49 protein-coding genes (2 of these 49 running past the window's edge) are annotated in these 57,018 nt (G+C 61.4%); 21 read left to right on the top strand and 28 right to left on the bottom strand.

The genetic code is table 11. The features are described 5' to 3' along the window. Positions 1–164, bottom strand: the 5' portion of a protein-coding gene (locus AC0ZZU_RS16785) for a hypothetical protein (protein WP_476342212.1). The gene continues 16 nt to the left of window position 1, outside the view; the window shows 164 of its 180 coding nt (coding positions 1–164); its start codon is at positions 162–164; its stop codon lies off the left edge, out of view. 425 nt (positions 165–589) lie between these two features. Between AC0ZZU_RS16785 and AC0ZZU_RS16780 the strand changes: the two genes are divergently transcribed. Further along, on the top strand, positions 590–1,582 hold the full coding sequence (locus AC0ZZU_RS16780; protein ID WP_476342211.1) for a zinc-dependent alcohol dehydrogenase family protein: 993 nt from the start codon (positions 590–592) through the stop codon (positions 1,580–1,582). A gap of 165 nt (positions 1,583–1,747) precedes the next feature. Continuing rightward, complete coding sequence (locus tag AC0ZZU_RS16775) at positions 1,748–2,644, top strand: LysR family transcriptional regulator (RefSeq protein WP_476342209.1); 897 nt, start codon at positions 1,748–1,750, stop codon at positions 2,642–2,644. 69 nt (positions 2,645–2,713) lie between these two features. Here the strand turns inward: AC0ZZU_RS16775 and AC0ZZU_RS16770 are convergent, their stop codons facing one another. Further along, complete coding sequence (locus AC0ZZU_RS16770) at positions 2,714–3,334, bottom strand: tyrosine-type recombinase/integrase (RefSeq protein WP_476342207.1); 621 nt, start codon at positions 3,332–3,334, stop codon at positions 2,714–2,716. 241 nt (positions 3,335–3,575) lie between these two features. Continuing rightward, positions 3,576–4,016: a hotdog fold domain-containing protein gene (locus AC0ZZU_RS16765; protein ID WP_476342206.1), complete on the bottom strand. Its 441-nt coding sequence runs from the start codon at positions 4,014–4,016 to the stop codon at positions 3,576–3,578. A gap of 131 nt (positions 4,017–4,147) precedes the next feature. Between AC0ZZU_RS16765 and AC0ZZU_RS16760 the strand changes: the two genes are divergently transcribed. After that, positions 4,148–4,765 carry a TetR/AcrR family transcriptional regulator gene (locus tag AC0ZZU_RS16760; protein WP_476342204.1) on the top strand — a complete coding sequence of 206 codons (618 nt, stop codon included), beginning with the start codon at positions 4,148–4,150 and terminating at the stop codon, positions 4,763–4,765. Positions 4,766–5,080: 315 nt separating this feature from the next. Here the strand turns inward: AC0ZZU_RS16760 and AC0ZZU_RS16755 are convergent, their stop codons facing one another. The 4 genes from AC0ZZU_RS16755 to AC0ZZU_RS16740 form a co-directional block, all read right to left on the bottom strand. Continuing rightward, on the bottom strand, positions 5,081–5,842 hold the full coding sequence (locus AC0ZZU_RS16755; protein WP_476342203.1) for an SDR family NAD(P)-dependent oxidoreductase: 762 nt from the start codon (positions 5,840–5,842) through the stop codon (positions 5,081–5,083). Between the two features lie 106 nt (positions 5,843–5,948). Further along, positions 5,949–6,845, bottom strand: a complete 897-nt coding sequence (locus AC0ZZU_RS16750) for a LysR family transcriptional regulator (protein WP_476342202.1) — start codon at positions 6,843–6,845, stop codon at positions 5,949–5,951. A 39-nt stretch (positions 6,846–6,884) separates the two neighbouring features. Continuing rightward, positions 6,885–7,778: a LysR family transcriptional regulator gene (locus tag AC0ZZU_RS16745; RefSeq protein WP_476342200.1), complete on the bottom strand. Its 894-nt coding sequence runs from the start codon at positions 7,776–7,778 to the stop codon at positions 6,885–6,887. A 289-nt stretch (positions 7,779–8,067) separates the two neighbouring features. Next, complete coding sequence (locus tag AC0ZZU_RS16740; RefSeq protein WP_476342198.1) at positions 8,068–8,505, bottom strand: acetyltransferase; 438 nt, start codon at positions 8,503–8,505, stop codon at positions 8,068–8,070. Positions 8,506–9,778: 1,273 nt separating this feature from the next. On the opposite strand from AC0ZZU_RS16740, the gene AC0ZZU_RS16735 reads away from it, so the two are divergent. After that, the gene (locus AC0ZZU_RS16735) at positions 9,779–10,951 is read left to right on the top strand and encodes a zinc-dependent alcohol dehydrogenase (RefSeq protein WP_476342197.1); all 1,173 of its coding nucleotides are present in this window, start codon (positions 9,779–9,781) and stop codon (positions 10,949–10,951) included. 764 nt (positions 10,952–11,715) lie between these two features. Then, a complete protein-coding gene (locus AC0ZZU_RS16730; RefSeq protein ID WP_476342196.1) occupies positions 11,716–12,864 on the top strand; it encodes a glutathione-independent formaldehyde dehydrogenase in 1,149 nt (382 codons plus the stop codon). Between the two features lie 289 nt (positions 12,865–13,153). Here the strand turns inward: AC0ZZU_RS16730 and AC0ZZU_RS16725 are convergent, their stop codons facing one another. Continuing rightward, on the bottom strand, positions 13,154–13,459 hold the full coding sequence (locus AC0ZZU_RS16725) for a hypothetical protein (protein WP_476342195.1): 306 nt from the start codon (positions 13,457–13,459) through the stop codon (positions 13,154–13,156). Positions 13,460–13,640: 181 nt separating this feature from the next. Between AC0ZZU_RS16725 and AC0ZZU_RS16720 the strand changes: the two genes are divergently transcribed. Together AC0ZZU_RS16720 and AC0ZZU_RS16715 are read left to right on the top strand one after the other, a co-directional pair. Continuing rightward, a complete protein-coding gene (locus tag AC0ZZU_RS16720; protein WP_476342194.1) occupies positions 13,641–13,898 on the top strand; it encodes a hypothetical protein in 258 nt (85 codons plus the stop codon). Between the two features lie 2 nt (positions 13,899–13,900). Continuing rightward, a complete protein-coding gene (locus tag AC0ZZU_RS16715; protein WP_476342193.1) occupies positions 13,901–14,182 on the top strand; it encodes a DUF3077 domain-containing protein in 282 nt (93 codons plus the stop codon). Between the two features lie 208 nt (positions 14,183–14,390). On the opposite strand, the gene AC0ZZU_RS16710 is transcribed toward AC0ZZU_RS16715, so the two are convergent. The 7 genes from AC0ZZU_RS16710 to AC0ZZU_RS16680 all read right to left on the bottom strand — a co-directional run bounded on the left by AC0ZZU_RS16710 (position 14,391) and on the right by AC0ZZU_RS16680 (position 24,659). Then, positions 14,391–16,511: a TonB-dependent siderophore receptor gene (locus tag AC0ZZU_RS16710; RefSeq protein ID WP_476342362.1), complete on the bottom strand. Its 2,121-nt coding sequence runs from the start codon at positions 16,509–16,511 to the stop codon at positions 14,391–14,393. A gap of 230 nt (positions 16,512–16,741) precedes the next feature. Continuing rightward, the gene (locus AC0ZZU_RS16705; protein WP_476342191.1) at positions 16,742–17,059 is read right to left on the bottom strand and encodes a DUF2388 domain-containing protein; all 318 of its coding nucleotides are present in this window, start codon (positions 17,057–17,059) and stop codon (positions 16,742–16,744) included. Positions 17,060–17,184: 125 nt separating this feature from the next. Next, on the bottom strand, positions 17,185–19,830 hold the full coding sequence (locus AC0ZZU_RS16700) for an excinuclease ABC subunit UvrA (RefSeq protein ID WP_476342189.1): 2,646 nt from the start codon (positions 19,828–19,830) through the stop codon (positions 17,185–17,187). A gap of 84 nt (positions 19,831–19,914) precedes the next feature. Beyond that, complete coding sequence (locus tag AC0ZZU_RS16695) at positions 19,915–20,754, bottom strand: alpha/beta hydrolase (RefSeq protein WP_476342188.1); 840 nt, start codon at positions 20,752–20,754, stop codon at positions 19,915–19,917. An 11-nt stretch (positions 20,755–20,765) separates the two neighbouring features. After that, the gene (locus AC0ZZU_RS16690) at positions 20,766–23,150 is read right to left on the bottom strand and encodes a TonB-dependent siderophore receptor (protein ID WP_476342186.1); all 2,385 of its coding nucleotides are present in this window, start codon (positions 23,148–23,150) and stop codon (positions 20,766–20,768) included. A 64-nt stretch (positions 23,151–23,214) separates the two neighbouring features. Continuing rightward, on the bottom strand, positions 23,215–24,144 hold the full coding sequence (locus tag AC0ZZU_RS16685; RefSeq protein WP_476342184.1) for a DUF4880 domain-containing protein: 930 nt from the start codon (positions 24,142–24,144) through the stop codon (positions 23,215–23,217). After that, entirely contained in the window at positions 24,141–24,659 is a 519-nt protein-coding gene (locus AC0ZZU_RS16680; RefSeq protein ID WP_476342183.1) for a sigma-70 family RNA polymerase sigma factor, read from the bottom strand. The genes AC0ZZU_RS16685 and AC0ZZU_RS16680 overlap by 4 nt, the downstream gene beginning before the upstream one ends. Positions 24,660–24,793: 134 nt before the next feature. Between AC0ZZU_RS16680 and AC0ZZU_RS16675 the strand changes: the two genes are divergently transcribed. Then, entirely contained in the window at positions 24,794–25,294 is a 501-nt protein-coding gene (locus AC0ZZU_RS16675) for a GNAT family N-acetyltransferase (RefSeq protein WP_158459211.1), read from the top strand. Positions 25,295–25,375: 81 nt separating this feature from the next. On the opposite strand, the gene AC0ZZU_RS16670 is transcribed toward AC0ZZU_RS16675, so the two are convergent. After that, positions 25,376–25,648, bottom strand: a complete 273-nt coding sequence (locus tag AC0ZZU_RS16670) for a PepSY domain-containing protein (protein WP_476342182.1) — start codon at positions 25,646–25,648, stop codon at positions 25,376–25,378. Between the two features lie 168 nt (positions 25,649–25,816). Between AC0ZZU_RS16670 and AC0ZZU_RS16665 the strand changes: the two genes are divergently transcribed. Together AC0ZZU_RS16665 and AC0ZZU_RS16660 are read left to right on the top strand one after the other, a co-directional pair. Beyond that, positions 25,817–26,914, top strand: coding sequence for a carboxynorspermidine decarboxylase (locus tag AC0ZZU_RS16665; RefSeq protein WP_476342180.1), 1,098 nt, complete (start codon positions 25,817–25,819; stop codon positions 26,912–26,914). Between the two features lie 27 nt (positions 26,915–26,941). Continuing rightward, on the top strand, positions 26,942–28,180 hold the full coding sequence (locus AC0ZZU_RS16660; protein ID WP_476342179.1) for a saccharopine dehydrogenase family protein: 1,239 nt from the start codon (positions 26,942–26,944) through the stop codon (positions 28,178–28,180). A gap of 87 nt (positions 28,181–28,267) precedes the next feature. Here the strand turns inward: AC0ZZU_RS16660 and AC0ZZU_RS16655 are convergent, their stop codons facing one another. The 3 genes from AC0ZZU_RS16655 to AC0ZZU_RS16645 are packed head-to-tail and all read right to left on the bottom strand — an operon-like array spanning position 28,268 to position 33,396. After that, on the bottom strand, positions 28,268–30,649 hold the full coding sequence (locus AC0ZZU_RS16655; protein ID WP_476342178.1) for a response regulator: 2,382 nt from the start codon (positions 30,647–30,649) through the stop codon (positions 28,268–28,270). Between the two features lie 10 nt (positions 30,650–30,659). After that, a complete protein-coding gene (locus AC0ZZU_RS16650; RefSeq protein WP_476342177.1) occupies positions 30,660–31,121 on the bottom strand; it encodes a response regulator in 462 nt (153 codons plus the stop codon). Positions 31,122–31,143: 22 nt separating this feature from the next. Beyond that, the gene (locus AC0ZZU_RS16645; RefSeq protein ID WP_476342175.1) at positions 31,144–33,396 is read right to left on the bottom strand and encodes an ATP-binding protein; all 2,253 of its coding nucleotides are present in this window, start codon (positions 33,394–33,396) and stop codon (positions 31,144–31,146) included. A gap of 217 nt (positions 33,397–33,613) precedes the next feature. On the opposite strand from AC0ZZU_RS16645, the gene AC0ZZU_RS16640 reads away from it, so the two are divergent. The 7 genes from AC0ZZU_RS16640 (at position 33,614) to AC0ZZU_RS16610 (ending at position 39,938) form a co-directional block, all read left to right on the top strand. Beyond that, positions 33,614–34,141: a Csu type fimbrial protein gene (locus AC0ZZU_RS16640; RefSeq protein WP_476342173.1), complete on the top strand. Its 528-nt coding sequence runs from the start codon at positions 33,614–33,616 to the stop codon at positions 34,139–34,141. A gap of 29 nt (positions 34,142–34,170) precedes the next feature. Then, positions 34,171–34,704, top strand: a complete 534-nt coding sequence (locus AC0ZZU_RS16635) for a Csu type fimbrial protein (protein WP_476342172.1) — start codon at positions 34,171–34,173, stop codon at positions 34,702–34,704. Positions 34,705–34,722: 18 nt separating this feature from the next. Further along, positions 34,723–35,256: a Csu type fimbrial protein gene (locus AC0ZZU_RS16630; protein WP_476342170.1), complete on the top strand. Its 534-nt coding sequence runs from the start codon at positions 34,723–34,725 to the stop codon at positions 35,254–35,256. Positions 35,257–35,260: 4 nt separating this feature from the next. Further along, positions 35,261–35,758: a Csu type fimbrial protein gene (locus tag AC0ZZU_RS16625; RefSeq protein ID WP_476342168.1), complete on the top strand. Its 498-nt coding sequence runs from the start codon at positions 35,261–35,263 to the stop codon at positions 35,756–35,758. A gap of 39 nt (positions 35,759–35,797) precedes the next feature. Further along, positions 35,798–36,580, top strand: a complete 783-nt coding sequence (locus AC0ZZU_RS16620; protein WP_476342167.1) for a fimbrial biogenesis chaperone — start codon at positions 35,798–35,800, stop codon at positions 36,578–36,580. A 152-nt stretch (positions 36,581–36,732) separates the two neighbouring features. Continuing rightward, the gene (locus tag AC0ZZU_RS16615; protein ID WP_476342361.1) at positions 36,733–38,973 is read left to right on the top strand and encodes a fimbria/pilus outer membrane usher protein; all 2,241 of its coding nucleotides are present in this window, start codon (positions 36,733–36,735) and stop codon (positions 38,971–38,973) included. Next, a complete protein-coding gene (locus AC0ZZU_RS16610; protein WP_476342166.1) occupies positions 38,970–39,938 on the top strand; it encodes a Csu type fimbrial protein in 969 nt (322 codons plus the stop codon). Before AC0ZZU_RS16615 ends, AC0ZZU_RS16610 begins: the two co-directional genes overlap by 4 nt. A 45-nt stretch (positions 39,939–39,983) precedes the next feature. Here the strand turns inward: AC0ZZU_RS16610 and AC0ZZU_RS16605 are convergent, their stop codons facing one another. The 3 genes from AC0ZZU_RS16605 to AC0ZZU_RS16595 form a co-directional block, all read right to left on the bottom strand. Continuing rightward, on the bottom strand, positions 39,984–41,132 hold the full coding sequence (locus AC0ZZU_RS16605; protein WP_476342165.1) for a M14 family metallopeptidase: 1,149 nt from the start codon (positions 41,130–41,132) through the stop codon (positions 39,984–39,986). Positions 41,133–41,180: 48 nt separating this feature from the next. Further along, on the bottom strand, positions 41,181–41,696 hold the full coding sequence (locus AC0ZZU_RS16600; protein WP_476342164.1) for a DUF4880 domain-containing protein: 516 nt from the start codon (positions 41,694–41,696) through the stop codon (positions 41,181–41,183). 426 nt (positions 41,697–42,122) lie between these two features. Beyond that, positions 42,123–42,461 carry a DUF6124 family protein gene (locus AC0ZZU_RS16595; protein ID WP_476342163.1) on the bottom strand — a complete coding sequence of 113 codons (339 nt, stop codon included), beginning with the start codon at positions 42,459–42,461 and terminating at the stop codon, positions 42,123–42,125. Between the two features lie 128 nt (positions 42,462–42,589). Here AC0ZZU_RS16595 and AC0ZZU_RS16590 point away from each other — a divergent pair, with 128 nt between their 5' ends. Next, entirely contained in the window at positions 42,590–43,219 is a 630-nt protein-coding gene (locus tag AC0ZZU_RS16590) for a LexA family protein (RefSeq protein ID WP_476342162.1), read from the top strand. A gap of 40 nt (positions 43,220–43,259) precedes the next feature. Here the strand turns inward: AC0ZZU_RS16590 and AC0ZZU_RS16585 are convergent, their stop codons facing one another. The 5 genes from AC0ZZU_RS16585 to AC0ZZU_RS16565 all read right to left on the bottom strand — a co-directional run bounded on the left by AC0ZZU_RS16585 (position 43,260) and on the right by AC0ZZU_RS16565 (position 49,122). Next, positions 43,260–45,221 (bottom strand): acetyl/propionyl/methylcrotonyl-CoA carboxylase subunit alpha, encoded by a 1,962-nt coding sequence (locus AC0ZZU_RS16585; protein WP_476342160.1) that lies wholly within the window; start codon positions 45,219–45,221, stop codon positions 43,260–43,262. Next, a complete protein-coding gene (locus tag AC0ZZU_RS16580; protein ID WP_476342158.1) occupies positions 45,218–46,033 on the bottom strand; it encodes a gamma-carboxygeranoyl-CoA hydratase in 816 nt (271 codons plus the stop codon). Before AC0ZZU_RS16580 ends, AC0ZZU_RS16585 begins: the two co-directional genes overlap by 4 nt. Positions 46,034–46,036: 3 nt before the next feature. Beyond that, the gene (locus AC0ZZU_RS16575) at positions 46,037–47,644 is read right to left on the bottom strand and encodes a carboxyl transferase domain-containing protein (RefSeq protein WP_476342157.1); all 1,608 of its coding nucleotides are present in this window, start codon (positions 47,642–47,644) and stop codon (positions 46,037–46,039) included. Between the two features lie 15 nt (positions 47,645–47,659). After that, positions 47,660–48,823, bottom strand: coding sequence for an isovaleryl-CoA dehydrogenase (locus AC0ZZU_RS16570; protein WP_476342155.1), 1,164 nt, complete (start codon positions 48,821–48,823; stop codon positions 47,660–47,662). Positions 48,824–48,954: 131 nt separating this feature from the next. Next, entirely contained in the window at positions 48,955–49,122 is a 168-nt protein-coding gene (locus tag AC0ZZU_RS16565) for a hypothetical protein (protein ID WP_476342153.1), read from the bottom strand. A 134-nt stretch (positions 49,123–49,256) separates the two neighbouring features. On the opposite strand from AC0ZZU_RS16565, the gene AC0ZZU_RS16560 reads away from it, so the two are divergent. Genes AC0ZZU_RS16560 through glgB form a run of 3 tightly spaced genes read left to right on the top strand, consistent with a single transcriptional unit; the run spans position 49,257 to position 56,811 of the window. Continuing rightward, the gene (locus tag AC0ZZU_RS16560; RefSeq protein ID WP_476342151.1) at positions 49,257–51,275 is read left to right on the top strand and encodes an alpha-1,4-glucan--maltose-1-phosphate maltosyltransferase; all 2,019 of its coding nucleotides are present in this window, start codon (positions 49,257–49,259) and stop codon (positions 51,273–51,275) included. 13 nt (positions 51,276–51,288) lie between these two features. Continuing rightward, complete coding sequence (gene treS, locus AC0ZZU_RS16555; RefSeq protein WP_476342150.1) at positions 51,289–54,600, top strand: maltose alpha-D-glucosyltransferase; 3,312 nt, start codon at positions 51,289–51,291, stop codon at positions 54,598–54,600. Continuing rightward, a complete protein-coding gene (glgB, locus tag AC0ZZU_RS16550) occupies positions 54,601–56,811 on the top strand; it encodes a 1,4-alpha-glucan branching protein GlgB (RefSeq protein WP_476342148.1) in 2,211 nt (736 codons plus the stop codon). It begins immediately after the preceding gene. A gap of 66 nt (positions 56,812–56,877) precedes the next feature. Here glgB and AC0ZZU_RS16545 read toward each other — a convergent pair whose 3' ends face one another. Further along, positions 56,878–57,018, bottom strand: partial view of an autotransporter outer membrane beta-barrel domain-containing protein gene (locus AC0ZZU_RS16545; RefSeq protein WP_476342146.1) — the 3' portion only. The gene runs 936 nt beyond the window's last position; the window shows 141 of its 1,077 coding nt (coding positions 937–1,077); its start codon lies off the right edge, out of view — the gene reads right to left on this strand; it ends in the stop codon at positions 56,878–56,880.

Below are 57,018 nucleotides of genomic sequence, written 5' to 3'. Positions count from 1 at the left end.
TCGCTCACTTCCTTGGGCTTCCCGAGCACATAGCAGGGCAGCGATGTTCCGTTGGGGCGGATCGTTGGAATGATCGACAGCAGCTTCCATCCCTCCGAAATGAGTTTCTCCGCCTCCTCAACGTTCTGCGCTTCTTTTAGCGTTTTTACTTGTTGCAGTTCCATGGGATTCCCCTTACTGGTGGTGGATGAAAGCAGTGTAGGCCGAGGCCGCTAGAATCGGCGATACCGATAGCGCACAGTTTTTTGATACGCCCGCGTCAGCCCACCCGCGTGAAAACCGGGTTGCTGTGGGTCGGAAGCAGTCGGTCGCGAATTACCCCTTTCGACCCATGGCTGCCCTTCGCGGCGCAAAACAATCAGCCAGGAGCGGCACTTTGAGATCCATCTTCATAGCCTTCCCCTTGGTCGAGCTTGAGAAAAACCATATCTTCTCCGTGCCCTTTCTGTTTGCCGATCAGCTAGGGATTGGTTCTTCTTGAGTACCAATTTATGAGCCGATTAACTCTCTATCGCAGGCAAGAGGGTGGGTAGGATCAACACGGTCTTCAAGAAGGAACCGTTATCCCTTGCCGTTAATGAGGTGTGCCATGCCCAAGGTTGTTCACTTTCACCGTACCGGTGACGCTGATGTTCTGATCCTCGATGAAGTCGCGGTACCCACGCCGAAAAGCGGCGAGGTTCAGATCGAAGTAAAAGCTATCGGTTTGAATCGTGCAGAAATCATGTACCGCACTGGGCAGTACGTGATTGATCCCCAGTTCCCAGCGAAGCTGGGCTATGAAGCGGCCGGCATTGTCCGCGCGGTTGGCAGTGACGTCTGCGACGTTGTTCCCGGTGACGTAGTTAGCGTCGTGCCGGCGTTCTCTTTCGCTGATTACGGCATGTATGGCGAGGTCGTCAATGCGCCTGCGCATGCTGTCGCCAAGCATCCGTCCAACCTCAGTTTCGTGGAGGCAGCAGCCAGCTGGATGATGTTTGTTACTGCATATGGTGCCCTGATTGAGTACGGCAATTTACAGGCTGGCGAAACCGTGCTTATCCCGGCTGCGTCGAGCAGTGTCGGCCTGGCAGCGATCCAGATCGCCAACATGCAGGGAGCCATCCCGGTGGCCCTCACCCGCACAAGTGCCAAGCGTCAGGCGTTGCTGCATGCTGGTGCAAAACATGTCATCGCCACCCAGGAAGAGGACCTGATTGCCGAGGTGGCAGCGATCACCGAGGGCAAAGGTGCGCGTATTGTTTTCGATCCGGTTGGTGGCCCCGAGGCAACCAAGCTGATCAAGTCCATGGCCAACAACGGGATCTTCTTCCAGTACGGCGCTCTCGATCATCGCGATATCCCGGTTCCGGTATTCGACATTCTTGGCAAACACCTGACCGTGCGCGGCTACGAGCTGTTCGAAATCACCACGGATATTCAAAAGCTGGCCAATGCCAAGGCCTTCGTTGCCAAAGGCTTGGCAGGTGGTCAGCTCAAGCCCGTCATCGACCAGGTCTTCCCGCTCAGTGAAATTGCGGCAGCACACCGCCGAATGGAGTCGAATGCGCAGATCGGCAAGATCGTCGTCGTGGTTGACTAAATAACATCCTGCGGCAGTCAGACTGGCTGCCGTACGCCATCGCTGTTTGCTTCCAAGCACTGATGGCTTACTTTGTTTTGGTGTCTGAGAGGGGGAGCCTAGCTTCGCTATCGTCCTCAGTGCAGAGTACGTCTGACCCAATGCACAGGTAACTGGAAGATGGCGATGAACCTGATCGAAGCCATGCAAATGTTCGTGGCGGTGGTTGAGCATGGTAGCTATACCAAAGCGGCCGAGGCACTCAATGTACATCGCCCGGCACTCTCCAAGCTCATCCAGAATCTCGAGTACGAATTGGGAGTGCAGCTGTTACACCGCACCACGCGCAGAGTGAACACCACGCCCGCTGGCGATGAGTTCTACGAACGCAGCCTGAAATTACTCACTGAACTAGCGGACACACTGGACTGGTTTTCGCCGACTCGTCCGCCGCGAGGCAAGCTCAGGATCAACATGCAGACCGTACTCGGTCACGCGGTGATAATCCCGCGACTGCCCGAGTTCATGGAGCGCTACCCTGGCCTGGAAATATCTCTGGCAACCTCTGACAACCTGAACGACCTTATCGCGGAAGGCATCGATTGTTCCGTGCGGCTCGGTGATCTGGATGATTCGAGCCTTGTTGCCAAACGTATCGGCGAGGTTGCTTTGGTGACCTGTGCGGCTCCCGCCTACGTAAAGAAACATGGTTTACCCGGTACGCTGGATGATTTGCAGGCGCACCTGGCAGTCAACTTCATTGTTGAGCAGCGCCGCCAGATCATGCCTTGGCGATTCAGGGCCAACGGTAAAATGATTAGCGTAAAGATGCGCAGCGGCATCGTCGTCGACAATGCCGAAGCGTTGCTCCACTGCGCACTGTCGGGGATCGGGATGGTACAGGGGCTGCGCCCGGCGTTGCAGCGATACATCGATAGCGGGCGTGTAGTGGAGGTTCTGCCGGATGTTCCTGTCGAGCCGAAGACAGTTTCCGTGCTGTTTCCAGATCGCCGTCATCTGTCACCCAATGTGAGGGTATTTGTCGAGTGGGTGAGTGCGTTGTTCCAGGAGGAAAGGCATTAGGGGTCGGTTATCGAACGTCAGCGTTGGGTCGATTAGCGACGGCTTGAAGTCAACCGTCGCTATGCATAATCAAACCTCGGTCTGTTCCGCCGTCTCCAGGGCGTCATCGACCTCGATCCCCAAATATCGAACGGTGCTCTCCAGCTTCGTATGGCCGAGCAGCAGTTGAACCGCCCGCAGATTTTTCGTCCTGCGATAGATCAGTGATGCCTTCGTACGTCTCATCGTATGAGTGCCATACATGGCTGGATCAAGGTCAATGGCTTTCACCCAGCCTTTGACTATACGAGCGTATTGCCGAGTGGATAGGTGGTCAGAGGTATGCAGTCGGCTAGGGAACAAGCAGTCCTCGCTGCGTAGCTTGGCCTGACGTATCCAGGCTGCGACAGCAGACCGTGTTTGTTCAGTAATCTCGAATTGCACTGGCCGCTGCGTTTTCTGCTGCATCACCATCGCTCGTGATGATACGTGCTCGCCGTGGGCAACGTCGCGCACCCGGAGCTTTGTTAAATCGCAAGCTCGAAGCTTGCTGTCGATGGCCAGATCGAAGAGAGCCAGATCCCGAGTTCTTTCTGCAATTTGAAGCCTTACTCGGATGGCCCAGATGTCTCTCAGTCGCAGCGGGGGTTTCTGCCCGACCAATTTTCCTTTGTTCCAAGGCTGACGGCTGCCGGTAGCAATGATTTTCATGACATGTCCTCCACGTGTGGAAGAACAAGAATGGCTAACCAGGGCAACGGTCGCTAACCGGCCATTTCCGGTCAGTCGTGACAGGTGCCGGTTTAACATTTCTCCGTCTAAATGCCACATTTGTCGCATGTCATGTCGCAGATAATTGAATACCTGCGACAGACTCATACGGCATCGTAGAGCCGTTACCATCAGGCCCGGATGAGTCGTCGCATACCTCCGAAGCTATGCGACTCACGCCTTAGCCTATCTTCACGTTCACCGTGATTTTTGCTGTGAAGACCTTTACGCCTGCTTCGTCGAATACGTCGACAGGAACAACCTTGTCACCAGCCGTTTCCCAGTCAATTTCACTGCCATCTGCAACCGCTCTAATACTCGACTTTGCCTTAGCCAAGTATTCAACTGTCATACCTTTTGGAATCCATTTACCTCCTGAGGGAATTGAAGCATCGGTCATCATCCCTCCCGCCAACTCAGCTGCGTTACACAACGCAATGGCGTGGACGGAGGCGAGATGGTTGGTGATTTCCTTGCGGAACGGTACGTTCACGACAGCATGGCCGGGTTTTAGCTCCGAAATCTCTGGGGATATCGTGCTGAAATAGGGGACCATCTGACAGGCCAGGTTGCTGAACGCAGCAGGGCCTACGCTGTTGAACATGCTTAGGGCTTGGCTCATGGAAACTCCTCAAAGTAAACAGAATATTATTCTGTGACGGAACAATATTCTGTAAAATTGCATTGCGTCAAGCTGAGCTTTTCTGGGCTTGGCTCACGAACCTATAAATCTGCTCATTTGGCGTTTTTCACATGCAATCACCTGATCTGATCGAGCGTACCTATCCTGGAAGGCGTAGCGACCTTAAGCGCACCATCCTTCGCAAGGCACTCACTTGCTTCAACGAACAAGGAATCGAAGCCACCACCATTGAACACATCCGTGCTGCTTGCGAGACAAGCGTAGGGGCCATCTATCACCATTTTGGAAACAAAGAAGGCCTGGTGGCCGCTCTCTTTTTTGCAGCCTTGGAGGATCAAGCTTCGCTAAGGGACGCTTATCTAGAAAAGGCCCAGACGGCGGAATCTGGGGTTATGGCGCTGGTTTACAGCTTCGTAGATTGGGTAGATGAACAGCCAGACTGGGCCCGTTTTGTTTTCCACAGCCGATTTGCCGTTTCGAGCGGGCCATTCAAAGACGAACTGATTTCGCGCAATAAGCAGCGTAATAGACAGCTAGTGGAATGGATGGGAAGTGATGGTCGAAAGGATTTTTTTGACCACCTACCGGCTGAACTCATACCCTCTCTGATCGTAGGTGCAGCAGAAAATTATTCTAGAGCTTGGCTCTCAGGCCGGGTCAAAACCAGCCCAAAGCATCATCGTGCCCTGCTTGCCCAAGCTGCTTGGAATTCGCTCGCGCAAGGCTAGCTAACATCCGGAAGCAATACTCCCTACCGCTTGCAGCGCCAAGCGGAAGGCAGTCTGGTTATCCTAAGATTTGCCATAAGCGGCATTCTGCGCAGTCTCTCACCGACCGCTTTAGGCCGATCTGCACCCATCTCAAAAGGCGAACTTGGATCGTTTGCGGTAGTCGCAAAAGGCTGCTAACGACCCATAGCTGAGGCTAGATTGAACTTGGGCAACCCCTTGTACATGACCGACGACGGCGCGCAGTCATATCAGCTGTTGAACAAGACGACCGACGCGTCGGTGGGAGACCACCGAGCGCCAGATAGCAGGCGTTCAGATTGCGGTATAACCGCCATCAACGGGCAGAGCCACGCCAACGATGAAGCTTGCAGCATCGCTACAAAGAAACAGTACCGCAGCCGCTACTTCTTCCGCGCCCCCCAGCCTTCCGATGGGCTGCTTCTTGATGATGGCATCCATGGCATCGGGGTAATTAGACAGCATGTTAGAGACCATGGGGGTATCGATTACACCAGGGCAGACGGTGTTGAGACGGATGCCGCGCGAGGCATATTCCAGCGCAGCAGTCTGGGTCATGCCAATCACACCATGCTTGGCGGCATGATAAGCGGCGAAGCCCGGATTACCGACGAGCCCACCTAAAGATGAGCAGTTAACAATGGCCCCGTTACCCTGTTTTTGCATCTGACGCAGCTGGTGCTGCATGCAGTGCCACACACCATTCAAATTGACTGCCATTACCCGCTCATAGTCTTCCTTAGACACGTCCGCAGCATCGGTATGTGCGATCTGGATTCCGGCGTTGTTGAAGGCCACATCCAGGCGGCCAAATACATCTACAGTCTGGCGGATCATGGCGGCGACCTGGGTTTCATCCGAGACATCGCAGCAAATGCCAAGCACGTTGTAGCCAGCGCCTTCAAGTTCTTCAGTAGCCAGTTGCAACGCCTCGGCATCGCGATCAGCCAGAACCACCGTCGCACCGGCCTCGGCAAATTTACGAGCGGCAGCGAAGCCCATGCCCATAGCAGCGCCTGTGACCAGAGCCACCTTGTTAGCGAATGACAAATTCATAATTTATCCACCTCATCAGGTCATCGATATTCTCGACGTCTACCCTAACAAGTGCGTCTCATACTGTATTCATGCTGAATCAGCTTATGACTATAAGCAAAATTCATTAATCGTAGAGTTTGGCAGATAGGACCGCCCCAATCAGATCGAGCGCTACGCAAGCAAGATTTTGCGCGGAATAACAGAGATGAAACGCCGGGATGGGGGCGCACCAATCATCCATCAAGCTGACCAGCCGGGCGGAATTTACATGCTCCTCCACCAAGGGCTTTGGAAGGTATGCAAGACCACAGCCGGAAATAGCTGCCTCAATTACTGCCGAGTCCCTGTTGAATGTCCATGGGCTTTCTAAAGAAATCTTCCTCTGCTGACCTCTGTGGGCCAGCGTCCAATTCTCTACAGGGCCATCCGGGGGGTAGCGAGTGTTGATACCTTGATGCTGAGCGAGATCATTCGGTGTCATCGGTACCTTGCGACCTGCCAGATAGCCGGGTGAAGCAACGATTGCCATTCGGTGCTCCGAAGAAATCTTGACCGTCTTCATGTCCTTGACGACCAGGTCACCGCAGCGAATCATCGCGTCGTAGCCGTCCGGTAGGCCGTCTCTTGATTCGGACGTCATCATTTCGATGTGAAGCTTTGGGTACTGGTGCTGTAGCTCCACGAGTTTGGGCCACAATGAAGTTTTCATCGCGAACTCCGGAGTGGAAATACGCAGTCGGCTCTCCGAAGCGATGCTCCTGTTCTCGAAAAACGCTAACTCCTCGTCAATAGTTTCAAACCTGGCAGCGACCCGTTGCATGAGACGCTGACCGGCTTCCGTTGGCGATACACTTCGAGTGGTGCGCGTTAACAGCCGCAGTCCCAGCCGCTCCTCCAGGTTGCGAACAGTGTGGCTCAACGCCGATTGGGATACCCCCATCTGCGCTGCCGCGCGGGTAAAGCTGCGTTCTCTGGCAACAGCCAGGAACGCCAGAACTTCGCGCAAATGCTCACCAGCCATTTTTGTCATCCCTGCGAGGGTGTCTGAACGGGCAGTAGTTCATGATTGCTCCCTCAGGGCTTCGATAAGGAGAGTCATTGCGCGCGAGGGTTGCCTGCGATTCGGGTAATACAAGTGCAACCCTGACCAAGTGGGACACCAGTCCTCAAGCACCGATACTAGGCGGCCTCTCGCCACGTCATCCTCCACCAGGTCTTGAGGCAGATAGCCCAAGCCAAATCCCGCCCTGACCGCTTCTAGGATGTCGTAGGCATTGTTGAAGATGACAGGCCCATCAACCCGCGTATTTATTGACTGGTCGCCCTTAGAGAACTCCCACTCGTACAGTCCACCATGTGTTGCCAGGCGCAGATTGATGCAGCGATGATCGATGAGGTCTTTGGGGGTGGATGGAATTGCGTGTGAAGAAAAGTATGAAGCGGAGCCAACCACCGTATTTTTGATGTCCGGGGCAATCCTGATGGAGATCATGTCTTGGGCTAACGCTTCGCCGAATCGCACGCCGGCATCGTAACCCTGTGCAGCGATGTCAACGCTGGCGTATTCACTGACGAGTTCCACCTGTATGTCTGGATACTGAGGCAGAAAGTTGACGAGCTTGGGCCACAGGGTACTTCTGACCGCATAATCGATGGCGGTGATTCTGATTTTTCCGGTTGGGTGATCGCGGAGGTCACTCAGAGCGTCAAGCTCGGCATCGATGCCCGAGATCTCTGGAGCAACACGATCAAACAACCGTTGACCGTCCTCCGTGAGCGCGACATTTCGTGTTCTGCGTACAACGAGCTGTACGCCCAGACGAGACTCCAGTTCACGTATTGCGTAGCTCACCGCTGGCTGCGTAACGCGAAGCTTCGCCGCCGCACGGGTAAAATTTCCTTCCCGCGCCACTGCTAGAAATACGACGAGGTCGCTGAATTTGTCGCGTGCCATTGATGAGTCCGGCTTATGCAGTTCCCGCCATTATCTCCTGTCGTCCTATAGAAATCATCTCTGCGACGATCAACCCATGCAGCGGGCATCCATGCTAACGCCATGGAACCGGAGAGATTTGGATGTCTGCAATGGGTCGAAAGCAGCCATCCACGACCGGCCGCTTTCGATCCTTTACGGACGTTCAGCAACCCCCAAAAGCCATGGCAAACCAAAGATTTCAATATCGGGCGAGCTGATTTTTAATCGCCCCGAAGCAGAAGCTTTGGAGCGACTCACGACTATAGCTCTAGCCGGGCAGGCTCAGGTGGAGCAAGGGGAAGGGGCGGCCCTCGCCATCCAGCGGAGAACGACCTGTTTGAATAAACCCGTAATGTAAGTAGAACCCTACAGCGTCGGGGTTCTGCTCATTCACATCTACACTGATCTGACGGCGCGAACCGCGGGCATGATCCAGCAGTGCGCGGCCAATCCCTTTCCCTCGCAGATCTGGTTCGATGAAGAGCATCTCTACGTGGTTTTCATTGAGCCCGATGAACCCTAGCGGGCAGTCCTCGGCATCTACCGCAACCCATAATTCAACAGCGGGTAGGTAAATATCGCGGAGTTGAGGAAGCAAGGCCTGAATATCGGATTCTTGCAGGAAGTGATGTGTGGCGCGAACGGAGCGCAGCCAAATGTTAAGCAGTTGCGGATGGTCGGCATTAGTAGCCTGACGAATGATCATAGAATCATCCTTTACACTTGATATCGGAAATGAGGCGCGCGAGTAGATAGCGACCGTATAAGTGTCGGCAACTTGTATGACCGCTTCGCGAGTTAACGCCTGGGCGGTTCACGGCAAAGGTAGCCGGAAAGGAGGGAGGAAGGACGATACTGAGAGGCTTTCAGGGTGTCAATAAAAAATTACGGCTGGGCTGATGGAAGCATGCATGACAGTTGTTGGTGGGCCGGTAGGGACCTCCTGCGCGACGGTAAAAACGGTTCGTTTGGCCATCAGGAGCTAACGGTGACTTACCCGGACGCTTACCATTATTCCCCGCTAAAGAGTTCCTGAATTTCCTCTGGCAAAGGCCGCTTTGGGTTGCAAGCGGTCGGACACCACTGTCCGATTTAGACCCAAAGCTGCCAGTCAGATACGGCAGGAACCATCCTATAGCTGCCTGCTGAAATCGACCGGCAGCCGTAAGAGAACTGCACTCATTCCCTGCTGTGTCGTGTTTGCTCAGCTGTTGAGCTTATGCCGGAAGCAAACCAAACACATAGGATCGAGGTAAAGAGATCTAAAATTTTCCTCGGCTCGGTTGCTTGCTCGAATTCTGGCCCGCAACACTTCTTCAGGTAGTGAGACAACGGAAGCAAGTCCGTATTAGTCATCTTGAATTCGATATTATGACTAAGCTTATTTCGAAGATTGTTCAGGTGTTTGATTGCGGGAATGGAATTGTATTTCTCCGGGTAATCGTCCGTAGCAAGAAGCGAAACTTTTTTCCCAAAAGTCTGCCTTGATGCGCCCCAGTCGAATTTTGGATGCCAAGTTTTTAGATACTCATCAAGTTAGTGCTCAATTATGAGGTGGCAGGACAAAAATGACCAAGCAACTCGTAATCCAAGTGTTCAAGACGCTGCCAATTGACTTTACCATCTCGAATATTTCCTATTAGCGGTGGAAGACTCATTTATTCATTAGCGGACTCAACTCTAGATTCAATGACCTTTATAGTTACGCGGAGTCTAGCTCTGGCTGAAAGCAGCCGCTCACCACTGTCCCCTTTCGCCTGAAGCATACGCTGTCCATATTCCATAAAGCGTTAGCGCACTTGGTTTATTCATTGCATAAAGAAATAACCAGAGCTGTCGTGCAGCCGTTTATCAAGTATTTAGATGGTTCAGACATATCCGACTGGAACTTGCGGGCATTTCGCTTAACCTAACGAGCGCAGGTGGTGCAATGAAGTTGTCCCGTGGCTACTGCACCGGCCCGATCCAGGAGGCATACTATGAAAGCGTTACGCTGGCATGGAAAAAAAGACATCCGTTGTGATGACCATTTGCCTGACCCCACGATAGAAGAGCCCCGAGACGCCATTATAAAAGTTACTTCGTGCGCCATTTGCGGATCGGACTTGCATCTCTATGGCGGTTTCATGCCCGGCATGAAGCATGGCGATATCATGGGCCATGAGTTCATGGGTGAAGTGGTGGAAGTGGGATCTGCCAACAAGAAGCTTAAGATTGGCGATCGCGTGGTCGTTCCCTTTACAATTTGCTGCGGTGAATGCGATCAATGCCGCCGGGGTAACTTTTCTGTATGCGAGCGCAGCAACCGTAACAAGGACCTTGCCGATAAGGCCTTCGGCCACACCACTGCTGGGTTATTCGGATATACCCATCTGACTGGCGGCTACCCTGGCGGCCAAGCCGAATACGTGCGCGTGCCTTACGCGGACTTCACTCCGGTGCTGATCCCGGACGGCCTTACCGATGAGCAAGTACTGTTCCTTGGGGATATTTTCCCCACCGGCTGGCAGGCCGCCGTGCAGTGCGATATCCAACCAACCGACACCGTGGCCATCTGGGGTGCCGGCCCGGTAGGCCAGTTCACGGTGCGCAGCGCGGTGATCCTCGGGGCCAAGCAGGTGGTGTGCATAGACAACGTGCCCGAGCGACTGGCCATGGCTAAGGCCGGTGGCGCCATCACTATCAATTTTGATGAAGAAAGTGTGCTGGACCGCCTGGGCGAGCTTACGGGCGGCAAGGGGCCAGAGAAATGTATCGACGCGGTAGGCATGGAATCCCACGCGACTCGTTCGTTCGACTCCGTCTACGATCGGGTCAAGCAAGCGGTGATGCTGGAGTCCGACCGCCCCCACGTGCTGCGGGAAATGATGTACGTGTGCCGCCCGGCTGGCACGTTGTCCATTCCCGGAGTATATGGCGGCTTGATCGACAAAGTTCCGTTCGGCGCCGCCATGAACAAGGGTCTGACCTTCAAGATGGGGCAGACCCACGTGAACCGCTGGACCGATGACCTACTCAATCGCATTCAGGAAGGCCAGATTGACCCGAGCTTCGTCATCACTCACACCGTGAGTCTTCAAGACGGCCCGAAAATGTACGACACCTTCCGGGACAAGAAAGACGGCTGCGTGAAGGTGGTGCTCAAGCCCTAGGTGATACCACTCCCCACGTTACGGGCTTGCCCGTGAGCGTGGGGTCCGGTAAGCGTCGTTTCAAAGTTTGTTCCCCAGGCTAGAGCCTCTAGCGTCCCATCGCAGCGACCGGCCAGTCTTGACCCGCGTCCTACAGCCCGGGTGGTGGGCAACTGCCGGCCATTCCTGCCTTTGCGACCGTCCGCTACAGGTCCAGGCTGTGTGAAAACGCTTCACTAAAATTGGAGGCGCGCGTCTACCTCAAATCTGAACTTTAGCGGCCGGGCAACAAATATGGATTTTGCGTAGATGCGCGATTTTTTTTCCGATCTAGGCCACCGGACGCGCTGGAAATGTTTCACACAGCCTAGACCAAGAGCGAACACTCGAATGTACCTATGGGACTGGGGGGGAAGTTCAGCTGATCATTAGAATTCGCTATAGAAAAACTATGCATTCTCTGCGCCTCTATTGGCGCTCAACCCAAAAGTATTAGACTGAATTCAATTGCGGGATCGAGCATACGGTGTCGACCTTTTTACTGTGCAAATCAAAAGGTCACGATCGAAATCGCCGTATGTCGCCGATCTCCAGATATAGACCAAAAAACTTGACAAGGTTTGTAAGGGGGCCAAGCTCTAAGTGCCTTGGCTGCGCGCCGGGCACACTGAGCTGGTAAATGATCCCGCAAGCACTGCGTGCGGGTTTCACCAAAACCGCCGGGACGCCGTATTGCGCCCTTTCATGCATGAAGACTATTTCCTGGCGGTTCACAGGAGAAGATCATGAAAGCTGTTGTCTATCGCGGTCCCAACCAAGTTGCTGTCGAAAACGTTCCGGATCCAAAAATCGAGCGTCCGACGGATGCCATCGTTAAGATTACCACCACTAACATCTGCGGTTCCGACCTGCATATGTACGAAGGCCGAACTGATTTCGAGCAGGGCCGCGTTTTCGGCCACGAAAACCTTGGCGTGGTCCTGGAAGTGGGACCGGCGGTCGAACGGCTCAAGCCTGGAGACTGGGTTTGCCTGCCGTTCAATATCAGCTGCGGCCATTGCAAGAACTGCGAACGCGGCCTGACCGCCTACTGCCTGAGAGCAAACGAGCCCGGTATGGCTGGCGGCGCCTTCGGGTTTGCCGACATGGGACCATGGGCGGGCGGGCAGGCCGAATACCTGCGGGTGCCGTGGGCCGACTTCATGGCCCTGAAACTGCCGCCGGACGCGGAGGAGAAGCAGACCGATTACGTGATGTGCGCCGACATTTTCCCAACCGGCTGGCACGTGACCGAGCTGGCCGGTATGAAGCCCGGAGACAGCGTGGTCATCTATGGCGCCGGCCCCGTGGGCCTGATGGCAGCGCACTCGGCGATGATCAAGGGAGCCTGCAACGTAATGGTGGTCGACTGCCATCCCGACCGGCTCAAGCTGGCCGAATCGATCGGCGCGGTCGCGATCAACTATGCAAATGAAGACCCAGTGCAACGGGTCATGGAGTTGACCCACGGGAGAGGCGCGGACGTAGGGTGCGAATGCGTCGGCTATCAGTGCCACGATCATTCTTCACATCGGCACGAGCATCCCAATCTCACAATGAACAACCTGGTCAACTCGGTTAAATTCACTGGCGGGATTGGCGTGGTCGGCGTGTTCGTTCCGCAGGACCCGGGCGGACCGGACGAACTGGCGAAAAAGGGGATGATCGAGTTTGCATGGGGCATGTGCTGGTTTAAGGGGCAGCGTATTGGCACGGGCCAATGCAACGTCAAGGCTTATAACCGGCAACTGCGCGACCTGATCCACGCGGGCCGTGCCAAGCCATCGTTCGTGGTTTCCCATGAGCTGAAGCTGGACCAGGCGCCGGATGCCTACCAGCACTTTGACGCGCGCGATCACGGTTGGACAAAAGTAGTCCTGCACCCTGGTTCCTAGCGAAGCAACGCGTCATTTGCCTAACGCAAAAAGCCACGCGACCGTACGGCGAACACCTGTGCGGGAGCGTGAAACATTGCCGGCGAAAAATTTTATGTTAGCAACAAACTATCGCAGATCGAAGCGCGTTTTCGGGCGCAGCTATTGGTTGAATGTTGGGATCATAAGACAGTACGGATGGCCGCTTTGGGTCGAAAGCTCCCGGTCGCGAGCGGCTGCAACCGATCCCCAAAGCGGACAGTCGTGGAAGGTAGTAGCCACATCAACTTCGTCGCTGATACCTGTGGCATCAGCGTTTGTCACGAAGGCGATCGCCGCAGAACCATGCCAATAGGTGCTGCAGCATTACCCGAAACGCCCGTCTCTTTTTGCAAATTGAAGCAAGCAGGTTGGCGCGATAATCGATCTGGCAGAGCAAACCAGCAAACGCCATGTTTATTCCCACCGCTAATCGCACCAAAATCAGCCTAAAAAATCCCCAAATCTTCAGATTTTCCTTCTTCCCTGTAGTCCATTTCCCAAAGATACTCCCACGGCCTGAAAGCCGTTGCAGTGGTCGCAACCAGCGTTCTAGTCTCCCCACGTCGTTGCCCATCAACGACCGGTTTTGACAGACCGTGTATTGCTGACCACATGTTTCGCCGCTATGGCGGCTGTACGTGGGGCACCTCGTGTGCGCCGAGTGCCAGCAATCTCGGTCTGTCAACCCGCGTACAGCTGCCACCCTCCTGTTTGACAGCAGGTGAGCGGCAGCTCCACCATTGCTGGAGAGAGACATGCTCAAGATCGTCCCAGATCCACCGCTTTCCGGTTTCATCAAATCCCCTCAATCCATAGAAGACACCCTGGTCCAGGCCTCGGAGTACCTCGTCTGTGCGCTGACGGTTGCGCAGCAGGCGGTGCAGCAGCTGGCAAAGCCGGGGGAGCAGGTGCTTACGTTGGCCGTGATGCATGAGATTGATGCTGCACACAGTCTTGTTGAGTTGGCGCTTGGGCAGGTACAGGCGCGTCGTAGCGCACAGGGGGAGGGTTGATCATGTCGGAAGAAGGTAAGAAGAAATCACTTGGGTGTACGCCTGGCATTGCGAAATGTGCCGAGGGCGAGCAAACGCCGGATATGTTCAGAGTGGCCCAGGGGATGCCCATTGATTACGCGCTGGAGCAGGCTTCGGTGATGATGGGATGTGTCCATAGGCTGACGTTTGTGGGGGTAATGGAGAAGGATGAGACGTTGGTTTGGGCTGCGCATTTGCTGTCGGGAATGGGGCGGGCGTTGGTGGAGGATGTGAGGATGGGGTTGGCTCGAGGGGATGGTTAGGGGAAGAGATCGAGGCGGCTGCTCTCGGGAGGGCAGTGACTACTGGATGTAGGTTGTCTGGTGGTCGCTGCTGATGGCGGGCTTGTGGATCGGGGTTGCCAGTGGAAAGGCAGCCTTGATTTAATGGTGAACGAAGGCGCAGAACAGGCTTCAAGGCTACCTTCACCCGAACGATCGGCGAAGTCGCGCGTCCCTGCGCGAACTCAACTCAGAAGCTGTATTTCGCCGTCAGCATCAGATTCCGCGGATTCCCATAGCTGTCACCCCCATAATCCACCGAGTTTGCAATCGCCGAATAGTATTTGCGGTCGAAGATATTGTTGGCATTGAGCTGCAGGTCCAGATTCCGATTCACCCGGTACCCGGCCATCAGATCCGTGACCGCGTAGGCACCCTGTTCCAGGCGATAGCTGCTGCCATCCGCCAGCTCGACATCGTTGTACAAGCGGCTCTGCCAGCTGACGTTGCCCCCGACGCGCAAGTCTTTGAGCGGGCCCTGGAAGCGGTAGGTCGTGGACAGTTTGAACATGTGCTCGGGAATGTCCGTGTCGAAGCGCTGGTTCACGTCCTGCGGATTGGCGTCATCCTTGATTGTGTGTACACGGGCGTAGGTGTAGCCACCGCCAATCTGCCAGTTCTCGGTGAGCGCGCCTTGCAGCTCGACGTCGATGCCTTGGCTGCGGATCTCGCCGGAAGCTTCATAGCAGCTCGCTTGCGGGCAGTCCGGTACGAAGATCTGCACTGCGCGGTTTTCCTGGTCGACGCGGAACACCGCCAGGCTGGCGTTCAGTGCCCCATCGAAGTATTCGCCCTTGATGCCGATCTCGTAGTTCTTGCCCACGATCGGCTTGACCGGGGTAGCAGAGGTGTTTTTCTCGGATTGCGGGGTAAAGATGTCGCTGTAGCTGGCGTATACCGAGTGATGATCGTCGAGCTCGTAGATCAGGCCGGCGTAGCGGGTGACATTGCGGGTGACCTTGTAGTCGCCGTCGCCATCGCGGTTGTCGTAGTCGTACCAGTCCAGGCGCCCGCCGAGGATCAGCTTGAGAGGGTCTGCCAGGCTCAGGCGGGTCGTCATGTACACGGCGTCCTGGGTCGTGACTTCGCGGCTGTTGCCGGTATGAACGAAGTCCGGTTTGCCCGCATTCAGCGGCCAGTTGGTGTCATACGGGCTGTAGTTGTGGGTGGTCATGTCATAGATGCGCTTGCTGGCGCCCACGACCAGCTCGTGGGTGCGCCCAAACGCCTGGAAGGGGCCACTGGCGAAGGCGTCCAGTCCGGCCTGGTTTTCATCGTAGGCCGCCTGGTAGACGGTCCGGGCCAGCGTATTGTTGACCCAGCGCGACTGGTAGGAGCCGGAGAACAGCGCATTCTGTTCGGCGTAGTTGGCGTTGACCTGCAGCTGCCAATCGTTGGCCAGGCGCTGACGGATCTCCGCGAACACCGTGTTGATTTCCTGGTCCTTGTTTTCCCAGTCGGTACCGGGGTTGTAGGAGCGCGGCAGGTCCAGGTGATGGCCATCCTGGCCGATCATCGAGCTACCCCAGAAATAGTTGGTCTTGTCCTTCTGATGCGAGAAGCCCAGGGTCAGGGTGGTGTCTTCGCTGAGGTCGGCCTCGGTGACGGCGTAGAACAGGCCGTGGTCTTCCTCTACGTCATCGATGAAGCTGTTGGCGTCCCGGTAGGATGTCACCACCCGGCCGCGCAGGGTGCCGCTGTCGTTCAGCGGGCTGGAGGCGTCGATCTCGCCGCGGTAGTCGTCCCAGCTGCCTGCGGCGCCGGTCAGGGTAACCTTCTGCTCGGCCAACGGCCGTTTGCGTACCAGGTTGATAGCCGCCGAGGGATTGCCGGCACCGGTCACCAGGCCGGTGGCGCCGCGCACGATCTCGACCCGGTCGAACATCGCCAGATTCGGCTGGGCGCCGACCGACACGCCGTTGTAGCCGCTGGGGATGCCGTCGTACATGAGGTTGTCGATGTCGAACCCGCGCGCGGTGTAGGACTGGCGGCCCGGACCGTTTGAGAAGTTGAGGAACAACCCTGGAGTCGCCCGCACCACATCGTTGATGCTGGTCATGTTCTGGTCGTCCATGCGCTGGCGTGTAATCACGGTGACAGCCTGGGGAGTTTCGCGCATGGTCAGCGGCAGCTTGGTCGCAGTGGACATGGCGCCGGTGGTGTAGGAGTCAGTCCCTTCAGTAGTGCTGCCCAACTGTGTGTTGGTGATCGCGGTTGCGCCCAGTTCTATGGTGGTTGCGCCGACCGTCTCCTGCGTGTCGCCGTTGTCATCGGCCAGGGCCGGGTTCAGAGTGGCCGTGCAAACGGCCATGGCCAGGAGATTGCGGGATAGACTGAAACAACGCTGCGGAGGGAGGCGCGACATGAAGGTTTCCTGACTCAATGATGATAAAAGCAATGTTTATGAGAATTGTTAGCATTCATTGTGTCAGGATTTTGAGGCTCAACAAAGGGCCTCTGAAGCAAAGGTCGCTAAGAAATGCAGCGGGGCAGAGAGCTGCTTACCTGACCGCGGGAATCCCCGCGATCGGCAGCAGAAGATCAGTGATGAGCCTGCTCTTCATCCTGAGCCAGGATCGCCTTGGCCAGCTCTTCGTCGTTGGCCTGCAGGCCAGGATTGGCATGCCGCACTTGCTGCAGCACGGATTCCACGTATGCCCCGCGGATCGCGCCACCACTGGCTACGAAGCTCGAGAGATCATCGTGGGCGGGCATTACCATTTTGTCGTCTTTGAAGGTCGAATACAGCGACGCCGAAACCCCGGCCGAGGTGGCGACATCCTTGGCGCGGATATCGGCGAATGCCGAACCCACGGGCACACAGAGCAGCAGGGCGGAAACAAGCAGTTTATGGCGCATCGAGGCGTCCTCCAAAAGCGTGAAGCCCAAAAGGATTTACTACACACACCTTTATGATTCGCCTCGCGCTGGAGGAGTTCATTCAGCGTGAGCGGGCGGTCACCTCCTGTACGGGATGCAACCGCTCATAACGCCCGCGCCAGAAACGCGGCCGTGCGACTGCCCTCGCACGTCGCCACCTCGGCCGGTACCCCGCTGGCCACCACCGTCCCGCCCGCAGTACCGGCCCCAGGGCCGATATCAATCACCCAGTCACTCTGCGCCACCACGCGCATGTCATGCTCGACCACCACCACGGTATGCCCGCTGTCCACCAGCCGGTTCAACTGCACCAGCAGGCGGTCCACATCCTGCGGGTGCAAGCCGTTGGTGGGCTCGTCGAGGACGTACAAGGTCGACCCACGGGCCATGCGCTGCAGTTCGGTGGCCAGCTTGATGCGCTGTGCCTCACCTCCTGACAGTTCGGTGGCCGGTTGCCCAAGACGCAGGTAGCCCAACCCGATATCCACCAGGACCTGCAACGCGCGGCGCACCGGGGGCTGCTCGGCGAACACGTCGAGCGCCTGGTCCACGGTCATTTGCAGGATGTCCGCGATGCTCCGGCCTTCCCAGGTTACCGCCAGCGTCTGCGGGTTGTAGCGCGCGCCGTGGCACGTGGGGCAGGGGGCGTATACGCTGGGCATGAACAGCAGCTCGACACTCACGAAGCCTTCGCCTTCGCAGGTCTCGCAGCGGCCCTTGGCGACGTTGAAGGAGAACCGTCCGGCGTCGAAGCCCTCGGCCTTGGCCTGCGCGGTGGCGGCGAACAGTTTGCGCACGTGGTCGAACAGCCCTGTGTAGGTCGCAAGGTTCGAGCGCGGCGTGCGGCCGATCGGTTTCTGGTCGACCTGCACCAGGCGCTGGATGGCTTCCATACCGGCCGTGATGCGCCCGCCGCTGGCCTGCACCGGCTCGTCTTCAAGGCTTTGTTCTTCGGTCTCGGCCGCAGGGCCAGGTTGGCCCAGGTGCGTGCCGACCAGGTCCAGCAGGGCCTGGCTGACCAGGCTCGACTTGCCCGACCCGGAGATGCCCGTCACGGCGGTGAAGCAGCCCAGCGGGAATGCGGCGCTCAGGTCGTCGAGGTTATTGCGGGTGATACCCTCCAGGCGCAGCCAGCCGCGTGGCGCCCTGGGGTCGTGAGGGGCAGGGGCCTGCTCGGCGAAGAGGTAGGCGCGGGTGCGCGATTGCGGTACGTGTTCAAGCCCTTCGGGCGGACCGCTGTACAACACTTGCCCGCCATGCTCGCCCGCAGCCGGGCCGACATCGATCAGCCAATCGGCGCGGCGCATGGTGTCCAGGTCGTGCTCGACCACGTATACCGAATTGCCCGACGCCTTGAGCGTCTGCAGCGCTTCGAACAAGGCCTCGCTGTCAGCCGGATGGAGGCCCGCCGAGGGCTCATCGAGCACATAGATTACCCCGAACAGCTGCGAGTTGAGCTGGGTCGCCAGGCGCAGGCGCTGCAGCTCGCCGGAGGACAGGGTCGGTGTGCTGCGTTCCAGCGCCAGGTAGCCCAGCCCGAGGTCGATCAGCGGCGCGATGCGCACCAGCAGTTCATTGGCGATGCGTTGCGCGGCCAGGCGCTTTTCCAGCGAAAGATTATGCGTGTGGCGTACATCCGGACCACCCGCGTGGGCATTGTCACCCTTGGCCGCGCGTTCCTGACGCGCAGCCCGGGTCTGTTGGTGGGTAAGCACCTCGCCGGGCTCTTCGGCCTGCTCCAGATAACCCGGCGCAGCCACGGCCTTGAGCACTTCGGCCAGATCCAGCAGGCTCATCTGCGAGAGCTCGGCGATGTCCAGGCCGGCGAAGGTCACGCTCAAGGCTTCGCGCTTGAGGCGTTTGCCCTCGCACAGCGGGCAGGGGCTCGGACGCATGTACCGCGCGACGCGCTTGCGCATCTGTGCGCTTTGCGAATTCATGAAGGTGTGCAACAGATAGCGCTTGGCACCGCTGAAGGTGCCCTGGTAACTGGGCTCGAGCTTGCGCTTGAGCGCGGTGCGGGTCTGCGCCGGCGTGAGGCCGGCATACACCGGCACGGTAGGCGTCTCGTCGGTGAACAGGATCCAGTCGCGATCGGCCTGCGGCAGGTCGCGCCAGGGCACGTCGACGTCATAGCCCAGGGTCACCAGGATGTCACGCAGGTTCTGGCCGCCCCAGGCCATCGGCCAGGCGGCCACGGCGCGCTCGCGGATGGTCAGCGAAGGATCGGGCACCATGGTCGCCTCGGTGATCTCGTACACCCGCCCCAGCCCATGGCATTCAGGACACGCACCTTGGGGGGTGTTGGGCGAGAAATCCTCGGCGTAGAGCATCGGCTGCTCTGCCGGGTAGCTGCCGGCGCGGGAGTAGAGCATGCGGATCGAGCTCGACAGGGTGGTGACGCTGCCTACCGAAGATCGCGCACTCGGGCTGCCGCGCTGTTGCTGCAACGCCACCGCTGGCGGCAGGCCCTCGATGGCGTCTACATCCGGCACCCCCACCTGGTCGATCAGCCGCCGCGCGTAGGGCGCGACCGATTCGAAGTAGCGCCGCTGGGCCTCGGCGTACACCGTGGAAAACGCCAGCGACGACTTGCCTGACCCCGACACGCCGGTGAACACCACCAGCGCATCGCGCGGGATATCCACATCGACATTGCGCAGGTTGTGTTCGCGGGCGCCCCGCACCCGGACGAAGCCGGTGCCTTCAGGCAATGCAGGGGGGAGAACGGGTGCGGGGCGTGGAGGCATGGGGCGTTCCTTGTCTGCGTGTAGTCCTACACTAACGCGTCAAGGTCCCAAGCGAAACCTCCGGCCTGCCCCATCGACCAGTGCTCAGTAACGCCGCGTACTGATCAACTCGTCCAGCACCCGCGTGGGCACGCGAAACGGCACCGACATGTGGTCTTCGCCCGGCTCGACCTGGAAATCGCTCCGCAGCCCATACTGCGACAACGCCTGCAGGCGCAGTTGCAAGGCGCGGGCGTCCTGGATTTCCTGGACCATGTCGCGCTCGCCCATCAACAGCGTGAGGCTGCTATGGGTCAGGTCTGCCTGGCCCGCATGTGCGCGCTGGGTGAACGCGCGCTCGGGCTCGAGCAGGTAGCGGTCGCGCCACCAGAGGCTCGGGCTCACCGCCACGACATGCTGGAACAGCCCTGGCCGCGTGAACAGCGCATAAACCCCGAACATGCCGCCGAAGGAATGCCCCACCAGGCTGCGTTGGTCCTGATCGACCTTGAAACGCTCGGCCACCTTGGGCATCAGGGTTTTCTCGATGAAGTCCAGGAACAGGTCCTGCCCACCCTGGGGCGGGACGTTTCGCTCCTTGGGCACCGGCGGCGACAGGTCGAAGGCGCGGCGCACGAAATCCAGCGGGGTGTCGCTGGGGTACCCGATGGCCACGAGGATCGAGCCCCGCAACCGGTCTTGCGCCCGCTTCGCGGCATGAAAGGCCGGGAAGTAGGCGTTGCCGTCCAACAGGTAGATCACCGGATAACCGCCGGTGTAGGGCACATCCCCCTCGGGCAGGCTGATCATGATGCGGTAATCGCGCCCCTCGGCGCTTTTGAGCATCCACTGCTCGGTACCGTCCAGCGTCACGGGATCGGCGTGGGCGACCGAGAGGGCACCGAGCAACAGGGCGGCGAATGCCATGAACAGGTTGCGGATCATCGTCTGCGTCCTCACCAGCGATAGCTCAGGCTGGTGACGACGCTGCGCGCCTCACCTCGGTAGCAGTAGCCTTGCTGGCAGTTGATATAGCGTTTGTCGAACAGGTTGCGGCCATTGAGGGCCAGTCGTACCCCGTCCAGGCCGCCGCCGAAGTCGTAGTGCACACCGGCATCGACCAAGGTGTAGCCCTCGTTCTTGACCGTGTTTTCGCCGTCGCCGTAGTTGCTGCCGGTATACCGCGCACCGCCGGACACCCCGATGCCCCAGGGCAGTTGGTAATCCAGCCAGAGCGAGGCCAGGTGGCGCGGCACGTCCAAGGGCTCCTTGCCCTCGTAGCCGTCATTGCTCTTGGTGACTTCCGGGGCATTGAAGCTGTAGCTCGCGGTCATCCGCAGGCGGTCGCCGAGGTCGGCCACCGCTTCGAGCTCAAGGCCCTTGGACACCTGTTCGCCGGTTGCGATGCTATTGACCGGGTTGGCCAGGTCGCGGGTCAGCACGTTGCGTTGGGTCAAGTGATAGAGCGATGCGGTCAGCAGGGTGGTGCTGCCAGGCGGTTGGTACTTCAGGCCCAGCTCGTACTGCTTGCCTTCGGTAGGTTTGTAGGGCTCGCCCGTGGCGCTGAGCTGGCTCTGGGGAAGGAACGAAGTGGCGTAGCTGGCGTAGGGTGCCAGGCCGTTGTCGAACAGGTAGAGCACACCCAGTTGCCCGGTGGTCGCGGAGTCGCTGCTCTTGCGATTGGTGTCGCTCAGGTTGTCGCTGCGGCGCACATGCACGAAATCGCGGCGCAGCCCGGCCGACAGGCGCCAGCGGTCGATCTCGATCTGGTCCTGCAGGTAGAGGCCGCTACGGTGCTCCAGCCCGTCTTCATCGGCCAGGGGCGTACCGGGACGCGCGACGGGTTGATGGTAGTCGGGGGCGAAACGGTCCAGCGTTGGCGCGGGGCCGTAGGCATACAGCAGCGAGGTGTCGACCCAGGCGTAGTCAATGCCGGTCACCAGGGTGTGGCGCACGTCGCCCGTGCTGAAGCGGCTGACCAGGCGGGTGTCGGTAGACAGCGTGGACATGTCCTCGTACACACCGATCGCCGAACGGTCGAGGGTGCGGCCATCACCTGCATCCGTGGGTTGCAGGTACTGGTTGGTCGTGTCCACCTGGCCGTAGCGCAGGTTCTGCTGCAGGGTGAATGTCTCGTTGAAGGCGTGCTCGAACTCGTAGCCGAACGTCCACTGGCGTTGTTCAAGCTTGTCGAAGTACTCGTCGCCCTGCCAGAGATTGGTCAGGTGGTCGCCTTCCTGATACAGCATCGGCGAGGCGGCGGTCTCGCGTTCCTGGTACTGCGCCAGCAGCGTGAGGCTGGTGTCGGGGTCGATCTGCCAGCTCAGCGAGGGTGCGATCAGGCGGGTGTCGTTGTTCAACTGCTCGATGTAGTTTTCCGAATCGCGGTACACGCCGACCGTGCGAAACAGCACGTCGCCTGCCTCGTCCAGCTTGCCACCGACATCGAACTGCGCCTGCTGGTGGTTGTAGTTGCCCGCCTGCACCTGTACTTCGTTCCTGGCCATCAGGCTGGGGCGCTTGCTCGCCCGGTTGACCATGCCGCCGGGGCTGATCTGCCCATACAGAACCGATGCGGGGCCCTTGAGCACTTCGATGCGCTCCAGGTTGTAGGCTTCGGTGGAGTACAACGAGAGCCAGCCGCTGCCGGGCTGGCGCAGGCCATCAAGAAAGTCGGCGGCCATGGTGGTCTCGAAGCCGCGGATGCTGATCATGTCGAAGCGCGGGTCCAGGCCGGAGCTGCCCACCCGCACGCCCGCGGTGTAGGCCACGGCATCCTCGACCCGGTCGACCTTGCGGTCGGCGATCTGGTCGGCCGTGACCACGCTTATGCTCTGCGCGGTTTCCAGGATCGGCCGGTCGCTCTTGGTGGCGCTGCTGGCGTTGCTCGCGTAGTAGCCCTCGACCGGTGCAAATGCGCTCTGCGAGGCCGTTGCGTCGATACTGGTGGGTTCGAGCTGCAGCCCGCTGTCGCTGCTGGTGACCGGCAAGACCACGTATCCAGATGCGGTCTTGTGGGCGGTCAGGCCGCTTGCGCCGAGCAACTGGGCCAGGCCGTCCTCCACTGAACCGCCGCCGGCAAGACCCGGGCTGTCCAGGCCGCGTACCGCTTCCGGGGAATACGACAGGGTGATTCCGGCACGCTCGGCGAACAGGCTCAGCGCTTGCCCCAGCGGGCCTGCCGGCACGCTTGGCGCGGCGCGTACGCTGGCCGGCGTCGCAGCCTGTACAGCCAGGCTCGCTGTGCCGCCGAGCAACGCCAGCGCCAGGCAGATGGCACTCGGCAGCACACGGGAAGGGAAGGGCGCGGCAACGCGTAGCGACGGTCTGGGAAGCAACATGGAAGGGTCCATTCAGGAAGTGATCATCCCAAACCGGACGAGCCGGAAAAGTCCGACAGATAATTCATGCGAGCGGTACGATCCGCACCCACCAGCGGGTACGCTCGACGATGCCGACCGGCAGCAGATGCGTGATATTGCGCAGCATCAACTCCGGCGCATCCAGGTGGAACACGCCAGACAGGCGCAGATCGGTCACCCGGTCGTCACATCCCAGCCAGCCTTGCCGATAGCGCCCGGCCTCGGCCAGAAAATCGCCCAGGCGCATGTTGCTGGCCAGTAACAATCCTCGGCTCCAGGCGAAGGGATCGAGCGGCCCTTTTTCCAGCCTTTCAATACCCAGTGCGTCGATGCTTATCCCGCTGCCTGCTTGAACCTGACGAACGCCCCAGGCGCCGCTTACCCGCACCGCGCCCCGTTCGACATTCAGTTCGCTGTAGCCATCACGCTCACGCAGCACGGCCCGTGCCTGGTACCCCTCGCAGTGGGCGGAATGGCAGCGCACGCGCCAGTCGGGGCCGTCTACCAGCACCTCACCAGCTCGGAATACCAAGTCCCGGCCCTGTATATCCACCGCACTGCGCGTGTTGAGCAGCACCTGCGCGCCGTTAGCCAGATCGACCCGGCGACGCTCGCCAGTGGCGGTGGCGAAGTCATTGCGCCAGCCAGCCGGCGATCTGGTGACCAGCAGGCCGGCACCGCCCGCCGCCAGTCCCAGGCCGAGCAGCTTGAGCGTGCGGCGGCGGCTCAGGTCTGCTTCGGCGCGTCGCAGCACGGGAAGGACCTGGCTTGCATCGGGCAAGGACGCGGCGCTGAACATCGCGTCAACTTGCTCCAGGCGCTGCCAGGCCAGTTCATGACGCGCGTCGCCGCGGCGCCAGCTGTGCACCTGCTCGAGCAGATCCGTACGCCCGGGATGGGCGCGCAGGCGCATCTGCCACTCGATGGCGGTGCACAGGATGTCCTCGGGCAGGCGCTCGCCAGGGGTGTTCACCGTGGCGCCTCGAAGCACACGCGGTAGCAGTGCAGCAGGGCGCTCGCCACGTGCCGCTCGACAGTGCGGCCGGAAACGCCCAGCTCCTGAGCCACCTGGGCATGCGTCAGGCCGCCCAGCTGGTACAGCAGAAAAGCTTCCCGCACCGCAGGCTTGAGGCCATCGAGCAACTGGGCGATGCGTTCCAGGCTTTGCAGCGCTTCATGACACACCTCCGGGGAGGGGTGGCAGGATTCGGGCAGGTGCGCCAGCGTCTCAAGGTAAGCCCGCTCCAGGGCATCCCGGCGCCAATGGTCGATCATCAGCCCCCGGGCAATGCGCGCCAGCAGCGCCCGTGGGGCCCGCGCATTGATAGGCTGACCGCGTACCAGCAAGCGCACGAAGGTGTCCTGCACCAGGTCGGCCGCCTGCTGCGAGCACCCCATCGAGCGGCGCAGCCAGTTCTGCAGCCAGCCACGGTGGGCGCCGTACAAGGCATCGAGAGAAACGATCGAGTCCGATTCAGGGAGCGACATGGAATGCCTCAGGCAGCCAGACATGAAAACGTCATGCATGAACATGACGACCGCGCGCACCTTAAACGCGAACCTTTCCCATTACAATCTTTTGTAGGCTGGGATTAAGCGGTACTCTGCCCGCCCACCTGGAGATGACAACCGTGAACGATCAGTCCTTGCACGTGCTTCGAGCCGACTACAACGACCCCCTGCATGCCCAGGCCATTGCCTTCCTGCTCGACCACTACAGCCGTGACGCCATGGGCGGAGGCGAGCCATTGCCCGCCGCCGTGCTCGATTCGCTGGCGAGCGAGCTGGCCAAGCGGCCCCATGCCTACAGCGTCCTGGCGTTTGACGGCCAGGTGCCGGTCGGGCTGGTGAACTGCTTCGAGGGGTTTTCGACCTTCGCCTGCCGGCCCCTGGTCAACGTGCATGACGTGGTGGTGGTCGATACCCACCGTGGCCGGGGGATCAGCCAGCGCATGCTCGCCGAGGCCGAGTCGATCGCCCGTGAGCGGGGGTGCTGCAAGATGACCATGGAAGTGCTGGAAGGGAACGAGCCGGCGCAAAAGGCCTACCGCAAGCTTGGTTATGGCGGGTACGAACTCGACCCTGCGCTGGGCAAGGCAATGTTCTGGCAGAAGGTGTTGTAAGGGTCGGCCTGGAACAGGAGCGAACTTGTCGCAATCGCAGCACAAGCCGCTCCTGTCTAAAGAAGGGATGAAGCGTCGGACCTAGTGGTCCATCTCATCCTTGGTAATGTTGCCGCTGTGCGGATCGACGTGGAATTCGTACCTCATGCCGTCGGCCTTGGTGCCTTCGCCTTCCCAGTGCCCGTCGTCGGCTTCGATCTTGGTGATGCTGGTATAGCCGGCAGCCTTGAGGGACGCTTCGGCCTGGTCCTTGTCGATCTTCCAGTCAGGACCGGGCTGGTCGGCCCAGGCCGGAGCGGCGCTCATGACGCCGGCGAGTGCCAGGCCCGTGAACAGGTGGGTCAGTGCTTTCATCAGACATCTCCTTGTTCCACATGAAGTTCAATAATGGACCCGCCGCCCGCGCGCGCAGTTCAGTTGATCGCATGCCGGATGGAAATTCACCTCCTGCCCTTTCGATCTGTATCGAGTGAAGGCACAATGCGTGTCCTTTTTTTGGCCGGCCTGGCCGGAGGCCTCGAAATGATCAAAACGCCGTATTACCTCATCGATAAACAGAAGCTTCTCGGCAACATGGAGAAGATCGCCTATGTGCGCGAGCATTCCGGCGCCAAGGCCCTGCTGGCACTCAAGTGCTTCGCGACATGGTCGGTCTTCGACCTGATGCAGCAGTACATGGACGGCACTACTTCGTCCTCGCTCTACGAGCTCAAGCTCGGCCGCCAGAAGTTCGCAGGCGAAACCCACGCCTACAGCGTGGCCTGGGCCGACGATGAGATCGAGGAGATGCTCGACAATTGCGACAAGATCATCTTCAACTCGATTGGCCAGCTGCAGCGTTTCGCCGACGCCTCCGAAGGCAAGGTCCGCGGCCTGCGCGTCAACCCGCAGGTCAGCAGCTCTGATTACCTGCTGGCCGACCCGGCGCGCCCGTTCAGCCGCCTGGGCGAATGGGATCCGGTGAAGGTCGAGGCCGTCATCGAGCAGATCTCGGGCTTCATGTTCCACAACAACTGCGAGAACGGCGACTTCGGCCTGTTCGACCAGATGCTGAGCACCATCGAGGAACGCTTCGGCCACCTGCTGCACAAGGTCGAGTGGGTCAGCCTGGGTGGCGGCATTCACTTCACCGGCGAAGGCTATGCGCTGGACGCGTTCTGCGCCCGCCTCAAGGCCTTCTCCGAGAAGTACGGCGTGCAGGTCTACCTGGAGCCCGGCGAAGCCGCCATCACCCAGAGCGCCTCGCTCGAAGTGACCGTCCTCGACACCCTTTACAACGGCAAGCACCTGGCCGTGGTCGACAGCTCGATCGAAGCCCACATGCTCGACCTGCTGATCTACCGCCTGAACGCCAAGTTGGCGCCAAGCGAGGGCGATCACACCTACATGGTGTGCGGCAAATCCTGCCTTGCCGGTGACATTTTCGGCGAGTACCAATTTGATCGTCCGCTGGCCATTGGCGATCGGCTGTCGTTCGTGGACGCGGCGGGCTACACCATGGTCAAGAAAAACTGGTTCAACGGCCTGAAAATGCCGTCCATCGTAGTGAAACAACTCGACGGTAGCGTCGAGGTGGTTCGTGAGTTTGGTTTTGAAGACTACCTGTCCAGCCTTTCTTGAGCTGACAAACAAGGAGAGATACAGAAATTGAAGAAGAACGTTCTTATCATTGGTGCAGGAGGTGTCGCCAAGGTGGTGGCCCACAAGTGCGCGCAGCATAACGATGAACTCGGTCGTATTGCCATCGCGTCGCGCAACATCTCCAAATGCCAGGCCATCATCGACAGCGTCAAGGCCAAGGGCAGCCTCAAGCAGCCCGCCGACATCAAGGCTTTCTCGCTCAATGCACTCGATGTCGAGGCGACCAAGGCACTGATCCGCGAGACCGAATCGCAGATCGTGATCAACGTGGGTTCAGCCTTCCTCAACATGTCGGTGCTGCGTGCCTGCATCGATACCGGCGTGGCCTATCTGGACACCGCCATTCACGAAGAGCCTGGCAAGGTCTGCGAGACGCCGCCATGGTATGGCAACTACGAGTGGAAACACCTCGAGGAATGCCAGCAGAAGAACGTCACCGCCATTCTCGGCGTGGGCTTCGACCCAGGTGTGGTCAACGCCTATGCGGCCCTGGCCAAGAAAAAGTATTTCGACAGCATTGATTCGATCGACATCCTCGACGTCAATGCCGGTTCCCACGGCAAGTACTTCGCCACCAACTTCGACCCGGAAATCAACTTCCGCGAATTTACCGGACAGGTGTGGAGCTGGCAGAACAGCCAGTGGACCAGCAACACCATGTTCGAAGTCAAGCGTACCGATGACCTGCCGGTCGTGGGTTCGCAGAACCTGTACCTGACAGGTCACGACGAAGTGCACTCGCTCTCCAGGAACCTGGACGTGCCGAACGTGCGTTTCTGGATGAGCTTTGGCGAGCACTACATCAATGTGTTCACCGTCCTGAAAAACCTGGGCCTGCTTTCCGAGCAGCCGGTCAAGACCGCCGAAGGCCTTGAAGTCGTGCCTCTGAAAGTGGTCAAGGCCGTATTGCCTGATCCGGCCTCGCTGGCCCCGGGCTACACCGGCAAGACCTGCATTGGTGACCTGGTCAAGGGCACCAAGGACGGCCAGCCGCGCGAGGTCTTCATCTACAACGTGGCCGACCACGAAGAAGCCTTTGCCGAGACCGACAGCCAGGGTATCTCCTACACCGCCGGCGTACCGCCTGTGGCCGCGGCCCTGATGGTCGCCCGTGGCGAGTGGGACGTGCAGCGCATGGTCAACGTCGAGGAGCTCCCAGCCGAGCCGTTCCTCAAGGCGCTTGACGTGATGGGCTTGCCGACCCGCGTGAAGGATGAGAATGGCGATCGTCCCTGGGACGAATGACCTGATGCTCCGGTAACAGGAAAATGCGCCCCGAGGGGCGCATTTTTTGTGCCCGAGATGGGGCGGGCGCGGTGTCTGGACGACGGTTCAAGCCCCCAGCATTTCACTCAACACCTGCGCCAGGGCTTCAGGCTGCACCGGCTTCTGCACCACGACACTGCCCGGCAACTCCAGCCCTTCAAGCTCCGCATATCCCGTCAGAAACACCACCGGCAGCAGCGGATAGCGCTCGCGTGCGGCGTGGGCCATCTGCGCACCGTTGTAGCCAGGCATGGCAAAGTCGGTCAGCAGCAGGTCGACGTGCTCGTCGAGCATCCTCAGCGCCTGCTCTCCGCTATTGGCTTGACGCACGTTGTAGCCATACAGAGACAGGATGTCGTTGACCATGGTTCGCACGAGGTCGTCATCGTCAACCAGCAGGATGAAACGGTCGCGGCCACTGTTGGCCAATGTCTCACAGGGTGGCGGAGTGGGCAGGTCGTTGTGCAGGGCGCGTTCGACGGCGGGAAGGTAGACGCACACCTCTGTGCCATGGCCCGGGCGGGTGTCGATACGCACGCCTCCCCCCGATTGCTTGGCAAAGCCGAACACTTGGGCCAGGCCGAGGCCGGAACCCTTGCCGATGTCCTTGGTTGTGAAGAAGGGTTCGAACACCTTGGCCACCACCTCTTCGCTCATGCCGCATCCAGTATCGCGAATGGACAGCATCACGTAATCGCCAGGCTCCGGGTCTTCGGGGCGCCGTGGGGCTTGGCTGATGCGGGTATTGCAGGTCGACAGGACCAGTTGACCGCCGGCTGGCATGGCGTCACGCGCATTGATCGCCAGGTTGAGGATGATCATCTCGGTCTGGGTCGGATCGGCCAGCGCCTGGCTCAGGCCATCATGCAGGTCGAGCTGCACCAGGATGCTGCCGCCCAGGGTGCGGCGCAGCAGTTCCTCGAGGCCGCCCAAGGTCTTGTTCAGGTTGACCGGAACCGGCTCCAGCCGCTGGCGCCGGGAGAAAGCCAGCAGCTGCGAGGTCAGCTTGGCCCCGCGCTCGCCAGCCTTGCGGATGTGCTGCAGGCGGCTGGTGGCTTTTTCCAGGTTGCCCCTCTCGAGATCGCGCTCGAGAAAGGTCGAGCCGGTGATGATCACCGTCAGCAGATTGTTGAAGTCGTGGGCGACACCGGCGGTGAGCTGGCCGACAGCTTCGAGTCGCTGCATCTGCTGCAGCGCCGCCTCGATGCGTTCGCGCTCGGCAATCTGCTCACGCAGACGGGTATTGGCCTCGGCCAGTCCCATCGCCGCTTCGCGCTCGCTGGTGATGTCTCGGGCAACCACGTACAGCAATGTATCCTCTGGCACGGCGATCCACGACAACCAGCGCTGCTGACCGCTGAGGTGCTGGATACGGCCGACGAAGCGTGCGCTGGTGCGCCCATGGGCGAGGGCCGCGAGCTCGGCCAGGAACACATCATGGTCGCTGTCGGGCAACAGCTCCAGCAGTGACATCTGCAAGAGCTGCTCGCGCTTGATGCCCAGGGTGTGCTCCCAGGCGGGATTGAGAGCGACCGGGGTCAGGTCCTTGTTGAGCACGGCCAACAGGTCCTGGGACAGCTCCCATGAGCGGTCACGCTCACGGGTACGGCGTTCGACCCGCTCACCGAGCATCTCGTTGAGCTGGCGCAAGGCCTGGGTGGCCTGGCGCTGTTGATGAACATCCTGCAATACCCCAGAAAAGCGCACGCACATGCCATCGACAAACTGGGTCTGGCCACTGCTCAGCAGCCAGCGCGGCTCCGAGCCGCCACGGCTCACACTGCGGAATTCCACCCGGTAGCGTCCATCGCTGTCGGCCTGCATGGCATGCTCGACGGCCTGGCGTACCTGGGCGCGATCGTCAGGGTGGATGCCCGCGTAGAACACCTCGAGGCTCATCTCGGCATCCGCTGGCAAGCCGAACAGCGTCTTGCAGCGGTCATCCCATAGCAGCAGGCCATCTTTTGCGCGGTAGTCCCACGTGCCCATGCCCGCCGCATCGATGGCGATGCGGGCGCGGGCCTCGACGTCGGCCAGCGCTTCTTCTGCCTGGCGGCGACGGTCGCGCTCCTGCACCTCGGTGAGGGCGCGCTTGACGGCCTTGGGCAGCAGCGAGAGATTCTTCTTGAGCACGTAGTCGGTCGCACCGAGGCGGATCATCTCCACCGCGTGCTCTTCACCATAGATGCCGGAAAGGAAAATGAATGGAGTGTCTGGTGCCAGGCCTTGGGCGATAAGCAGCACATCGGTACCTGAGGATCCGGGCAGCACGCAGTCGCAGATGATGACGTCGTAACGCCCCTCGCGCAGCGCGTCTCGCGCGCCCTCGTGGTTGAACACTTGCTGCGCCTGGACCGTCAGCCCGCTGCGTTCCAGGCGCAGCAAGGTCAGCTCGGCATCCATCGAGCTGTCTTCGATCATCAACAGTTTCAGCGGGTTGGGCAGCATTGCGACTCCGTCAGGGGGTACCTCGGCGATTCAGACGCAACGAACCGGGTGGAGGTTCATTAAGCACTGCCCAAAAGATGCCGAGGTCGGAAATCGCGCTGACGAATTCCTTGAACTCGACCGGCTTGACCACATAGGCGTTCACGCCCAGTGCATAGGCACGCAGCAAGTCGGGCTCCTCGCGCGAGGAGGTCAGCATGACCGTGGGAATGCTGCGAAGATCGGCGGTCTCCCGGACCACCTTGAGCACTTCCAGGCCATCGACCTTGGGCAGCTTGAGGTCCAGCAGCAGGACGGCCGGGTTGCCGTCGTCGCGCGCGCTGTAGGCATTGCGGCGCAGCAGGTAGTCCAGCGCCTCGGCGCCATCGCGCAAGACGATGACTTCGTTGGCCAACTGGCTGCGCTCCAGCGCGACGAGGGTCAACTCCAGATCCCTGGGGTTGTCTTCGACCAACAAGATAGGTTTGAGCATGTTTCGTAAAGTCCGTCAGGTATCAGGCATTGAGAGGGTGGCATGGCAGTGCAAAGTGGAACGTGGCGCCTTCGTTGACCTGGCCTTCGGCCCAGACGCGCCCATCATGGCGCTCGATGATCCGCCGCACACTCGCAAGGCCGATGCCGGTGCCCTCGAAGTCCTCCATCCGGTGCAGGCGCTGGAAAACCCCGAACAGCTTGTTGGCGTAGGCCATGTCGAAGCCCACGCCATTGTCGCGAATGTAGATTTCAACTTCGGCCTCGCTCTGGCGAGCGCCGATCTCAATCCGTGCCGGCGTGCGGCCACGGGTGTACTTGATGGCGTTGGAGATCAGGTTGACCAGGGCCATGTTGATGAACGCCGGGTCGCCGATCACCTTGGGCAGGGCGCCGACTTCCCACACGATGTCTCGGCCTGAGTAGTCGGGCGCGAGCTCGACGCGGATGCTTTCAACCAGCGCATTGAGGTCGACGTCCGACATGCGCAGCGCCGAGCGTCCCATCTGCGAGAAGTTGAGCAGGTTGTCGACCAGGGTGCCGGCAAACCGCGCGGCCTCGTTGATATGCCCCAGGAAGCGCCGGCCACGCTCGCTCAGCGTCGGGCCTTCGATCTCGGCGAGCAGCTCGGTGTAGCCGGCAATGTGCCGCAGTGGCGCACGCAGGTCATGCGAAACACTGTAGGAAAACGCCTCAAGCTCTTTGTTCGAGCGGTGCAGTTCCCCGGCCAGTTGCGCCAGCTCCTCGGCCTTGCGCAATACGATGCCCAGCACTGCGGTTCGCAGTTCCACCACGCCGTCGACGATCAATGGGTCCCAAGGCTCCGAGAAATCACGCACTTCTTCCTGCCAGCGCTCGAAACTGTGGCGCGGGTTGAGGGTGCCGAGCGGACCGATCGCCTTCTCCGGCTTGCCAGCCCAGGCCACGGTGCGGGCCTGTTCCGGACGGAACCACACAAGGTAGTGCGAGTGGATCTGTGAAATGGCCACGGCCAGTACGCCGGCGGTGTTTTCGGCAAGCTCCGGCAGGTCGTTGATATCACGGCGCACGTTGTCGGTATGAAACACCGATTCATCGCCGCGCTGGGCCAGCCAATGGACCAGCGCATTGACCCGGGACTCGGGCGGCGTTTCGCCGATCAGGTCGCAGCGTTCGGCGGAGATGATTGCCGCTCCGCTGGCGCCGGCAAAGTCCAGCAGCACCTGGGGCAAGGCCAGCAGGCCGTCGCCGACGCTGTCATGGTCGGCCATGGAGGAGAGCATCCGTACGATGCGCTGGCGCAGTTGCAGGAGCTGGTGGGTGCTGGCGTGCGACTCACGTGACTCGATCTGCAAAGAGAGCATGTTGCCCAGCAGCTCGCAGGCGGTGCGCGTCTGGAAACTCACCCGGCGCGGCTGGTCATGGTGACAGGAGATCAGCCCCCAGAGCTTGCCGTCGACCACGATGGACAATGACATCGAGGCCAGCGTGCCCATGTTGCGCATGTACTGCAGGTGCAAGGGCGACACACTGCGCAACGAGGCAAAGCTCATGTCCAGCGTTTGAGCCGTCAGCGGGTTGAGCGCCGGCAGCACGGGGGAGGGCTGGTAGTTGGCGTCTTCGATCACACGGATGCGGTTGATGCGGTATAGCTCGCGCGCCTGGCGCGGGATGTCCGCCGCCGGAAAGCATTGCCCCAGATACCGCGGATAACCGGGATCAGCGACTTCGGCAAGTACCAGCCCGTTGCCCTCTGCATCGAACTTGTAGGCCTTGACCCTGCCAAAACCGGTGAGGCGCTTGAGTTCCTCGACCGAGCGCTGCAGCAGCTCGGTGAGGCAATCGGCCTGATGCAGGCTCCTGACGAAGCCGCGCACCATGGGATAGAAGTTGCTATGCACGCCGCTACCAGGCTTGTCCGGGGTTGGCTCGAATTCGGCGACCAGGACCTGGTCGTGACGGTGAACCAGCACCGTGAGGCTGCGGCCTGCCAACGGTCCCACACGCAGGCGGGTATCCCCGATATGGAAGGGGAAGACCTCGTCGAGCGGCAGCTGGTGCAAGTGCTCGCGCAGGTCGAAATCCTCGGCCATCAGCGCGGCGAAGCTGCTGCCAGCCAGGGCAGTGGCAGGCACTCCCAGCCATTCTTCGACATTTTCGCTGGCCTGCAGGATGGTCAGGTCCGACTCGTCGAGTACCAGTAGAAAACCATGAGGCTGGATGCTTCCCGGAATATGGATAGGCTCTTGGGCGCAACGCTCGATGGCGCGTTCCAGGGCAGTCTCGGCGGTGAGCAAGAGGTAAATCTCCTGTAGGTTTCGTCTGACGGCGCCGCTTCCAGTCGGCACGGGACGTTTGACACGCAAAGTATCAGAATCCCGACTGTTTTGCTGAGAAGCGGTGTCAGGCGGCCATGAACTTCAACCCCATGCTGGGAAAATGCCCTACATTTTGGCCTCATCTTTCTGACCTGCTACCCTCCCTCCCAGAGTCTCAGGAAGTAAGGATACGAATGTGACCGAGCGCTTTGTGGCCCTGTTGTCGGGCCTGTTGCTAGGCAGCCCTGCCGTAGCGGACGACTTTCTGGTCGAGGTGCGGGTGGATGTGCAGCGCGGCTGCATGCTGGTCAACGCGCAGCGAGAGGCGGGGGCACAGGCCTTGGGACGAATCGACCTCGGCAGCCCCGCGCGCCTTGATGGGCCGGACGCGCCGTTGTCTGGCGTGCTGATCAGCCAGAGGCCGCCGCGCCTGGAATGCAATCCCGATACGCCCTACCAGATTCGCGTCGATGGTGGCCAGCATGGCGGCGCCGGCGAGGTGCGTTACCTTGCGAACGACGATGCCAAGGCACGCCCGATTCCTTACCGGCTCTACCAGGATGCCGCCTGGCGCAAGCCACTGCCGGTCGGAGTCGCTCTCGCCGCGCGCGTTCCCGACAGCGGATCAGTTGAACTTCCGCTCTTTGCGCGAATCGACAGTCTGGAGTGGGTGCCCCGTGCAGGTCTGTATGCCGATCTGGTGAAAGTCACGGTCACCTGGTAAGGATTGCCCATGCACACGGACGTTGCATCATGAACAAGACCTCGCTGGTGCTGCTGTCACTCGGGCCACTGCTGCTGCCCGGGGCCCTTGCGCATGGGAGCACCACCGGCTTCATTCAGGCACGCCTGGTGATCAATGCCGCCTGCCAGATAAGCAGCGAGGTGCAACCTGCCACGCTCGCCAATCCTGGCTTGCTCGACTTCGGCCCCCAAGGCCCCAACTGGAATGACCCCCTGCGCAGCCGTGTCGACGAGGCAGGTGGCGCGGGGAACCTGCAGATCAGCTGTACCCCTTCGGTGCGCGCCTTCAGTGTGCGCATCAATGGCGGACTCAATGGCGACGGCGTGATTCGTCGCCTGAGCAATGGCCGTGAGCTGATTCCCTATCAACTCGCGACCGACCCCGCGGGCGCCGGCCGTTATGGCATCGGGCAAGCCCGCAATTTCACTATTCGCAGTGCCGACCAGATGCCCATTCCGATCTATGGAGTGGTGATTGCGCAACCGCAATCGCTGCCGGCCGGCCTGTATCGCGACACCTTGAGGGTGACCCTGGACTGGTAATACGCAAAGGAGATTTACATGCGACCTCACGTTTCCCGCTGCATCCTCGCCGGGCTTGGCCTGGCCCTGGCAACACAGGCTCACGCAGCCAGTGTCACCGGCACGATCAACGCCAGCCTGACCCTGACCGCGGCCTGCCAGGTCAATGGCAGTGCCGGCACTTCAGGGCTGGACTTCGGTGCCCTGAGTTTCGGTACCCAAGAGGCACTGTTCGACGCCGCGACGGGCCAGGTGCTCGGCGCGGGTGGCGGGGCGATGAGCGTATTGTGCTCGGCCGGCACGGTGCCGGCGATACGAGTCGGGGCGGGCACCCATGATGGGGCGTCGACCGGAGGTACCCGGGCCCTCGCCGATGGTATTGGCAACTTCGTGCCCTACGACTTCTACACCGACGCAGGACTGACTCAGCCGCTGGCCATCGATGGCGTCATTACCTTGCCCACCAGCACCGGCGAGGCGCAGACGGTCAGCCTGTACGGCCAGGCGGTCGGCAAGCCCGGCCTGCCGGCGGGGGTCTATAGCGATACGGTAGCGGTCGAGCTGAGTTTCTAGCGCCATGCGCGCCTGGCCCCGAGTGCTGGGCCTGTGTGGATTGCTGAGCTGGCCGGTCTGGGCGGCGACCACCAGTACGTTCCAGGTGAACGCGCAGATCGTCGCGGGTTGCCGGGTACTGGGTGGTGTGAGCAACTATGGGGTGCTGGATTTCGGGACCCGCTCGGCGCTGTCCAGTTCGGCGGTGACTACGTCGCTGGGCGGCACCACTGTGACCTTCGAGTGCACACCGGGCGTGGTCATGAACATGAGTGTCGACGGTGGTCAGAACGCGGTCAGCGGCACGCGTAATCTCAAGCACGCCACCGGTACTCAGCGGGTGGCCTATCAGCTTTACCGCGATGCGGCCTACAGCCAAGACCTTGGGATCGGCCAGAGCACGGCGGTGAGCTACAGCGATCCCGCTGCAATCAGATTACCCGTCTATGCCCGCGCCCAGCTGAGCGGCAGCGTGCCGGCCGGGACCTACACCGATGTACTGCAAGTGACAGTCACCTGGTAACCCTGTTGCCGGGATAACAGGAATGCTAAGGAGAGAGGCATGCAGGCAAGCGCAAGGTTGGCGCGCGTGTTGGTGGGAATCGGGTTTGGGTTGATCGTCAGTCAGCCCCTGGAGGCGGCCACCTCAGTGCTGATCTGGCCGATCGACCCGGTCCTGGAGGCCGGGCAGAAGGCCGGGGCGTTGTGGCTTGAAAACCGGGGTACCGAACCCAGCAATCTGCAAGTGCGAGTGTTCGCCTGGCGCCAGGGTAGCTTCGAAGAACAGTTCCAGGCCCAGCGCGACATCATTGGCAGCCCGCCGGTTGCCAACATAGCTCCCGGGCAGAAGCAGCTCATCCGCCTGACTCGTACAGGCGCGGCGCCCGCCGGGCAGGAACAAGCCTATCGAATCATCATCGACGAGATCCCGGCCGCCGTAGCGGCAGCGCCCCTGGCGGCGGGCACCCAGGCCGCCATCCGCCTGCAGATGCGTTACTCGGTGCCGTTGTTCGTCTATGGCGACGGACTCTGGGGCAAGCCGGACCCCACTGGAGGGCGGAGCAACGACGGGGTCGGCAAACCGCAGCTGAGCTGGCATCCCGTGACGGTGAAGGGCCGCCCCTACGTGGAAATCCGCAATACCGGGCCTGTGCATGCGCGCCTGACGGATGTGGTGCTGCAGCAAGGCGCCCAGGAACGGCCACTCGTTGAAGGCTTGCTTGGCTACGTGTTGCCTGGCGCCAGCATGCGCTGGCCGGCCCCGGCGGCGATCAGCGCGAGCAGTGCGCTCAAAGGCAGGATCAACGGCCAGGAAAGCGCCGAAGCGATCCGACAGGGGCGGTAAGGGCGTCATCAAGGAGCGGGACAAGGACATGGAGGTCCGGACATGGTGGGACATTGTGTGTGAGGCGGGCGATACGCCGTCTCTGCCTGGGATTGCTGGTGCTGGGCCCGGCAGCGGCGGTGGGCGACGACCTGCCTCCACCGCCAGGGGAAATGGAAGCGGTGGCCGACGCCACGTTGTACCTGGACCTGCTGGTGAACCAAGTGCCACGCGCTGATCTTGTGCCGGTACAGCAGCGCGCCGGCCGGCTGTATGTCAACAGCGAAGACCTGCGGTCCGCCGGGATCCGGGTGCCTGGCGATCCGCAAGGGGAGATCGCCCTGGATACCATCACTGGACTGCACACCGACTACGACAGCCAGAACCAGCGCTTGCTGGTGCAGGTTCCGCCGGCCTGGCTCCCAGGCCAGGAGATTGGTGATCGCAAGCTGCGGCCGGCGGGTGAGGCGCGCAGCAGCTTTGGCGCCTTGTTCAACTATGACCTGTACCTGAACGACACCGACGAAGGTGGTACTCACCTTGCGGCATGGAACGAACTGCGCGTGTTCGACAGCTGGGGCACCTTTTCGAGCACCGGGCAATGGCGCCAAACCTTCAGTGGCAATTCCAACGGTGACCGGCAACGCGGTTTCCTGCGCTATGACACCACTTGGCGCTTCACCGACGAGCAGCGCCTGCTGACCTATGAAGCCGGTGACCTGGTAACCGGCGCCTTGCCCTGGACCAGCTCGGTCCGTATCGGCGGGCTGCAGCTGTCACGGGACTTCGCTGCCCGGCCGGACCTGGTCACCTATCCACTGCCGGCCTTTGCCGGCGAAGCGGCGGTGCCGACCTCGCTGGACCTGTTCATCAACGGCTACAAGGCCAGCAGCGCCGACCTGCAGCCGGGGCCCTATACGCTGACCAACGTACCCTTCATCAATGGTGCGGGAGAGGCAGTAGTCGTCACCACCGATGCGCTGGGGCGGCAGGTGTCCACCACCCTGCCGTTCTACGTCACCAGCACTCTGTTGCAAAAGGGGCTATCGGACTTCTCGGTGGCAGCAGGCACCTTGCGCCGCGACTACGCCGTGCGCGACTTCGCCTACGGCCCAGGCGTCGCCTCCGCCAGCCTGCGCCATGGCCTGAATGACAACTTCACCCTCGAAAGCCACATCGAGGCCGCCGAATCCCTGGCCCTCGCCGGCCTGGGCGGCAATCTGCGCCTGGGCACGCTTGGCGTAGTCAACGCCGCCGTCACCCAAAGCCGCCTGGAAGGAGCCGGAGGGCGCCAGGTGAGCCTGGGCTACCAGTACAACAGCCAGCGCATCGGCTTCAATTACCAACGCCTCCAGCGTCATGGCGACTACGCCGACCTGACGCTTGTCGACAGCGTCTACAGCCGTCTGAGCCAGCGCAGCGAGCAGGTCACCCTGAGCCTGAACCTCGACCGTTTTGGCAGCCTTGGCGCAGGCTACTTCGATGTACGCGCAGGGGACGGCTCGCGCACCCGCCTGCTCAACCTGAGCTGGAGCAGACCGCTGTGGCGAAACAGCAGCCTGTACCTTTCGGCCAACCGGGAAGTCGGCGACAGCCAATGGGCAGTGCAGGCACAAGTCGTGGTGCCCTTCGATTTGCGCGGCACCCTCAGCCTGGGGCTTGAGCGCAACACCGAAGGCGAGAGCCTGCAACGGGTCAACTACAGCCGTGCGGTGCCAGTGGAGGGTGGAGTGGGCTTCACCTTGGGATACGCCGACGGTGACCGTGAAGCCTACCGCCAGGCCGATGTCACCTGGCGCTTGCAGTCGGTGCAGTTGCAGGCGGGTACCTATGGCACTGACGGCGACATGACCCGCTGGGCCGATGCCAGTGGCTCGCTGGTGCTGATGGATGCGGGGCTGTTCGCCGCCAACCGCATCGACGATGCCTTTGTCGTCGTCAGCACCCATGGCTATCCGGACGTGCCGGTGCGCTATGAAAACCAGGTGGTGGGACGCACGGACAGCAGTGGCCATCTGCTGGTGCCGTGGAGCAGTGGCTACTATCGGGGCAAGTACGAGATCGATCCGCTCGACCTGCCGGCCGACATCCTGGCCCCGCAGGTCGAGCAGCGGGTAGCGGTGCGCCGTGGCAGCGGTTACCTGCTGGAATTCCCGCTGCGGCAGGTGAGGGCGGCAAGTATCGTGCTGGTCGATGGCAGCAACCGTGAGCTGGCCCTTGGCAGCCAGGTACGGCATGTACAGAGTGGCGGCCAAGCGGTCGTAGGCTGGGATGGGCTGGTCTATCTGGAAAACCTGTCGCCGCGTAACCAGCTGCAGGTCGAAGTCGCCGGTGGCGGTCAGTGCCAGGTCGAGTTCGACCTGCCGGAAGGGGAAGGACCTGTGCCATTGATTGGTCCGTTGGTATGCCGATGAACCGTTGCTGGCGTTTTCTGCCCCTGCTCGGTATGTGGCTGGGCGGGCCGGCCTGGGGCCTGTGTTCGTCCGTTGCCACCGCACCCGCGAGCTTCGGCACCGTCAATTCCACGTTGGTGCGCTCCGCGGTGCAGAGCGCGTCGAGCACCAATGCCGGGCTGCAGTGCACGGGTGCGTTGCTGAGCCTGCTCTCTCCCAACGATCACTTCTACGCCACCATCACCTCGGCCACGGCCGGGCTGGTCGGCCCGACTGGGGATGTCCTCGGCTACACGCTGTATGCCGACAATACGACCAGCTTGCCCATCACCCGCGGCGTGCAGTTCGATTACGCCCGCAACGGCGTCCTCGACCTGCTTGGACTGCTCAGCGGCACCACGCCCAAGTCGGTGCCGATATACCTGAAGACCGCTGTAGGCAGCAATGTTGCCGCCGGGCTTTACCAGGAAACCCTGCGCATCGACTGGAGCTGGAACTACTGCTCGGGTATCGGTCTCGGCGCCATCTGCATCGGACGTGACATTGGCACGGGTACTCAAACGCTCAGGGTCACCCTCCAGGTCACCAACGATTGCCAGATCACCACGCCGAACATCAGCTTCGGCGGCGCGCCGGTGGTCGGCGCCTTTGGCGCGGTGAACCAGAGCGTCAACCTGTCGTGCACCAAGGGCAGCAGCTATACGGTAGGCCTGGACGATGGACAGAACGTGGCGGGAGGGCGGCGGCGGATGAAGTCCGCGGCCAATGACTACCTGGCCTATGACATCTTCAAGAGCGCGGGTGCCGTGCGCTGGGGTGCCCTGACCACTGCCCGCCGTGCGAGCAGCGATGCCGACGTCAATCCCGGTGCCGGGACGGGTACCGGAAGCCAGGTGTTCAACTACAACGCCCGGGTATACGCCGACCAGGCGACCCCGCCAGCGGGAACTTATGTGGACAGCGTGATTCTGGATGTGCAGTTTTGACCCTGGCCTTGAAATGGCATCAAGGCAGCAGATGACCTCGAGGCGTCAGCGGAACTGTCCTGCCATTTTCGCCAGCGTCTCCAGCACCGCGCCCGCCAGCGCCCTGCAGCGCTCGCCCGACCAGCCGGTGACTGCGTTCGGCGCGTCATCGTGGTCCTTGAACGGCATCTCCAAGGTCAATGACAGGCAGTCATGGGCATGACCGACCGCGTTGCAGGCCAAGGTCATGTTGGCTTTGCCGGGCGCATCCAGCGGATAACCATGAGTGGTCTGAAAATCCGCTGTCATGCTGCACAGGGTCGTGCGGAAGGTATGTTCCAATTGCGCCAGCCGTGGTGTGTATCCCGGATTGCCTTCGCAGCCCGCAGTGAACACGTAGGGGATCTCTTCGTCGCCATGCACGTCGAGAAACAGGTCCACGCCATGCTGCTTCATCTGCGTCTGCGCGAAGAACACCTCGGGCGTGTGCTCGATGGTTGCGTCCTGCCAGGCGCGATTCAGGTCGCGGCCTTGGCAGTTGGTGCGCAGATGTCCGTGGAAGGCGCCGTCCGGGTTCATGTTGGGGATCAGGTAGAGGTCGGCGCTCGCCAGCAATTGCTGCACGGTGGCGTCGTTGGCCTGCAGGCGGTCAATCACGCCTTCGATGAACCATTCGGCCATGTGCTCGCCGGGGTGCTGCTGGGCGATCATCCACAGTTTGCGCTTGCCCGGCGCGCCGCTGCCTGCGCGCAGTAGCGGGATGTCGCGGCCCTGGACGCTACGGCCGGTAGCCAGCAGTTCGACACCAGGTATCTGGCGGGCGCGATCGACGAGCTGATTGTGTCGGGCGCGAGAGTAGGGTTCGAAGTAGGCGAACCAGGCTTGGGCCTGCTGGGCGTGAAGCTCGAACACCAGGGCCTGGCCGTCAAACCGCGTAGGGACACGAAACCACTGCTGCTGGTCGTACGAGGCCACTGCCTGGTAGCCGCTCCAGGCCTTGTTGTAGGAGGACTTGCCGGCGTTGTCCAGGCTGAAGACGTGGGTTTGCCCCGGAGTGAGGCCGCTCGCCTTGAAATGAAACCACTGGAAATGATCACTGTGGGTATCGGGGCGGATCGCCAGGTGTGTCCGTCGAGGGTCGCTGTTATCCAGGATCTGGATATTGCCAGCGTCGAAGGCACAGTCGATGTGCAGCGGGGACAGCGTCACGGTCATTGCCAGGCTCCTGTGGCTTTGTTGTAACGCTACTCTACACCCCCGCGATCAGGCCCAGAACCCCAAGGCCAGCAACGCCGCCACGCCAAGGCCGATGGCCACGGAACAGCCACCCAGGGTCAGCGCAGAGCGGCCTTGCTGGTACCAGCCGTCCCGGGCCAGCAGCCGGGCAGGAGCGAGCAAGCCGCGCCAATGCAGTTCGGTCTGGTGAAAGGCTTGCAGATGCCCCGGGGCTGCATCCAGCCAGCGACGAAAATCGATACGCTCGCAGGCTGTCACGTCCGGGCTCTGGAGGCGCACGTACCATTGGCTGGCGAGAGCGGCCAGCGCGTCATGGCGCGGCCTGCCGGTCTGCAGGACCTGGTTCATGTGACGTTCGAGGGTGAGCAGTGGCAGGTCGAGACGCTCGGCGATATGGGTGAAATCCAGCTCGTCCAACCGGCTGAGCAAGAACACCTGCTGCACACGGCGGGGCAGTTGAAGCAGCGCGCAGAGCACCGCGTCATCGGTAAGATCGAGAGTATCCTGCGGGTGATGCTCCAGGGGCATTGGCAGACGGGTCATGGGCAAGCTCCTTGCAAGGGTGGATGACCTGGGAGTGTCCTCCGTGACACTCGAGGCAAGCCTGGTAGTAACGAGATTGATTCTCAAGTGCTGATTGCGCAAACTCTTGTTACAGCCATTCACGAACTGACATGCCTTTGCTATCATCGCTGGTATTCAAGCAGTACCCGTCTTCATTAGCCTGAAGAACCAAAAAAAAGACCCGGCAAAAAGCCGGGTCAAAAACCGTGATTAGCCTGATGAGGAGATAATCCGAGAGTCCGACCTGAGGGCTGTCAGATTATCCGGCAGGTCTCTCGACCCGCTGAGTGCAATAATAATCGTTATCATTTGCCAGTCAAATGAATTTTCAGTTATCCGGGCAGATTGGTGCCCGGTGCACTCCTCCCAGTCCCGGCAACCGGGGCTGTTGCCGTTCGTCGGCGATCACGTCGTTCCCCTTCCTGGCCGGCTGTCTGGCTTGTCGTCTCCCGTGGGCCGGTGTTCAAGCAGCGTTCTGACCATGTTGACCATCTGCAGCAAGGTGAAGACCACCTCGCGCGAGGAGTCCTGCATGTGCCTGCCTGATTCGTAAGCGGTGGTGGCTGTCCAGCGCAGCAGGCTGGCTGCGTGGGCATTGGCCTGCTCTTGGGTGACGTCATTGCGCAGCACCCAGAGAAAGTCATCGGGCTGCGGCAGCGACGAGGGGGGGTTGAGATAGAAGTCGAGCGCCCGGCGGGCGGCGTCGCTGTCCAGTTCTGTTTCTGTTTTTGTCGTAGGTTTCATCCTGTTACCTGCTCACCTTCACTTTGGGGTAGTGAATTTCGAGCTTAAATCAATTTGTACTGCCCATGTTCAAACAAATAATACGTTTTGTGTATTGAGAGCTCTAGTGCAGGCCGTATTGTGCCGCCATGGAAAACTGGATCGCATTTCTCACCCGATACAAAGACGACCACGACCTCTCCCAGGACGAGGTCGCCGAGCGCCTTTCAATGACCCAGGGCGGGGTAGGGCATTGGCTTCGCGGTACGCGCAGGCCGACTGTCCCTACCATCAACAAAGCGCTGGTAAAGCTGGGCCTCGCTCACCTGGAGGCCCAGGTACTGGTAGTCGGCAAGGGGGTGGTCGGCGAGGCCGTCGTGCCTTACGAGAGCGAGAGCTACGTGGGCTACCGCTTTCCCGTTCTGGACTGGAAGGACGTGGAAGGGAGGTTGCCCGAGGTATGCGCCCGATACCTGCAGACCGATTACCCTGCCCGCGGAAAGGCGTTCTGGTTGCCGGTCGAGAACGATGCCATGAACGCCTCGAGCGGCCGGAGCGTGCCCGAGGGCATGCTGGTGCTGGTGGACACTCAGCTCGAGGCGGAAGCGGGCAAGCTGGTGATTGCTCGCCAGCCGGGCAAGCCCGCCGTATTTCGGCAACTGATCGAAGAGGGCGGCCAGCGCATGCTCAAGCCGCTCAATACACTCTATCCCACGGTGCTGTGCGAGGAAGGCTGCGAGTTTCTGGGCGTGGTGGTGCGGGCCTACAGCAAGTTCTGAGTACCGGTACCTGAAGGGGGCCTGCCGGCCCCTTTCTGCGTCAGCCATCCCGTGCTTCCAACTCCACCAGACTCATTCCCTCGCCCACCATATCCCCCTCCTGGCAATACAAGGCCTTCACCGTTCCGGCGCTCGACGCGCGGATGCTGTGCTCCATCTTCATGGCTTCGAGCACCACCAGCGCGGTACCTGCCTCGACCTGCTGGCCAACCTCGACCAGCACTCGCACGATGCTGCCGTTCATGGGGGCGCTCAGCCCGCCGTGGTGCGTGTGACTGGCTTCTGCCTCGGCAATAGGGTCGAAGGCGGTAACCCGGTGCAATTCACCGTCCCACTGCAAGAACAAGGCAGCGCCCCGGCGAATGGCCAGATGCCTCGAACGGACCCCATCCTGCTCGCTGCACAGTTGCTCGCCCTCGAGCTGATACGGCGAAGCTACCCTGCTTTCCAGGGTCACCGCCTGATGGCTACCCTCGCACATCAGGTGCAGGCTGCTGCGCGAGGGCAGGCCGAGACGCAGCCCGTCAGTGCGGGACCAGGGCGAGGCCGGGTCGTCGCTGCGAGGTGTTACACCCTGGCTTCGCAACCACGCTTGTGCGGCAGCCTGCCAGAACAGGGGTGGCAGCACGGCAGCCGGCGGCAGCAATTGAGCCTGGTAGCGCGGGATGAAGCCGGTGTCCAGCTCGGCCGCGGCGAATGCCGGATGAGCGAGAATACGGCGCAGGAAACCGATGTTGGTCTTCAGTCCGCCGATGGCGAATTCGTCGAGCATCGATAGCAGGCGCAAACGCGCCTGTTCGCGGTTTTCGCCCCAGGCAATCAGCTTGCCTAGCATCGGGTCATAGTAGGGCGATACGCTGTCACCTTCGTTGACGCCGCTGTCGACCCGCCGTCCCACGCCGGGCGCGGACTCGCGGTAGAGCGCAAGGGTGCCGGTAGCGGGGAGGAAATCATTGGCCGGGTCTTCGGCATACAGGCGCACCTCGATAGCGTGGCCGTCCAGCGGTACTTGTGCCTGGGTGATCGGCAGCGGCTCGCCACGGGCCACGCGGATCTGCCAGGCCACCAGGTCCAGGCCGGTGATGGCTTCGGTCACCGGGTGCTCGACCTGCAGGCGAGTGTTCATCTCCATGAAGAAGAACTCCCCCCGGGCGTCGAGCAGAAACTCCACGGTTCCTGCGCCTACGTATCCGATCGCCTGGGCGGCCCGCACGGCAGCCTCGCCCATGGCCTGGCGCAATTCCAGCGAGAGACCCGGCGCAGGGGCTTCTTCGACCACTTTCTGATGACGGCGCTGGATCGAGCAGTCGCGCTCGTTAAGGTACAGGCAGTGGCCGTGCTGGTCGGCGAACACCTGGATCTCGACATGCCGCGGCTTGAGCACGTACTTTTCCACCAGCATGCGCGCATCGCCGAATGATGACTGCGCCTCGCGCTGCGCGGAGGCGAGGGCATCGGCCAGCCCGCTTTCGTGTTCGACCACTTTCATGCCTTTGCCGCCACCGCCCGCGCTGGCCTTTAGCAGCACTGGATAACCGATGCGCTCCGCTGCCAGGCGGAAGGTATCCAGGTCCTGGGCTTCGCCATGGTAGCCCGGCACCAGCGGCACGCCGGCGGTTTCCATCAACGCCTTGGCAGCCGACTTGCTGCCCATGGCGTCGATGGCGCTGGCGGGTGGCCCCAGGAAGATCAGCCCTGCCTCTTCGATGGCGCGGGCAAAGGCTGCGTTTTCGGACAGGAAACCATAACCAGGATGAATAGCCTGAGCGCCGCTGGTTTTAGCAGCCGCCAGCAGTTTGCCGATGTCCAGGTAGCTCTCTGCTGCCTTGGCACCGCCCAGGTCGACGCGGACATCGGCCTCGCGGCTGTGCCGGGCTTCGCGGTCAACGGCGCTGTGCACGGCGACCGTGGTCAGGCCAAGCGCCTTGGCCGTGCGCATGACCCGGCAGGCGATTTCGCCACGGTTGGCGACCAGCAGGGTTGTGAGCGTGGGTTGGCTCATGGGTGCGGTTCCTTGTCAGGGGCTTGCTGCCAGGCAGGTGGGCGTTTTTCGAGGAAGGCGCGCAGGCCTTCCTGGCCTTCGGCGCTGACACGGATGCGGGCGATGGCGGTTTCGCAGTAGCGGCGCAGGGCTGGGGTGAGCTCCCCCGGGCCGACCTCACGCAACAGCTCCTTGCTGGCGCGCATGGCCTGCGGGCTGTTCTGCAGCAGGTTCGCGATCCATGCCTCGACGTGCTGCTCGAGCTCGGCGGCGGGGTAGGCTTCGGCCAGCAGGCCCAGCTCGCGGGCGCGCACTCCACCGAACCGTTCGGCGGTCAGCGCATAGCGGCGCGCTGACCGCTCTCCCATCGCCTGAACGACGAAGGGGCTGATCACCGCCGGGGCCAGGCCAATGCGTACCTCCGACAGGCACAGCTGCGCGTCCTCGCTGCCGATCGCCATGTCGCAGCAACTGATCAATCCCAGCGCGCCACCGAAAGCCGCGCCCTGGACCACCGCCAGGGTTGGCAGTTTGAGCCGCGCCAGGTTGTACATCAGCTCGGCGAGCTCACGGGCATCGTCGAGGTTGGTGTTGTAGTCGAGTTCGGCCGACTGCTGCATCCAGGCGAGGTCCGCCCCGGCACTGAAATGCCGCCCGCGGCCGCGCAGCAGCAGGAAGCGCAGGCTTGCGTCCGTACCGATCCGGTCAATCGCGATGATCAGTTCGCGGATCATCTGTGCGTTGAACGCATTGTTCTTTTCTGGCCGGTCCAGCCACAGTGTGGCGAAACCGCGGGAGTCCTTGACCAGCTCAACGGTGCTGAAGTCGCTCATCGGTCACATCCGGAAAATGCCGAAACGGCTCTGTTCGATCGGGGCATTGAGCGCGGCGGACAACGCCAGGCCCAGCACATCGCGGGTTTGCGCAGGGTCGATCACGCCGTCGTCCCACAACCGGGCGCTGGAGTAATACGGGTGACCTTGATGCTCGTACTGGTCGAGGATGGGCTGCTTGAGCCGTGCCTCGTCCTCGGCGCTGAACGGCGCGCCGCTGCGTTCGCTCTGCTCGCGCTTGACCTGGGCCAGCACACCCGCCGCCTGCTCGGCACCCATCACGCCTATCCGTGCGTTGGGCCACATCCACAGGAAGCGCGGATCGTAGGCGCGGCCGCACATGCCGTAGTTGCCGGCGCCAAAGCTGCCGCCGATGATCACTGTGAATTTCGGCACCTGGGCGCAAGCCACCGCGGTCACCAGCTTGGCCCCGTGCTTGGCGATGCCGCCTTCCTCATATTTCTTGCCCACCATGAAGCCGGTGATGTTCTGCAGGAAGACCAAGGGTATGCCGCGCTGGCAGGCCAGCTCGATGAAGTGCGCACCTTTCTGCGCGGCCTCGGCGAACAGGATCCCGTTGTTGCCCAGGATCGCCACCGGGTAGCCGTGCAGGTGGGCGAAACCGCACACCAGCGTGGTGCCAAACAGGGCCTTGAACTCGTCGAACTGCGAGCCGTCTACCAGCCGCGCGATCACTTCGCGCACATCGAACGGCTGCTTGGCATCGGCAGGGACCACGCCGTACAGCTCTTCGGCGGCCTGCAGCGGAGCCACCGGCGCCTGCTGGCGCAACTGGCCGAGCTTGCGCCAGTTGAGGTTGGCCACGCTGCGCCGGGCCAGGGCCAGGGCGTGCTCATCGTCGTCGGCGTAGTGGTCGGCCACGCCGCTGATGCGGCAGTGCACGTCGGCCCCGCCCAGCTCCTCGGCGCTGACCACTTCTCCCGTGGCCGCTTTCACCAGCGGTGGGCCGGCGAGAAAGATGGTCGCTTGGCGGCGGACCATGATCGCCTCGTCGGCCATGGCCGGCACATAGGCGCCACCGGCAGTGCACGAGCCCATCACCACGGCAATCTGCGCGATGCCCTGGGCGCTCATGTTGGCCTGGTTGAAGAAGATCCGGCCAAAGTGCTCCCGGTCCGGAAACACTTCATCCTGACGCGGCAGGTTGGCGCCGCCGGAGTCGACCAGGTAGATGCAGGGCAGGCGGTTCTGCAAGGCGATGGCTTGGGCGCGCAGGTGCTTTTTCACCGTGAGCGGATAATACGAACCGCCTTTGACTGTCGCGTCATTGGCCACGATCATGCATTCGACGCCCTCGACCCGGCCGATGCCGGCAATCACGCCCGCAGCCGGCACATCCTCGCCGTACACCTGATAGGCAGCCAGCTGGCCGATCTCCAGGAAGGGTGAACCTGGGTCGAGCAGGCGGTCGATCCGCTCGCGGGGCAGCAGCTTGCCACGCGAGCTGTGCCGCTCCTGGGCCCTCGGCCCGCCGCCTTGCTCGATCTGGCCGAGGAGGGCGCGCAGGGCCTGTACCTGCTCGAGCATGGCCGCGCGGTTGCCTTCGAACTCGGCTGAACGGGTGTTGATCTGGGTATGCAGGATAGCCATGTGCGCAGTCCTTGCTCAGCGGGTTTCATTGAAGAGTTCGCGGCCGATCAGCATCCGGCGGATCTCGCTGGTGCCGGCGCCGATCTCGTACAGCTTGGCATCGCGCAGCAGCCGCCCCGCTGGAAACTCGTTGATGTAGCCGTTGCCGCCGAGAATCTGGATCGCCTCAAGCGCCATCTGCGTGGCGCGCTCGGCGGTATAGAGGATGACCCCCGCAGCGTCCTTGCGCGTTGTCTCGCCGCGATCGCAGGCCTGGGCCACGGCGTAGAGGTAGGCACGGCCAGCGTTGAGCTGGGTGTACATGTCGGCGATCTTGCCCTGGATCAGCTGGAACTCGCCGATGCTCTTGCCAAACTGCTTGCGGTCGTGGATGTAGGGCACTACCAGGTCCAGGCAGGCCTGCATGATCCCGGTCGGCCCGCCCGAGAGCACCACGCGCTCGTAGTCCAGGCCGCTCATCAACACTTTCACGCCGCCATCGAGCTGCCCGAGAATGTTTTCCACAGGAACCTCGACGTCGTCGAAGAACAGCTCGCAGGTGTTGGAGCCGCGCATGCCCAGCTTGTCGAACTTGTTGCTGCGCTCAAAGCCCTTGGAGTCCCGCTCGACGATGAATGCGGTAATGCCGTGAGGGCCCTTGTCCAGGTCGGTCTTGGCGTAGATCACGTAGGTAGTGGCGTCGGGGCCATTGGTGATCCAGGTCTTGCTGCCGTTGAGCACGAAGTGGTCGCCCCGGCGTTCGGCGCGCAGCTTCATCGAGACCACGTCGGAGCCGGCATTAGGTTCGCTCATGGCCAATGCCCCGACGTGCTCGCCGCTGATCAGGCCAGGCAGGTACTTGCGTTTTTGCGCGTCGGTGCCGTTGCGGTTGATCTGGTTGACGCAGAGGTTCGAGTGAGCACCGTAGGAGAGCGCGACCGACGCCGAGCCACGGCTGATCTCTTCCATAGCCACCACGTGGGCCAGGTAGCCCAGCCCGGCGCCGCCATACTCTTCGGGCACGGTGATGCCCAGCAGGCCCATGTCGCCAAACTTGCGCCACATGTCAGCGGGAAACAGATTGTCATGGTCGATCTGCGCGGCGCGCGGCGCCAGTTCACGGGCGACGAACGCCTGGACCTGGTCACGCAGCATGTCGACGGTTTCGCCGTGGGCGAAGTTCAGGGAAGGGTAATGCATGACAGGCACCTTTGTTGTTGTGGCTTGTGACCTTTACGTAAACGTAAGCCTGGAGCCGGTGTCTGTCAATCACTACCCAGCAACAGTTTCCGACGCCAGGACGCGCCCGCGAGCGTCCTGGCCTGTTTGGTCTAAGCTTTGGCCTTCACCGGCGGTTCTTCATTGGGCGGGTCGCCGATGGTTGGCGGCTGGGTCGGTTTGACCGGGATCTCCGTGGGGTCCACGTCAGGTCCTGGGGGCGGCAGATTGGGCTCGTCGATATTCGGGTCCGGCGTCTCGGGAGGGGTTGGGATGTTCATGAACAACCTCGCATGCAGGTGGCAGGGGACTGCTAGTTGCGACCCTGTATCGCACCGTTCGCTCATTTTTTTTGAACCCCCTCATGCAGGACCGTTCTCACAACGTACCGCCAAGCTAAACGGAGCAAGGTTCGATGTCCCGTAATGAGCCCTTTGAAAGCGTGCCCATGGCGAACGACCATCCGGACCAGGCCGTCAGCCTGTCCCAGGCGTTGCTGGCACCGCGTATCGTCATTGAAAACACCCAGCCTGTGCTCGATGCTGGCGAATTCGCCGCCAAGGCCGTCGCAGGGCACCCGGTGCAAGTGAGCAGCAAGGTCTATGTCGATGGCCATGACCAGCTGACCGTCATGCTCAACTGGCGCCAGGCCCACAGTCGCCGCTGGCACTGCGTGCCGATGGAGTTTCTGGGCAATGACGTCTGGCAGGCGGCATTCACGCCGCTGGAGTTGGGCCTGCACCTGTTCAGCATCGAGGCCTGGATCGATCCGTACGCCACCTTCTGCCACGACCTGGAAAAAAAGTACCACGCCGGTGTCGCTGTGCAGCTGGAGCTCGAAGAGGGCCGCTTGTTGCTGGGCCAAGGCATCGAGCGCAGTGAAGGCCTGCTGCGCGAGCAGTTGCTGGAATTGCAGCAGCGTCTGCCGGGCAAACCGGTCGAGGAGCAGGTAAACCTGCTGCTGCACAATGATACCGCCTTGCTGATGAGCGAAGCCGAACACCGCAGCTACCTGACCCGCAGTCCTGAACTTCCTCTGGACGTTGACCGCGAGCGCGCGCTGTTCGCCAGTTGGTACGAGCTGTTCCCACGCTCGATCACCGACGATCCGGCGCGCCACGGCACCTTCAACGATGTACACGACCGCCTGCCGATGATCCGTGACATGGGCTTCGACGTACTGTACTTCCCGCCGATCCATCCCATCGGCACACGCCATCGCAAGGGCCGCAACAATGCCCTGCAGGCGGAACCCGGCGATCCCGGCAGCCCCTACGCCATTGGCAGCGCCGAGGGCGGTCACGATGCGATCCACCCGGAACTGGGCACCCGCGAGGACTTCCGCCGCCTGGTCGCCGCGGCTGCATCCTATGGCCTGGAGATTGCGCTGGACTTCGCCATCCAGTGCTCCCAGGACCACCCATGGCTGAGCGAGCACCCGGGCTGGTTCAGCTGGCGTCCGGACGGCACCATCCGCTACGCCGAAAACCCGCCGAAGAAATACCAGGACATCGTCAACGTCGATTTCTATTCCGCCGAGGCCGTGCCTTCGCTGTGGCTCGCCCTGCGCGACGTGATCGTTGGCTGGGTGGAGGAGGGCGTGAAGACGTTCCGCGTCGACAACCCCCACACCAAGCCGCTGCCATTCTGGCAATGGATGATCGCCAATGTGCGCAGCAAGCACCCGGACGTGATCTTCCTCGCCGAGGCCTTTACCAAGCCCGCGATGATGGCTCGCCTGGGCAAGGTGGGCTATGCCCAGAGCTACACCTATTTCACCTGGCGCAACACCAAGGCTGAACTCACCGAGTACTTCGAGGAGCTCAACCAGCCGCCATGGTCGCAGTGCTACCGGCCCAACTTCTTCGTCAACACGCCCGACATCAATCCGTTCTTCCTGCAGAACAACGCCCGTGCCGGTTTCCTGATCCGCGCCGCGCTGGCGACGATGGGGTCCGGGCTGTGGGGCATGTATTCAGGCTTCGAGCTGTGCGAGGGCGCCGCGCTGCCGGGCAAGGAAGAATACCTGGACTCCGAGAAGTACGAGATTCGCCCGCGTGACTTCACCCAGGCGGGCAACATCATTGCCGAGATCGCCCAGCTCAACCGCATCCGCCGGCAGAACCCCGCGTTGCAGACGCATCTGGGCCTAAGCTTCTTCAACTGCTGGAACGACAACATCCTCTACTTCGGCAAGCGTACTGCCGACAAGAGCAACTTCATCCTCGTCGCCATCAGCCTCGATCCACATAACGTCCAGGAGGCCAACTTCGAGTTGCCGTTGTGGGAACTCGGCCTGGAGGACGACGCCGACACCCGCGGCGAAGACCTGATGAACGGCCACCGCTGGATCTGGCACGGCAAGACGCAGTGGATGCGCATCGACCCTGCGCACCAGCCATTTGGTATCTGGCGTATCGAAAAAGCCCAATAGAAAGGAGTCGTCCATGGCAAAGCGTACCCGTCCGGCTGCTTTCATCGACGATCCGCTGTGGTACAAGGACGCGGTGATCTACCAGGTACACGTCAAGTCCTTCTTCGATTCGAACAACGATGGCATTGGTGATTTCCCCGGCTTGATCGCCAAGCTCGACTATATAGCCGAGCTTGGCGTCAACACGTTGTGGCTGCTGCCGTTCTACCCTTCGCCACGGCGCGACGATGGCTACGATATCGCCGAGTACAAGGCGGTCCATGGCGACTACGGCAACCTGGCCGACGCCAAGCGCTTCATCGCAGAGGCCCACAAGCGTGGCCTGCGGGTCATCACGGAACTGGTCATCAACCATACCTCCGACCAGCACCCGTGGTTCCAGCGCGCACGCCATGCCAAGCCCGGCAGCAAGGCGCGCGACTTCTATGTGTGGTCCGATGACGACCACAAGTACGACGGCACGCGGATCATCTTCATCGATACCGAGAAGTCCAACTGGACCTGGGACCCGGTGGCCGGCCAGTACTTCTGGCACCGCTTCTACTCGCACCAGCCGGACCTCAACTTCGACAACCCGCAGGTCATGAAAGCCGTCATCGGCGTGATGCGCTACTGGCTCGACATGGGCGTCGACGGTCTTCGGCTGGACGCGATCCCGTATCTCATCGAACGCGACGGCACCAACAACGAGAACCTGCCCGAGACCCACCGGGTGCTCAAGGCGATCCGCGCGGAGATCGATGCCAACTATCCCGACCGTATGCTGCTGGCCGAGGCCAACCAATGGCCCGAAGACACCCGGCCCTACTTTGGCGAAGGCGATGGCGACGAATGCCACATGGCCTTTCACTTCCCGTTGATGCCGCGCATGTACATGGCGCTGGCCATGGAAGACCGTTTCCCGATTACCGACATCCTGCGCCAGACGCCGGAGATTCCGGCCAACTGCCAGTGGGCGATCTTCCTGCGCAACCACGATGAGCTGACCCTGGAAATGGTCACCGACCGCGAGCGGGACTATCTCTGGAACTACTACGCAGAAGACCGTCGCGCGCGCATCAACCTCGGCATCCGCCGTCGCCTGGCACCGCTGCTGCAGCGTGACCGCCGGCGTATCGAGCTGTTGACCAGCCTGCTGCTGTCGATGCCCGGTACGCCGACGCTGTACTACGGCGACGAGATCGGCATGGGCGACAATATCTTCCTCGGTGACCGCGACGGCGTGCGCACCCCCATGCAGTGGTCCCTGGACCGCAATGGCGGGTTCTCGCGTGCCGATCCTCAGCGGCTGGTACTGCCGCTGATCATGGACCCGCTCTACGGCTATCAGGCCGTCAACGTCGAGGCGCAGTCCCACGATCCGCACTCGCTGCTCAACTGGAACCGTCGTCTGCTGGCAGTACGCAAGCAGCAGAAGGCTTTTGGCCGTGGCACCCTGAAGATGCTCAGCCCAAGCAACCGGCGCATCCTCGCCTACCTGCGCGAGTTTACCGATGCCGATGGGCAGACCGAGGTGGTGCTGTGCGTCGCCAACGTCTCGCGCGCCGCCCAGGCGGCCGAGCTGGACCTGTCGCAGTATGCCGAGAGCGTGCCGGTCGAGATGCTCGGGGGCAGTGCCTTCCCCCCCATCGGCCAGTTGCCGTTCCTGCTGACATTGCCGCCCTATGGCTTCTATTGGTTCGTGCTGGCGCCGCGCGACCGCATGCCCAGCTGGCATGTGGAGCCCACCCAGAGCCTGCCGGAATTCACCACACTGGTGTTGAAAAAACGTATGGAAGAACTTCTCGAGTCCCCCGTCTGCGACACCCTCCAGGATTCCGTCCTGCCTCAATACCTGCCCAAGCGGCGCTGGTTCGCTGGCAAGGAAACCCGTATCGAACAGGTGCGTATCCGCTACGGTGTGCGTTTCGGCTCTTCCACCAGCCCCGTACTGCTCAGCGAGATCGAGGTGCACGGGGGTGGGCAGGTGAGCCACTACCAGCTGCCGTTCGGGCTCATCGGCGAGGAGCAGCTCAACAGCGCCTTGCCTCAGCAGCTGGCCTTGGCACGCGTGCGCCGTGGACGCCAGGTCGGCCTGATTACCGATGCCTTTGTGCTCGAGCCCTTCATCCGCGCCGTGCTGCGCGCCTGCCAGGACAACACGCGCCTGCCGAGTGCGGCCGGCGAGCTGCAATTCGAGAGCACCGCGCAGCTGACCACGCTCGGGCTCGGCGAGGACAGCGAGGTGCGCTACCTGAGCGCCGAGCAATCCAACAGCTCGGTGGTGGTGGGCAACAGCCTGGTACTCAAGCTGATCCGCAGGGTCAACCCAGGTATCCATCCTGAGCTCGAGATGAGCGCCTACCTGACCGCCGCCGGCTTTGCCAATATCTCGCCGTTGCTGGGCTGGGTCAGCCGGGTCGATGACCAGGGCGAGCCTCACCTGCTAATGATCGCCCAAGGCTACCTGAGCAACCAGGGCGATGCCTGGGCCTGGACCCAGAACACCCTGGAACGCGCGATCCGCGACGAGATGGAGCCGAGCGACGGCGAGCCAGTCGCGCACACCAATGCCCTGGAAGAGCTCACCGGCTTCGCGGCCTTGCTCGGCCAACGCCTGGGCGAAATGCACCTGCTGCTTGGCGCACAGAGCGACGATCCGGCCTTCGCTCCGAATGTCAGCAGCGCGGAGGACAGCCAGCGCTGGGGCCGGCAGATCAGTGCCGAGCTCAGCCACGCCCTCGACTTGCTGGCGCAGCACCGCGAGAAACTCGACAGCGAGAGCCAGGCCTTGGTCGACGACCTGCAGCAGCAGCGTGACGGTCTCGCCCGGCATGTCGAAAACCTCGCCAGCCTGGCTCAGGGCGGGCTGCTGATGCGGGTGCACGGCGACCTGCACCTGGGTCAGGTGCTGGTGGTGCAAGGCGATGCCTATCTGATTGATTTCGAGGGTGAACCGGCGCGCCGACTGGAAGAGCGACGAGCAAAAAACAGTCCGTACAAGGATGTTGCCGGCGTAGTGCGATCCTTCGACTATGCTGCAGCGATGATCTTGCGAAGCGCCTCGGCCGTAGACCTGTCCGAGGCTGCTCGCCAGGCGCGTCAGCGAGTTGCCAGGCATTACCTCCACCAGTCCCGCCACGCCTTTGTCGAGGCCTATGGGCTGGCGACGGCCGCTATGCCCCACGCCTGGAAACAGGCTGAGGGCGAGCGTGCCGCGCTGGAGCTGTTCTGTCTGGAAAAGGCTGCCTACGAGATACTTTACGAAGCCGAAAACCGGCCTAGCTGGCTGGCCGTGCCCCTGCATGGCCTGCATGGATTGATCAGTACCTGGGGAGAGTCATAGATGAATGCTTCAACGCGTGAAAACGGCGGACTTCGGCACCGGGACGTAGATGCCCTGGCCCGCGCCGAACACGCCGACCCGTTCGCTGTACTGGGCCCGCATCCAGCCGATGCGGGTGGCGTGTTCGTGCGTGTCTTCCTGCCCAATGCCTTGAGCGTGCGCCTGTTGGCGCGCGACGGCGGCCACTCGCTGGTCGAGCTGCACCAGGGTTCGCTGCCGGGCCTGTTCACTGGCCACTTGAGCGAGCCCCAGCCCTACCTGCTGCAGATTGCCTGGGCCGGAGGCGAACAGATTACCGAAGACCCCTACAGCTTTGGCCCTCAGCTTGGCGACATGGACCTGCACCTGTTCGCCGAAGGCAACCATCGCGACCTATCCGGGCGTTTCGGTGCGCAGCCGATGCAGGTCGACGGCGTCGACGGCGTCTGCTTCTCGGTGTGGGCGCCAAATGCCCGCAGGGTATCGGTGGTCGGTGATTTCAACAACTGGGATGGCCGCCGCCACCCCATGCGCCTGCGCCATGACGCAGGGGTCTGGGAGCTGTTCATACCGCGCCTGGGTGTCGGTGAGGCCTACAAGTTCGAAGTGCTGGCCCGCGAGGGTGTGTTGCCGCTGAAGGCCGACCCGCTGGCCCGTGCCACCGAGTTGCCGCCCAGCACCGCTTCCAAGGTGGCCGGCGCGCTGGGTCACGAATGGCAAGACCAGCAATGGATGGAGCAGCGTGCCGAGCGCCATGCGGTGAGCGCACCGCTGTCGATCTACGAGCTGCATGCCGGTTCCTGGCAATGCGAGCTGGACGATGCTGGCGAGGTGTCGCGGTTCTTCAACTGGCGCGAACTGGCCGAGCGCCTGGTTCCCTACGTGCAGCAGCTTGGCTTCACCCACATCGAGCTGCTGCCGATCATGGAGCATCCCTTTGGTGGCTCCTGGGGCTACCAGCCGTTGTCGATGTTCGCCCCTACCGCACGCTATGGCACTGCAGAAGATTTCGCGGCCTTTATCGACGCATGCCACCAGGCGGAGATCGGCGTGATTCTCGACTGGGTCCCGGCGCATTTCCCGACCGATGAACACGGCCTGGTGAACTTCGACGGCACTGCCCTGTATGAATATGCGAATCCGCTCGAAGGCTTCCACCAGGACTGGGACACACTGATCTATAACCTGGGGCGTAACGAAGTGCGCGGTTTCATGATGGCCTCCGCGCTGCACTGGCTCAAGCATTTCCACATCGATGGCCTGCGAGTGGATGCGGTGGCCTCGATGCTCTACCGCGACTATTCCCGCAAGGCAGGCGAGTGGGTGCCCAATCGCCATGGCGGCCGCGAAAACCTCGAGGCCATCGATTTTCTTCGTCACCTCAACGACGTCGCGGCCCTCGAGGCGCCGGGCAGCCTGGTGATCGCCGAGGAATCCACCGCCTGGCCAGGCGTCAGCCAGCCGACCCAGCAAGGCGGCCTTGGATTCGACTACAAGTGGAACATGGGCTGGATGCACGACACCCTGCATTACATCCAGAACGACCCGGTTCACCGCGCGCATCATCACAACGAGCTCAGCTTCGGCCTGATGTATGCCTATTCCGAACGCTTCATCCTGCCGATTTCCCATGACGAAGTAGTGCATGGCAAGCATTCGCTGATCGACAAGATGCCCGGTGACCGCTGGCAGAAGTTTGCCAACCTGCGGGCCTATCTCACCTTCATGTGGACCCACCCGGGCAAGAAACTCCTGTTCATGGGCTGCGAGTTCGGCCAGTGGCGCGAGTGGAACCACGACCAGCAGCTGGACTGGTACCTGCTGCAGTATCCCGAGCACAAGGGTGTCCAGAAGCTCGTCGGCGATCTCAACACGTTGTATCGCGAGCTGCCAGCGTTGCACCAGCAGGATTGCCAGCCCCAAGGCTTCCAGTGGCTGATCGGAGACGATGCGAAAAACAGCGTTTATGCCTGGCTGCGCTGGAGCAGCGAAGGCGAGCCGTTGCTGGTTGTGGCCAACTTCACACCCGTGCCGCGAGAGGGGTACCGCATTGGTGTGCCGTTCGGCGAGCAGTGGCAAGAAGTACTCAATAGCGATGCCGAGAGCTACGCAGGCTCGAATCTCGGCAACTTTGGCAGCGTGGCCAGCGATGCGGTCGCCAGTCATGGCCAGCCGCTGTCGCTGGCGTTGAATCTGCCGCCGTTGGGGGTATTGATCCTGAAGCCGCAGTAATCCTGCCCAAGGCCGCTCCCCACCCCTGTGGGGAGCATGCCTCATTCGGATATTCCATCTGTTCCCCTACCACCGCATCCGCACGCCCAGACTCCCGATCAACCCATTCAGATCATTGTCATCCACATCACTGCTGTAGTCCGCACTCACGAACATCGCCACCTTGGGCGTCAACCGCGCCACCAACCCCAACCCCAGTTCCACCGT

It is taken from the genome of Pseudomonas sp. JE3303 (assembly GCF_056312565.1).
This window is presented reverse-complemented; position numbering and strand designations above follow the sequence as displayed.

Coding starts and splice junctions, on each gene's coding strand:
- AC0ZZU_RS16780 (WP_476342211.1), top strand. CDS start 590: ATGCCCAAGGTTGTTCACTTTCACCGTACCGGTGACGCTGATGTTCTG.
- AC0ZZU_RS16775 (WP_476342209.1), top strand. CDS start 1,748: ATGAACCTGATCGAAGCCATGCAAATGTTCGTGGCGGTGGTTGAGCAT.
- AC0ZZU_RS16770 (WP_476342207.1), bottom strand. CDS start 3,334: ATGAAAATCATTGCTACCGGCAGCCGTCAGCCTTGGAACAAAGGAAAA.
- AC0ZZU_RS16765 (WP_476342206.1), bottom strand. CDS start 4,016: ATGAGCCAAGCCCTAAGCATGTTCAACAGCGTAGGCCCTGCTGCGTTC.
- AC0ZZU_RS16760 (WP_476342204.1), top strand. CDS start 4,148: ATGCAATCACCTGATCTGATCGAGCGTACCTATCCTGGAAGGCGTAGC.
- AC0ZZU_RS16755 (WP_476342203.1), bottom strand. CDS start 5,842: ATGAATTTGTCATTCGCTAACAAGGTGGCTCTGGTCACAGGCGCTGCT.
- AC0ZZU_RS16750 (WP_476342202.1), bottom strand. CDS start 6,845: ATGGCTGGTGAGCATTTGCGCGAAGTTCTGGCGTTCCTGGCTGTTGCC.
- AC0ZZU_RS16745 (WP_476342200.1), bottom strand. CDS start 7,778: ATGGCACGCGACAAATTCAGCGACCTCGTCGTATTTCTAGCAGTGGCG.
- AC0ZZU_RS16740 (WP_476342198.1), bottom strand. CDS start 8,505: ATGATCATTCGTCAGGCTACTAATGCCGACCATCCGCAACTGCTTAAC.
- AC0ZZU_RS16735 (WP_476342197.1), top strand. CDS start 9,779: ATGAAAGCGTTACGCTGGCATGGAAAAAAAGACATCCGTTGTGATGAC.
- AC0ZZU_RS16730 (WP_476342196.1), top strand. CDS start 11,716: ATGAAAGCTGTTGTCTATCGCGGTCCCAACCAAGTTGCTGTCGAAAAC.
- AC0ZZU_RS16725 (WP_476342195.1), bottom strand. CDS start 13,459: ATGGGCAACGACGTGGGGAGACTAGAACGCTGGTTGCGACCACTGCAA.
- AC0ZZU_RS16720 (WP_476342194.1), top strand. CDS start 13,641: ATGCTCAAGATCGTCCCAGATCCACCGCTTTCCGGTTTCATCAAATCC.
- AC0ZZU_RS16715 (WP_476342193.1), top strand. CDS start 13,901: ATGTCGGAAGAAGGTAAGAAGAAATCACTTGGGTGTACGCCTGGCATT.
- AC0ZZU_RS16710 (WP_476342362.1), bottom strand. CDS start 16,511: ATGGCCGTTTGCACGGCCACTCTGAACCCGGCCCTGGCCGATGACAAC.
- AC0ZZU_RS16705 (WP_476342191.1), bottom strand. CDS start 17,059: ATGCGCCATAAACTGCTTGTTTCCGCCCTGCTGCTCTGTGTGCCCGTG.
- AC0ZZU_RS16700 (WP_476342189.1), bottom strand. CDS start 19,830: ATGCCTCCACGCCCCGCACCCGTTCTCCCCCCTGCATTGCCTGAAGGC.
- AC0ZZU_RS16695 (WP_476342188.1), bottom strand. CDS start 20,754: ATGATCCGCAACCTGTTCATGGCATTCGCCGCCCTGTTGCTCGGTGCC.
- AC0ZZU_RS16690 (WP_476342186.1), bottom strand. CDS start 23,150: ATGTTGCTTCCCAGACCGTCGCTACGCGTTGCCGCGCCCTTCCCTTCC.
- AC0ZZU_RS16680 (WP_476342183.1), bottom strand. CDS start 24,659: ATGTCGCTCCCTGAATCGGACTCGATCGTTTCTCTCGATGCCTTGTAC.
- AC0ZZU_RS16675 (WP_158459211.1), top strand. CDS start 24,794: ATGACAACCGTGAACGATCAGTCCTTGCACGTGCTTCGAGCCGACTAC.
- AC0ZZU_RS16670 (WP_476342182.1), bottom strand. CDS start 25,648: ATGAAAGCACTGACCCACCTGTTCACGGGCCTGGCACTCGCCGGCGTC.
- AC0ZZU_RS16665 (WP_476342180.1), top strand. CDS start 25,817: ATGATCAAAACGCCGTATTACCTCATCGATAAACAGAAGCTTCTCGGC.
- AC0ZZU_RS16655 (WP_476342178.1), bottom strand. CDS start 30,649: ATGCTGCCCAACCCGCTGAAACTGTTGATGATCGAAGACAGCTCGATG.
- AC0ZZU_RS16650 (WP_476342177.1), bottom strand. CDS start 31,121: ATGCTCAAACCTATCTTGTTGGTCGAAGACAACCCCAGGGATCTGGAG.
- AC0ZZU_RS16635 (WP_476342172.1), top strand. CDS start 34,171: ATGAACAAGACCTCGCTGGTGCTGCTGTCACTCGGGCCACTGCTGCTG.
- AC0ZZU_RS16630 (WP_476342170.1), top strand. CDS start 34,723: ATGCGACCTCACGTTTCCCGCTGCATCCTCGCCGGGCTTGGCCTGGCC.
- AC0ZZU_RS16625 (WP_476342168.1), top strand. CDS start 35,261: ATGCGCGCCTGGCCCCGAGTGCTGGGCCTGTGTGGATTGCTGAGCTGG.
- AC0ZZU_RS16620 (WP_476342167.1), top strand. CDS start 35,798: ATGCAGGCAAGCGCAAGGTTGGCGCGCGTGTTGGTGGGAATCGGGTTT.
- AC0ZZU_RS16615 (WP_476342361.1), top strand. CDS start 36,733: ATGGAAGCGGTGGCCGACGCCACGTTGTACCTGGACCTGCTGGTGAAC.
- AC0ZZU_RS16610 (WP_476342166.1), top strand. CDS start 38,970: ATGAACCGTTGCTGGCGTTTTCTGCCCCTGCTCGGTATGTGGCTGGGC.
- AC0ZZU_RS16605 (WP_476342165.1), bottom strand. CDS start 41,132: ATGACCGTGACGCTGTCCCCGCTGCACATCGACTGTGCCTTCGACGCT.
- AC0ZZU_RS16600 (WP_476342164.1), bottom strand. CDS start 41,696: ATGACCCGTCTGCCAATGCCCCTGGAGCATCACCCGCAGGATACTCTC.
- AC0ZZU_RS16595 (WP_476342163.1), bottom strand. CDS start 42,461: ATGAAACCTACGACAAAAACAGAAACAGAACTGGACAGCGACGCCGCC.
- AC0ZZU_RS16590 (WP_476342162.1), top strand. CDS start 42,590: ATGGAAAACTGGATCGCATTTCTCACCCGATACAAAGACGACCACGAC.
- AC0ZZU_RS16585 (WP_476342160.1), bottom strand. CDS start 45,221: ATGAGCCAACCCACGCTCACAACCCTGCTGGTCGCCAACCGTGGCGAA.
- AC0ZZU_RS16580 (WP_476342158.1), bottom strand. CDS start 46,033: ATGAGCGACTTCAGCACCGTTGAGCTGGTCAAGGACTCCCGCGGTTTC.
- AC0ZZU_RS16575 (WP_476342157.1), bottom strand. CDS start 47,644: ATGGCTATCCTGCATACCCAGATCAACACCCGTTCAGCCGAGTTCGAA.
- AC0ZZU_RS16570 (WP_476342155.1), bottom strand. CDS start 48,823: ATGCATTACCCTTCCCTGAACTTCGCCCACGGCGAAACCGTCGACATG.
- AC0ZZU_RS16565 (WP_476342153.1), bottom strand. CDS start 49,122: ATGAACATCCCAACCCCTCCCGAGACGCCGGACCCGAATATCGACGAG.
- AC0ZZU_RS16560 (WP_476342151.1), top strand. CDS start 49,257: ATGTCCCGTAATGAGCCCTTTGAAAGCGTGCCCATGGCGAACGACCAT.
- treS (WP_476342150.1), top strand. CDS start 51,289: ATGGCAAAGCGTACCCGTCCGGCTGCTTTCATCGACGATCCGCTGTGG.
- glgB (WP_476342148.1), top strand. CDS start 54,601: ATGAATGCTTCAACGCGTGAAAACGGCGGACTTCGGCACCGGGACGTA.